The organism is Amycolatopsis albispora (genome assembly GCF_003312875.1).
In the GTDB taxonomy this organism is placed as follows: domain Bacteria; phylum Actinomycetota; class Actinomycetes; order Mycobacteriales; family Pseudonocardiaceae; genus Amycolatopsis; species Amycolatopsis albispora.
In genome coordinates this window covers 897,273-954,943 of record NZ_CP015163.1, presented here as the reverse complement: position 1 = coordinate 954,943, position 57,671 = coordinate 897,273, and the positions used below count along the sequence as shown (strand labels likewise).

Below are 57,671 nucleotides of genomic sequence, written 5' to 3'. Positions count from 1 at the left end.
CGGTGCGCGTGACGATCAGCGCTCGCGAGTCACATCGCTTGCCTTCCGCCGCGCTCGTCGGATCCTCGCGCCAATGTGGGTAGACAAAACGGAAAGGAAACTGGACAAAAGTGTGCGCTAGATGCACAAATCCCACGACGGCCTTTGAAAGTCACCACGCGGACGCAGTGCAAACACCGAGCAATACAGCGAACCGCGAGCAGCCAACGTGAACGATTCCGACGACAACGCACACCCGTCTCGCGGCGCGAGCCTGCGACAAATGGCCGCACGAGTGCCCACCAACTGAACCAGGCACACCAGTTCGCCGAACGACCTGCGTTCATTCGGTGGATGTACCCGCACAACAACGGGGCGGACACTGAGCACGAGGTGTGGTGATGTTGCCATGCCCGCTGACGCCAGCCCACCTACCCACACGCCCGGCGAAAGGAGACCAAGGCCGGTCAAGTAGAGACAGCAGCATTCACCGAAGCCACTCATCGAGCCGGTATGGACCAAAGGCGCCTCGGCAGTGGACCACCGGCACCAACAGGTCGGCGGCCAACTGGTTCAACTTGCGACACACGCACAATGACGTGCATCCAATTTCCGATGTCTGCCCCTAATATTGACGGCCGAACTATTCGCTTCTGCAACTCCAATGCGCCGTTGATAACACTGTTGGCATGGGGCAAGTAACGCACTACAATCGAGCTGCGGTCGGCGAACAACCGCTTCGCTCGGTCCCGACCTCCCCGGCGAACGAATTAGTTCATCGCGACCGCCTGAGTGCTTTTCGGAGATTATCGACACAACTTCTCGGCCCTCTCGCCCGGGAAGTGAGGTCGTCTCCGCCGGAAGGAGCGTTCGTGTCCTCGTGCAAAATGGCCGTCGGTCACTCGCAGTCGACCTCGGCCCGCACCAAAGAGCATGCGGCCTGCCCGAAGGACCTCAGCGTCTACAACCTCATGCTACGCCCCGCGGCGGCGCGAGAACTCTTGACGACGCTGGCTGAGCGCGGCCCGGTGCACTGGGACCCTTATGTGTCAGCTTGGCTGGTCTGTGGCGCGGAGGAAGTGTCCTTGGTACTGGCGAACGAACGGTTCTCGTCAAAACGGCTCAACGCTGGCCCCGACAGCAGGCCGCCCACCGGCGCGGACGAATCCACTATGGACGCGGTGGTGGCGCGCATGATGCTGTTGAGGGACGGGTCCGAGCACCTGCGGTTGAAAAGGGTCGCCCGAGCCGTGCTCTCTCCACAACGGATTCAGGCCCTCGAGCCGTCGATGCGTGAGCTGGCCGCGGAACTGCTGCCACTGGACAGGCCAGGTGATCTCGACTTCGTGGCGGAGGTGGCGAAGGAATTTCCGTTGCGGGTGCTGGGCAAGCTGCTCGGCATCGACGAGTCCGACCTGGACATGGTGCTCGCCGGATCCGACGCGATCACGGCGATCGTCAGCGGGCTGGACCACACGGTCGATCCCGAGATCCACCGTCGCGCCCGCACTCTGTACGAATACGCACTCCGGCTCGTCCGCGAACGGCGGGAGAAGTCCGGTGAGGACGGGATCAGCGCGCTTGTGCGCGCGGCCGACGAAGAGGGGCTCGACGACGTCGACACCGCCTCCAACCTGGTCATGCTGATCGCGTCCGGGCACCAGACCATGCCCGGCTTCCTCTCCATCTCGATGCACAACGCTCTGACCTCACAAGGAACATCCGCCTTCGAGGTGGATCGGGCGCTTGCCCAGGTCACCCCTTCCCGTTTTGTCGGCCGGGTCGCGACGGCGGACATCGAGGTGGGTGGCTGCCGGATCCGTGCTGGTGACAAGGTTCTCGTCCTGCTGGCCGCGGCGAACTGGCGGTCGAACTCGTCCGGCAAGGGAGCGCGCCACCTGGCCTTCGGCTACGGGCGCCATCGGTGCGCCGGAGCCGCGATGGCCGAGCTCGAAGGTTCAGTGATGTTCGAGCGGATGGCCGAGGCCGTACACGCGGGCGCCCGCCTGGTCGGCACCGGTCTCGAGTGGAACGGTGATGCGAACCTGCCGTCGCTGACCAAGCTGCCGATCCGTATCGCCAGGTCAACCGCACCGTTGTCCGATCGGTGAGCCCTGTGCGCATTGGGATAGTGGGCGCGGGAGCCGCTGGAGCGAGTGTGCTGGACATGCTGGTGCGAGAGCTTCAGCCGGACACGCCCTTCGCGCGAGCACCCGAGATCACCGTCTTCGACCCGAGCATGCGCTTCGGCCCTGGGCGCGCATACCTGCCAGGAAGCGAGAAAGCCCTGCTCAACCTGCCTGCCCGGATGATGTCGGTGCGGCTTGGTGAGCCCGGGCACTTCGTGGAGTGGCTGGAGAAAGACGGCCGAGCGCCACTGTCAGGCGACGAGTTCCTGCCTCGTAGTGTCTACGCGCGCTACCTGGAGGATGTCGTTGCCGACGCGGTCACGACCGGCCGTCAGCGAGGTTTTCAGGCGAAGCTGGTGGGCGACCGGGCCGACTCGCTGGTTCGAGAGTCCGATGTGTTCAGGGTGCGCACCGCGACTGCCGAAGTGCACCAGTTCGATGCGGTCTTCCTGTGCCCAGGGACAACCGAGCCGGTGGACACCTACGGCCTGACGGGACGACCCGGGTTTGTGCCTGATCCGTATCCACTCGGGAAGACAGTGGCACAGATCAACCGCGGCGAGACGGTAGCCGTACTGGGTACGGGCCTCACCGCCATCGACTTTGTCCTGGAACTGGCTGCTTCAGGGCATCAAGGACAAATACTGGCCGTCTCGCGAAGTGGCTATCTGCCCAGCGTCCGGTATGCCAGCTCGGGGCCGGAGCTGGCGGTGACGAGTAGCGACACGGTCGTCTCCCTCGTTGAACAGCGAGGACACCTGTCCTTACTAGACATCTACCGGTTGCTGCGTGCGGAGTTCCGCGCGCACGGCGTGCCGATGTCCGATCTGTGGCGCGAACTGCGCAACCAGGAGACACCGGAGAGACGCTTTCTCCGCCACGTTGAAGAAGCCCGTGATGGCAGGCCTTGGCATTTGGTGCTCGTTGCCGTCGCCCGGCACCTTGCCGACAAGGCGTGGCCGCTGTTCGACGACACCACACGAGCCGCCTTCATCCAGCAGTGGCATGGCGTCTGTGCCCGGTTGTGCGCACCCATGCCCCAAGAATCGGCTGCCGAGTTGGCGAGACTCATGCAGACCAGACAGCTCCGCCTCGTTGGTGGCGTGGAGAAGGTGACCGCCACGGAAGATGACTTCCTGGTTGAGGCCGGGCCGAACCGGTACGTTGCCGATCGCGTGGTCAACTCGGCACGACCGCGCGTACCGGTACTCCCGCGCCGGGCCAGGCAGTTGATCGGCTCGATGGTCCACAGCGGATTGGCCGTGCCGCACCCGTTCGGCGGCATCCGCATCGACGCGGGCACCGGGTTGGTGTGCGATGCCACCGGATCCGCGGTGCCCGGCTTGTACGCGCTCGGCGAGTTGACAGTCGGCGAGCGTTATGTGGAGACGACGATTCTCGGCGCCATCGTCCGCCGCGCCGCGCAGGCGGTGCGGCACCTCCTCGACCGTGACCCGGCATTGAGACAGGAGTGACCATGATTTCGTGCGTCGGCGTGGCCGACCGGACCGTTGGCGAACTCATCGAACGGCGGATGCGCGCACAAGGCGACCGCCCGTGCGTGTCCGCGGTGGACGGTGACCTCACCTACGCCCAGTTCGACACGTTGGTCGAAGCGGTCGCCGCCCAGTTGACCAGGCGGAACCTCGTTCGCGGCGAGTTGGTCGCGGTCGCGATACCGCGCTCGGCGTTGAGCGTCGCGGCCGCGCTCGCGGTCTGGCGCGCCGGCGGCGCGTTCCTGCTGGTTGAACCGACGCTGCCGGAACTGCGCCGCAACGAACTGATCCGGGATGCCGGTGTCCGGCTCGTGGTGGCTGCCGCGGAGCAGTTCGGTGACGCGGTGCGAATCACCGAGAACGACGAATGGTGCTGCCCGGCAGAGGTGACGGACCCGGCGGAACTGGCTTATGTCGTCTACACCTCCGGTTCCACCGGCAAGCCGAAGGGGGTTCTCGGCCGCCACTCCGCATTGCTGCCCGTGGTCCGGACGGCCGAGCGGCATTTCGGGCTGCGAGCAGACGACCGGGTGGCCATGCTCGCACCGCAGCACGTCGAAGCGGCGCTCTTCGAGATGCTCGCGACGCTGGCGTTGGGCGCGCACCTTTGCATACCCAATGAACAGCAGCGATTGCCCGGGCCCGAGCTGGACTGCTTTCTGCGGGAGAACCAGGTGAGCGCGCTGGTCGCGACGCCGTCGCGGTTGCGCGAGATGAACCCGGACCTTTTCCCCGCACTTCGGGTGGTGATCTGCGGGGGCGAGGACCTGCCGCCGGATGTCGCCCGGCGCTGGGCGTTCGGGCGCACGCTCCTCAACAGCTATGGCGTGTCGGAAGCGACGATCGCCAGCACCTACGTCGAGATCGACCCGGACGAGACGGCGCGCGTTCCCATCGGGCGGACCTGCGACGGTAGCGAGATCGCCGTGCTGGACGACGCACTGCGGCCGGTCCCCGACGGCATGCCCGGCGAACTGTTCATCGGCGGCGACGGCGTCACGCTGGGCTATCTGGGACGACCCGAGCTGACCGCGGAGCGGTTCGTCGAAGTCGGCGGCCGGCGCATGTACCGCACCGGCGACCGTGGTGTGCGTGAGGCGGACGGCCTGCTCTACTTCCTCGGGCGCACTGACGACCAGGTCCAGATCGGTGGCTTCCGGGTTGAACTCGGCGAGGTCCGCGCCGTGTTGCGGGCACACCCGGCAGTCCGTGACTGCGCTGTGCGCGAGGACGACGGGCGGCTCGTGGCGTACGTGGTCGGCGGGGTGGATTCGGACGACACGGGGCTGCGCCGGTGGTTGTCCGAGCGGCTGCCCTCCTACATGGTCCCGACCTGGTTCATCGCGGTCGACGAACTGCCGTTGACCTCGTGGGGCAAGGTCGATCCCACCGCACTGCGCCTGCCCGCCGGGTTCACCGCGCGGAACGACGACGGTGGGACGCTCAGCGAGACGCAGGCCGCGCTCGGCGAGATCGCGGCGGACCTGCTTGGCATGGAGCGGTTCGATTCGGCGGACGTGCGGGCCGACCTCTTCCTGCTCGGCATGACGTCTTCGCTGATCACCCACTTCGTCCGCCGGATCGCCGTCGACCTCGGCACCGAGTTGAGCCCGGTCGACGTGTTCGAGCGGCCGACGGTTGCCGAGCTGGCCGGCGTTGTCGACCGGAACGAGAAAAGCTGATGGCGCCCGGGCACGAAGGGCCTTGGTTTCCCCAGGTCGACCGGCAGGCGGCGCCTGCCGTCCGGTTGGTCTGCGTTGGCGGGGCCGGCACGGGCGCCTCGCAGTTCGCCGCGTGGTCGAAGGGACTGCCAGAATCGATCGAAGTCTGGCCGGTTCTGCTGCCTGGACGCGAACGCCGGATCCGGGAGAAACCGCTGCGGCGGATCGACCGGATCGCCGACGAGTTGCTCGCGGAGCTGGTTCAACGTGGTGCACAAGGTGGACCGCACTGGGCCTTCTTCGGGCACAGCTTCGGCGCGCTGGTCGCCTACGAAACGGCACGGCGGGCGCTGAACACCACGGACCTGACCGTGGACGGGCTCATCGCGTGCTCGATGCCCGCGCCGCACCTACAGGCCGATCGGCTGCCCGTCGCCTCCGACGACGACGGTGCGCTGCTGGACTGGGTCCGGGCGTCCGGCGGAGTGGACGACGTGCTGCTCGGCGACGCACGTTTCGCGAGCTGGCTGGCTGCCGATCTGCGCGCGACGCTGGACTGCCGCCGGTCGTACCAGTTGGACCGGCCGGTGCCGCTGGGCTGTCCGGTGCTGGTCGCCTCCGGTGACGACGATCCTCAGGTCAACCAGCACGACCTCGACCAGTGGCGGCACTACACGACGGCCGCGTTCGAACAGGTCACGGTCGGGAGCGGGCACTTCTTCCTGCGAAGCCAACAGGACGCGCTGCTGGAGCTGGTTCGCGACCGGCTCGCCCGGTGGCACTCCGCGCGATCCAGCAGTTCGTGAAGGGAACGGCCCATGACGCGAGAAAGCACCCGTCCCCCGGTGGCGCCCGGCGGCCGGCCGGTGGTCGGGCACGCGCTGCGGTTGTTTCGGCGGCCACTCGAGTTCGTCGACCGGCAGCGGGCCTGCGGCGATGTCGTTTCGTTCCGCCTCGGGCGGGAGCCGGCGTTCCTGGTGAACAGCCCCGCGACGGTGCGCGAGTTGCTCGTCGAGCACAACCAGGTGACCAAGAACGGCGTGCTCTTCGAGAAGCTCAAGGTGCTCGGCGGGGACGGCATCGGCAGTTCGTGGGGCGAGCCGCACCGGCAGCGGCGCCGCATGCTCGCGCCGCTGTTCACCCAGGAACGCGTCACCGGATACGCGAGCACGATGCGCGCGGCGGCCGAAGAGCAGACGTCGAACTGGTTGGACGGCGCGCCGCTCGAACTGGGCCGCGAGCTGAACGAGGTCGCCGCCGCCATCCTGGTTCGGTGCATGTTCGCCTCGGACGCGGGCAGCGCGGCCGCGCGCGAAGCCGCGCGCTGGTTGCCGATCGTGTTCCGCGGGGTGGGCAAGCGGGCGTATGCGCCGACGGGCCTGCTGTACGCGCTGCCGACCCGGTCCAACCGGTTGTACACGGAAGCGGGCAAGCGGGTGCACGCGCTGATCGACGAGGTCATCGCGGTCTACCGGGCGGAGGGCACGACGGGCCGGGACATGCTGTCCGCGCTGCTCCGGGCACGCGACCCCGAGTCCGGGGAAACGCTCACCGACCAGCAGGTCCACGACGAGGTGATGACCATGTTCTTCGTCGGCACCGAGGTTTCCTCGGCGGCGCTGGGCTGGTTGTTCCTCCAGTTGGACCGGTATCCCGAGGTGGCGGACCGGGTGTACCGCGAATTCGACGAGGTGCTCGGCGACCGGCCCGTCGAGTTCGACGACCTGCCGAAACTCGAATACGTCGCGCGCGTGGTCCACGAGACCCTGCGGTTGTACCCGCCGGGCTGGCTGTTCCCGCGCATCCCGACGGTCGACATCGAGGTGGGCGGCTACACGATCCCGGCCGGGGCGAACGTGTTCTACAGCCCGTACGTGCTGCACCGCGACCCTCGGTTGTTCCCCGAGCCCGACCGGTTCGACCCCGATCGCTGGCTGCCGGACCGAGCCGAGCAGGTGCCGCGCGGGGCGTTCATCCCGTACGGCGAGGGCGTGCGCGTGTGCATGGGCGGGTCGTTCGCGGCGGCGGAGATGCTGATCGTGCTCGCGGTGATCCTGCGTCGCTGGCGGCTGCCGTTGCGACCGGGTGCGCGCGTGCGACCGGTCGCGTCGACCACGCTGCACCCCGACCACCTGCCGGTGGTGGCACGCCGGCGTCAGGGCTTGCGCGCGACGACGGCGTAGTGGCCGGAACGCTCGGGGTCGGCTGCCGGCGGGCCGCCCAGTTCGGGACGCCACTTCGCGGTGAGCACGACGCCGGGCGCCACCGGTTCGAGGCCGCCCAGCAAGCCGGTGATCTGCTCGGCGGACCGCAGCGTGATCGGCGATGCGGTTTCGGCGAAATACTCCACCGCCGCGGCCATTTCGTCTTCCATGTTCTGCGACGTGAAATGGGTCATCGCGAGCAGACTTCCCGGCACGACCGCATCCGCATAACTCGAAATCAGCCCGGCGGGATCGGCGGAATCCGGAATGTACTGGACAACACCGAGCAGAAAGAGCGCGACCGGATGGTCGAAATCGAGCAGTGAGCGGGTCACCGGGTGCGCGACGACCGCGGCGGCGTCGCGCAGGTCGGCGCGCAGGATGGTGGCGCGCGGGTTGTCGGCCAGCAGGATCTCGCTGTGCGCCACGGCGATCGGGTCGTTGTCCACGTAGACCACTCGGCACGACCAGTCCAACTCCTGGGCGACTTCGTGCACGTTTCCGGAGGACGGGATGCCAGAACCAAGGTCGAGGAACTGGCGCACGCCGGCCTCGACGCAGAACCGCACCGCGCGACGCAGGAAATTCCGGTTGAGCCTGGCCATCTCACGGAACGGGCCCACCTTGGCGAGGCGTTCGCCGACGGCGCGGTCCGCCGGGAAGTTCAGCGAGCCACCCAGCATGTAGTCGTATACGCGGGCCAGCGCCGGTTTGGTGATGTCGACACCGGCCGCCGCCCAATCCACCGAATCCGCCATCCGCGCACCTCTCGCCCGGCCGGAAGAAAACGCACAAATGCCGGTAGCGGATTCTAAAATGACGCGGAGGCCGCTCAGTAGGCCATTCGGCCGCTGATTGTAGGGTGGGCCCATGGAGAGCTTGCGGCTGATCGACCAGTGGCCGGTGGACAACGCGGCAGCGGCGGTGCTGCGCGCCGACGGCACGGTGGCCGGGCGCCACGGCGACACGGGCCGGGAGTTCGCCCTGGCCTCGGTGACCAAACCGCTCACCGCCTACGCGGCGCTGATCGCGATCGAAGAGGGCGTCGTCGAGCTGGACACGCCAGCCGGTCCACCTGGCGCGACCATTCGGCACCTGCTCGCTCACACCTCCGGCCTGGCCTTCGACACGCACAAGACGATGGCCGAGCCCGGGAACCGCCGGATCTACTCGAACACCGGGTTCGAGCAGCTCACCGACGCGCTGACCGAGCACTCGGGCATCCCGTTCGCCACCTACTTGGCCCAGGCGCTGCTCGAACCGCTGGGCATGGCGGACACCCGCCTCGAGGGCTCCCCCGCCGCCGGCGCGGTGTCCACCCTGGACGACATGATCCGGTTCGCCGCGGAGGTCCAGCAGCCGAAACTGCTCGACGCGTCGACCGTCGCGGAGGCGACCTCCGTGGTCTTTCCCGGGCTGACCGGGGTGCTGCCCGGGTACGGCAACCAGAAGCCGAACGACTGGGGACTCGGCTTCGAGATCCGCGACCACAAGAGCCCGCATTGGACGGGTTCGGGTAGCTCGCCCCGCACGTTCGGCCACTTCGGCCAGTCCGGCACGTTCCTCTGGTTCGACCCGGACGCCGGTGCCGCGTGTGTCGCGCTGGCTGACCGCGCGTTCGGCCCGTGGGCGATCGAGGCCTGGCCGCCCTTCACCGACGCCGTGCTCGCGGAGCTGGGCGGGAGCTAGGGCTCCATCACCCGGATCGGACGACCGGCCTGGTAGGCGGCGATGTCCTCGACGGCATCGCCGTAGAAGACTTCGTAGACCTCGCGCGTGACGTAGCCGATGTGCGGGGTGAGCACCGCGTTGTCCAGCTCGCGGATCGGGTGGTCGGCGGCCAGCGGCTCCTTGTCGTAGACGTCGATCGCGGCCGCGCGGATCGTCCTGCCGCGCAGGGCGTCGAGCAGGGCGGCCTCGTCGACGATCGGGCCGCGCGAGGTGTTGACCAGCAGCGCGGTCGGCTTCATCAGCGCGAACTCCGCGGCCCCGACCAGCCCGCGCGACCGCTCGCTGAGCACCAGGTGCACCGACAGCACGTCCGACTGGCGGAACAGGTCGTCCTTGCTCACCGCGGTGACCCCGTGCTCGGCGGCGCGTTCCTGCGTCAGGTTCTGGCTCCAGGCGATGGTCTCCATGCCGAACGCCTGCCCGATCTTCGCCACGCGGGCACCGAGCCTGCCCAGCCCGAGCAGGCCGAGCGTCTTGCCGTGCAGCCCGGTGCCGACGGTGCGCTGCCAGCCGCCGTCGCGCACCGACTGGAACTCGGCGGGCAGGTTGCGGGAGGCGGCGAGGATGAGCGCCCAGGTGTGCTCGGCCGTCGGGTGCGCGATGTAGCCGGTGGACGACACCACCACGCCCAGCCGGTTGGCCGCGGCCACGTCGATCGCCGCGTTCCGGTGGCCGGTGCTCACCAGGAGTTTCAGCTCGGGCAGCCGGGACAGCAACGCCTCGTCGAAGCGCGTGCGCTCCCGCATCGCCACCACCACCTCGGCCCCGGCGAGCCGCCGGACCAACTCCTCCCGGTCATCGATGTGCTCGGTGAACACCTCGATCTCGGCCCCGAGTGAGTCCCAGTCGGCGAAGCTCAGCGCGACGTTCTGGTAGTCGTCCAGGATGGCGATCTTCATGCCGGTCAGGCTAACCCCCGGCTCAGAACCACCGGGGTACCAGCACGTCGACCCGCACCAGGTGGTGGTCGGAGACGTCGTTGAGCCTGGCCAGCGGCGAGTCCGGCAGCGGCCAGAACACCTCGGCGCGCCACGGGAGCAGCCCGTGCGACGGCAGCACGTAGTCGACGCGGAGGTTGCCGGGCGTGTTGTCGGCGAAGTCACCGGTGTCGAGGAAGGCGGGGCCGCGGTGCGTGGCGTTCGCGCCGCCCTGCTCGCGCGCGGCCTGCGCGCCACCGAGGCTGCCCGGGTGCGGGTCGATCACACGCGGCGCTTGCAGCAGGCGCTCGATCCCGCCGTCGATGCCGTCACCGTCGTACTGGTCGGCGTTGTTGTCCCCGGCCACGACGAACCGGTCGCGCGGGCCGAGCCCACCGCGGCCGCCGCGGTCGTCGTAGATGTACGCGCCCTTGCCCGGCGTGACGTAGTCCGCCCAGAACCGGACCTCGTCGTGGTTCTTCGTGCCGTTGCGGTCCTCCGGTCCGTCGAACACCGGCGGCGTCGGGTGGGAGACCAGGAAGTGCACGTCCGAGCCGGCGACGCGGACCGGGAGGTCCCAGTGGGACTTCGACGACAGGCGCAGCACGTCGAGGATCTCCGGCGAGTACCAGTCGCCCTTCGCCGGCGTGGCCGGGTCGTCCGGCAGCAGCGCGCCCGGCATGTCGGCCCAGCGGAACCGCTGGAAGGTGCGTGCCGCGGCGGTGTCGATCGGGTACTTCGACAGCACGAGCATGCCGTACTGGCCTTCGAACGTGCCGAAGCCGTGGGCGTCGTTGCCACCCTCGACCTTGCCGTTCCGGTCCAGGTCGAACCCGGTGGACACGCCGGTGTTGGACGGCGCGGTGAACGCGTACGGGTAGTCGATCGGCGCCGCGCCGTTCTGCCCGATGTTCAGGTAGTTCCGCCGGAACAGGTCGGCGGCGGCGTTGCCGGGCACGTAGTCGAACTCGTTGACCAGCAGCACGTCGGGCCGGTTGCGCTGGATGACCTCGGCGGCTTCGCGGGCCTGCGCGTTGTCCGGAGTGGACAGGTCGGCGACCAGCTGCCCGGCCTGCGCGCGGTTCAGCGACGCGTTGAACGTGGCGAACCGGACGCTCTTGGCCGCGGTCGAATCCGCGGTCGCTGGGGCGCCTGCCGCGACCAGAGCGGTCGCCGCGAGTACGGACGTCAAGATCCACCTGGATCGCTGCACGGTGTTACCTCCCGGGGTCGGCGTCACCCTAAGCGAAGGAAGCGGGGTGAAACAGCACCCGGGAGGTGAACACTCGTTCCTACGACGGAGTGAGCGCGCGGAAGTAGAGGAAGCGCGGCGTGGTGGTGAGCGAGGCGTACGCCCGTGGCGCGACCTCGCGGCATTCCGGCAGGGGCATCGGCTCGTCGATGACGTCCACGGTGAAGCCGGCCGCCCGCAGCGCGCCGAAGGTCTGGCTCAGCGGACGGCGGTAGAACCGCACGTCGACCTCGCGGCCGCCGAGCGGGAACTGGTCGGTCACCTGCTCGCGGCGGAAGTAGTCGGGCCGGTCGAACCAGTGCCAGTCCTCGGGGTGGTGCACCGACATGACCAGGGCGCCGCCCGGGCGCAGCACCCGCCGGATCTCGGCGAGCACCGGCCCCCAGTCCTCCAGGTAGTGCAGCACCAGCGACGCGGTCACCAGGTCGAACGCGCCGTCGTCGAAGGCGAGCGGTTCAGCCAGGTCGCCCTGCTCGAACCGGGCGCGGTCGCCGAACTCGCGTTTCGCCACGTCGACCATCGCGGGGCTGCCGTCGAGACCGGTCACGTCGGCGCCGCGCTCGGCGAGCGCGGCGGTGAGATGCCCGGCGGCGCAGCCGACGTCGAGCACGCGGCACCCGTCAACGTCGCCTGCCAGCCTCAGGATCGCGGGCCGGTCGTACAGCTCCTGGTACGGATTGGACCGCGCGTGCTCCGCGTAGTCCGCGGCGAAGTTGTCGTACTGGTCGTGCGGGGTGGACGGCACGGGCTCGCGGCGCGACACCGCCTCGCCGAGCGCGCGGCTCATGATCTCGTCGACCACGTCGTTCTTGGCGTCGGCGTAGTTCTGGATGTACTTCCACTTCCGCGCGGCGAGCTCCCGCTTCGTGGCGGCGTAGAGCTCGCGGTCGTCCTGGTTGGACCGCAGGCGGTCGCGGAAGACCCGGTACCGTTCGATCTCCTTGGTGTCGGGTGAGTAGACGTGCAGATTGATGTTCGTGTCCGGGCCCTTGAACGCGCGGTGCTTCTCCCAGTCGGGTTCGCGGATCTTGAGCACGTAGCCGGCGGCTTCCAGGCGCGGGACGTAGGCGTCCTCGTCGTCGGAGTCGGGCACCACGAGCAGGATGTCGATGATCGGCTTGGCGCACAGGCCGGGCACGGAGGTCGAGCCGACGTGTTCGATCAGCACGACCGTGTCCCCCAGTACCTGTCTGATGCGGGCGGCCTCGCGCTCGTACAGCGCGGGCCACGTGGGGTCGTATTCGGCGAGCGTGATGGTGGAGTTGAGCACCGGCGGCTTGTCCACCCAGGCGGCTTCCACGTCGGAATCGGAGTACTTTTCGCGATCCGGTTTCGGCATGACTGGCTTGGTTCCTTCCTCAAGGCAGTCCGCCAACGTAACTCAGCCCAGTGGCAGCGGCAAGATCTTTCCGGTCGCCTCGCGGAGGGCGTCGCGCATGGCCTCGCGCGGCGCGGTCCGCCCGGTGATGTGCTCGAACTGCCGGAACGCTTGGTGCAGCAACATGTCCAGCCCGGTGGCCAGGCGGCCGCCCCGCGCGGCGACCGCGTCGGCGAGCGGCGTCGGCCACGGGTGGTAGATGACGTCCAGCAGGCACGACGCGCTCGCCAGCTCCGCCAGGTGCGGCTCGATCGCGGCCGGTGGCACGGTGTTGACCAGGACGTCCGCCTTCGCGACCGCGTCGCCGAAGTCGGTTTCGGACCAGCGCGAGACGTCCACGGCGACGCCGGCGCGTTCAGCCGCTTCGACCGTCTCCCCCGCCCTGGCCGGGTCGCGGACGATCAACCGCACCGAGCGCACGCCGAGTTCAGCCAGCGCGACCACGGTCGCCGCCGCGGTGCCGCCCGCGCCGAGCACCACCCCGGTGTCCCCGCTCGCCGGCTGGTAGCCGCCCGCGGCGAGCAGGGCGCCGGTCACGCCGTCGACGTCGGTGCAGTCGGCGAACCAGCGGCCGTCGCGGCGGACGAGCGTGTTGATCGCACCGACCGCGCGGCCGCGTTCGGTCACCTCGTCGGCGAGTGCGAGCGCGGCGCGCTTGCCGGGCATGGTCACCGAGAACCCGGCCCATTCGGGACCGAGGTCGCGGATGAACGCGGGCAGGCCGTCGGCGTCCACTTCGATCCGGTCGTAGCGCCAGCCGTCCATGCCGAGCGCCGCGTAGCCCGCACCGTGCAGCACGGGCGACAGCGAATGCGAGACCGGTTTGCCGAGGATCCCGGACCGGTACGGCTCAGTAGGCACCGCGTTCCTTCGCGAGGTTCCTGTTCTGGTTGTGCTCTTCGAGGGTTTCGGCGAAGCAGGACAGCCCGTTCTTCTCGCACTTGACGAAGAACAGCATCTCGCCCTCGGCCGGTTTCGCGGCCGCGTCGATGGCTTCCTTGCTGGCCGACGAGATCGGCCCCGGGGTCAGGCCCTTGTTCTGGTAGGTGTTGTACGCACCGGCCTTCGCCCGGTCCTCCGGCGTGGTGGTCACGATCGGCCGGTCGAGCACGTAGTTGATGGTCGAGTCCATCTCCAGGCGCATGTTGTCCTCGAGCCGGTTGTAGATCACCCGCGCGATCTTCGTGAAGTCCTGCTGGACCCCTTCGCGCTCCACGATCGAGGCGATCACCAGGATCTCGTACGGCGACTTCCCGGTACCGTCGGCGATCTTCGGCAGGCCGGCCGCCTGGAGGCGGACGGTCGACACCTTCAGCACCTCGGTGAGCAGCTGGGTGGCGTCCCAGCCGGGCTTCACGTCGTACACGCCGGGCTGGATGAGCCCTTCGAGGCGTCGTTTCGGTTCGACCTTGCCCGCGCCCTCGCGCGCCCAGTCGGGCACGCCGAGCGTGGCCAGGTCGGCGGTTTCGGACACCCTGCGCAGTTCCTCGACCGGAACGCAGGTGCTCGCGCCGTTGACCGTCGCGCAGGACGCCTTCGACAGCAGTGCGAACACGCCGTCGGTGACCTTGCCGTCGGGCTGGGTGATGTCGTCGAGCTGCGTGCCGCCGCGGATCTGCAGGATGCCCTTGCGCGAAGCGGGGTCGACCAGCTTGCCCACCGCGCTGCTGCCCGACATCTTCGTTTTCATCTGGTAGTAGCCGGGCTGGATGCTGCGGACCTTCGACTCGTCCTCGGCGGCCTCGACGAAGGCCTTCTGGCTGGCGACCACGCCGGCCTGGGTCATCTTCGTGGCGATCGCGTTGGTGGAGTCGCCCTCGGCAACCTCGACCAGCACGTCGGTCTCGCCGGTGCCCTCGAAGTCGTCGTAGCCGAACCCGAGCAGTTCCTGCGCGCCGAACCAGGCCGCACCCCCGACCACGACGATCACCAGGATCGCGGCGATCCAGCCGAACGCGCGCTTGCCGCGCTTGCGGCGCGGAGGCGGGCCGTCGGGCGGTTCCTCGCCGATGCGCTCCGGTGCCGCCCGGTCTTCGTCGTCGTAGTCGGCGTACTCGTCTTCGTCGTAGTAGTCGTCGTCGTAGAACTCGTCGTCGGTGAAGCTCTCGTACTCGTCGCGGTCACGGCGGCGGTCGTCGAATTCGGGCACCGGTTCAGGGTCCGGTTCGCGGGCGTATCGCGCCACCTGATCGGCGTCGATCACCTCGGTCGGGCGATCGTCCGGTGCGGGCTGCGGCGGGGCCGGGGGCGGGGTGGGGCGGCGCCGCGGCGGGGGCGGCGCCGGGGTCTCGGCCCGCGGCGGCGGGGGGACCTCGGCCCGAGGGGGCGGCGCGGGCGTCTCGGCACGCGGCGGCGGCGCGGCAGGCTCGGCCCGCGGGCGTCGAACTGGTTGAACCGGCGGGCGCGCGCTCGCGCGGCGCGGCGGCTGCGGTTCCGCCGCGGCGGGAACGCCGAGCTGCGGCGTGGCGAGCGAATCCTCGTCGGCATCGACGTAGCGGTGGCGGCGCCGCGGGGGCGCGGGCTCGGGGCGTGAGGGCGGTTCCTCGGCTCGCAGGCGCCGGCGACCACCGCCTTCGCGAGGCGGTGGCATGCGGGCTTCGCCGTCGCGGCGGACCGGCTCGTCCTGCTCGCGCAACCGCCGGCGGCCGCCGGCACGCGGCTGGACAGTCTCGGGCGGCACCTCGGCCTCCCGCCGCCGTCGTCTGCCGCCGCCTTCAGGTACCCCGGGAGACTCGCTCCTCACGACTCACCCTTCCGCGCGCGGAACGCCGCACGCCCGTCCAGCCAGCCTTGGAGAATCTCGACGGCGGCCGCCTGATCGACCACCGCGCGCTGCTTGCGGCCCTTGACGCCGCGCTGGGAAAGCATGCGCGACGCGGTCACCGTGGTCAGCCGCTCATCGGCGTAACGCACCGGGACCGGCGCCACCCGCGCCGCGAGCAGTTCACCGTATTCGACCGCGATGGCGGCGGCGGAGCCGTGCCGGTCCGCGAGCGTTCTCGGCAGTCCCACGATCACCTCGACCACCTCGTGCTCGGCCACCAGGGCCGCCAGCTGCTCAACGTCACCATTGTCTGCCGCATCACGCGACAGGGTAACCAGTGGAGAGGCGAGCAGGGGCGCCGGATCACTGAGCGCGACACCGACCCGGACCGAGCCGACATCAACGGCAAGCCGGCGGCCGGCCCCGGGATCCTGCTCCCCGGGCCGGTCCGCCTTACGCTGGGTCACCCGCCGGTTACCGCGGCGCGAAGCGCCTCGATCGCCTTGGCCACGCCGGCCGGGTTCGAGCCGCCGCCCTGGGCCATGTCCGGCTTGCCGCCGCCACGCCCGCCGATCGCCTCGGCGAACGACGGCACCAGCTTGCCCGCGGCGAAGCCCTTGTCCCGCGCCGCCGACGTGGTGGCGACGACAAAGCTGACCTTCTCCCCCGCCGGCGAGAACAACGCCACCACGCCCGGCCGGTTGCCGAGCCGGTTGCGGATCTCGGTGGCCAGCGCGCGCAGCCCGTTGCCGTCGATCCCGTCGAGTTGCTCGGCCACCACGCTGACCCCGCCGAGGTCGGCGGCCTTGGCCGCCAGCTCGCCGGCGGACCCCAGCACCTGGCGGGTCTTGAGCTGCTCGATCTCCTTCTCCGCCGAGCGCAGTCGCGTCAGCAGGTCCTCGATGCGCGACGGCAGCTGCTCGGTCGGCACCTTCAGCGAACCGGCCAGCTGCGAGACCAGCAGCTGCTCCTTGCGGACGTACCGCAGCGCGTCCGTGCCGACCAGCGCCTCGACGCGGTGCACGCCCGAGCCGATCGACGCGTCGGACACCAGCTTGACCAGGCCGAGCTGGCCGATGCGCTCGACGTGCGTGCCACCGCACAGCTCACGCGAGTACTCACCCATGTCGACCACGCGGACGTCGTTGCCGTACTTCTCGCCGAACAGCGCGACCGCGCCCAGTTCGAGCGCCTTGTCCTTGGTGGTGACGTAGCTCTGCACCTCGACGTCGGTCTGGAGGTAGTCGTTGACCTCCTCCTCGACCTCGGTCAGCACGTCGGCCGAGACCGGGCCCGCGGTGGTGAAGTCGAACCGCATGCGGCCCGGCGAGTTCAGCGAACCGGCCTGCGCCGCGCGCTTGCCGTAGGCGCCGCGCACCGCCGCGTGCACCAGGTGCGTGGCCGAGTGCGAGCGCTCGATCATCGACCGGCGGGCAGCGTCGACCGAACCGGTCAGCTCGGTGTCGAGCCCGAGTTCACCGGCGACGACCTCCGCGCGGTGCACGAACAGCCCCTGCACGACCTTCTGCACGTCGTGCACCTTCAGCTCGACGCCGGAGCCGATCAGCACACCGGTGTCGGCGACCTGGCCACCGCTTTCCGCGTAGAACGGCGTGCGGTCGAGCATGACCTCGACCTTCTGGCCGGCGCCGGCGCTGCGCACCGGCACACCGTCGGCGACCAGGCCGATCACCCTGGCGGTCGCCTGCAGGTCGGTGTAGCCGAGGAACTGCGTCTCGCCGTGCTGCTCGAGCACCTCGCGGTAGACCGACAGGTCGCCGTGCCCGCTCTTGCGGGCCGCCGCGTCGGCCTTCGCGCGCTGGCGCTGCTCCTCCATCAGCGTGCGGAAACCGTCCTCATCCACGGTCAGGCCCTGCTCGGCGGCCATCTCGAGGGTCAGGTCGATCGGGAAGCCGTAGGTGTCGTGCAGCTGGAACGCCTTGTCACCGGCGAGGATGCCGCCACCGGCCGACTTGGTCTCCTCGGCGGCGAGGTCGAAGATCCGCGACCCCGAGGTGAGCGTGGAGAGAAAGGCCTCTTCTTCGGTTTTGACCACGTCGGAGATACGGTCGAAATCGGCGACCAGTTCAGGGTAGGACGGGCCCATCGCGTCGCGGACCACGCCGGCGAACTCCGGCAGCACCGGCTCGTGCACGCCGAGCAGGCGCATCGAGCGCACGATGCGGCGGAGCAGGCGGCGCAGCACGTACCCGCGGCCGTCGTTGCCGGGGGTGACCCCGTCGCCGATCAGCATCACACCGGACCGCGCGTGGTCGGCGATCACGCGGAAGCGCACGTCGTCGGTGTGGTCGGCGCCGTAGCGGCGGCCGGAGAACTCCTCGGCGCGCGCGATCACCGGGCGCACCAGGTCGGTCTCGTAGACGTTCTCCACACCCTGCAGCAGGTAGGCGACGCGCTCGACGCCCATGCCGGTGTCGATGTTCTTCTTCGGCAACTCGCCGATCGGCGGGTGGCCGTACTTGGGGCTCTCCTCGCCCCGCACGTCCTGCATGAAGACGAGGTTCCAGATCTCCAGGTAGCGGTCCTCGTCGACGACCGGGCCGCCCTCGCGGCCGAACTGCGGGCCGCGGTCGTAGTAGATCTCCGAGCACGGCCCACCGGGACCGGGCACGCCCATGTCCCAGTAGTTGTCGCGGCCGTCGCGCGACTGGATGCGCTCCGACGGCACACCGGCGACCCGCTGCCACAGGCCGGCCGCCTCCGAGTCGTTCTCGTAGACGGTGACCCAGATGCGCTCGGGATCGAAGCCGAAGCCGCCGTCGTCCTGGGACTTGGTGATCAGCTCCCAGGCGTTCTCGATGGCGCCTTCCTTGAAGTAGTCGCCGAAGGAGAAGTTCCCGGCCATCTGGAAGAAGGTGTTGTGCCGGGTGGTCTTGCCGACCTCGTCGATGTCGCCGGTGCGCACGCACTTCTGGATGCTGGTGGCGCGCGGGTACGGCGGCGGCACCTCACCGAGGAAGTACGGCTTGAACTGGACCATGCCCGCGTTGACGAAGAGCAGGTTCGGGTCGTCCAGGATCAGCGAGGCGCTGGGCACCCTGGTGTGCCCGCGGCCCTCGAAATGGGCGAGGAAGCGCTTGTTGATCTCGTGTGTTTCCACTGGTCTTTCCTTGCGCTGGGGCTCGGCCGCGGGCAGGCGGCCACACGCCGAGCCGGGAACGGGGGCTGGCTGCGGCGGCGGAGGGTCCGGCGCGGCGTCGGCGGACGCGGCCCGGTCAGCCCTCCGCCCGGCGAGCTCGCCGGTCCGCGGCGTGCCTGCCCTGCGGCCGCGACGGCAGCCCGGCGCGGTCCTCGACCAGGTCGTTCAGTTCCTGCTCGCGCTCGTTCATCCCGGCGCGCACCTCCGCGCCGAAGGAGCCCACCGCGCCAGCGAGTTCGCGCACGGCGTCACCGAGGTTCGCCGCGACACCGGCCGGGGTGGCCTGCCGCGCGGTTTCGGTCGCCTTGCGCGAGATCGCGACGCCGGCGACCACTCCGACTCCGAGCCAGAACAGCCGCTTCATGACTTCCTGCTCCTCTTCCGGCCGCGCACCGGCTTCCCGTTCGCCTTGGCCCGGCGAGCCTTGACGGCCTTGCTGATGCCGTAGGACAGCGCCGCGGTCTTGACCAGCGGTCCGCCGAGCGTCGCGGTGAACACCGACGACAGCGCCGAAACGTTGCCGCTGACCGCCTGGGCGTTGGCGGTGATGCCGTCCACCCGCTCGAGCTGGGTGTTGACGTGGGTGATGGTCTGGTTGGCCCCGGTGAGCAGCGGGTCGGTGTTCTCGTGTGCCTTGCGGATGGCGATGGTCGCCTCGTCCAGCGTGCGGCCGAGCTTGAGCAACGGGATCGCCAGCAGCACCACCAGCACAACGAAGGCGCCTGCGGCGATGAGCGCGGCGATCTGCCCTGCCGACACGAGGTCCTCCTGGAATTTCGGGGCCAGCTGATTGCCGGTCAGGCTACCGTGCGTGGCTGTCCTCCACCGTACTGGCCCGGTGCTGTCCCAGCCGCCGCAGGAAGTCCGTGCTCTCCCGCACGCCGAGGGCCCGCGCGCGCAACGCGGTGAACTGTGCGGCGGCCTCGCGGACGGCCGCGGCGCGATCGCAGAACACGTCGCGCTCGATCCCGCCGGTGACCATCACCGCGGGCGCCGGGCGCGGGAAGAAGTGCAGCGTGACGGTGCGCCCGAGGAACGGGTGCGCGCCCGCGCCGAGCGGCAGCACGTGGATCTCGACGTTCGGCGCGGTCTCGTTCAACCAGCACAACCGCGCCAGCTGCGCGGCCATGACCGCTTCACCGCCGATCCCGGCGCGCAGTGCCGCTTCGCCGAGCACGCAGCGCAACCGCAGGCGCGGCCGGTCGGTGCGCTCGAGGCAGTCCTGGCGGCCGAGGTGGAGTTCAACCAGTTTGACCGGCCCCTCGGCGAGCAGGGCTTCGGTGTACCCGCGCACCTGCAGCACGGGCGGGATCAGTTCACCCGAGTAGTGGACGGTTTCGCGTGCCTGCGCTTCGAGGGCGAGCACGCGGCGCAGGTTCGCCGGGACGCGCACGGAGCCGTAGGTGCCGCGTGGCTTGCGACTGTGGGACGAGCGCGCGAACTGGATCAGCTCCTCGCGCTGGACCGGTCCGGCGCCGTAGCGCAGGAGGAGCTTCTCCAGCTCCGCCGGTTTCGCACCGGACCGCCCGAGTTCGAGGTCGCCGATCTTGGAGGTGGTGCAGCCGAGCAGTTCGGCCGCTTCACCGCGGGTGACGCCCGCCTGCTCGCGCATCCGGCGCAGCACGGCCGCGACCTGCACCCGTTCGGTGGGGAAGGGCTGGGACACGGCGTCACGGTAGCACAAGTGACCTATGCCACTACTCCGTGTGCTAGAACGCTGTTTGTCGAGACAACCGCACCGACGGGATGGCGCATGAAGCACGTGCACGCAGGCAAGGTCCGCGATCTGTACGAGTGGGAGGGCGACATCCTGCTCGTGGCGTCGGACCGCGTTTCCGTCTACGACGTGTCCCTGCCGACGCCGGTACCGGACAAGGGCAAGCTGCTCACCCAGCTGTCGGTGTGGTGGTTCGAGCACCTGCGCGACGTGGTGCCCAACCACCTGATCTCGGCCACCGACGTACCCGCCGAGTTCGCCGGGCGCGGTATCCGCTGCAAGCCGCTGAAGATGATCCAGGTCGAGTGCATCGCCCGCGGCCACCTGACCGGGCTCGGCCTGCGGGAGTACCAGCGCGACGGCGCGGTGTCCGGGATCCGCCTGCCCGAGGGCCTGGTCGAAGGCGACAAGCTGCCGGAGCCGATCTTCACGCCGACCACGAAGATCTCCGACACCGGGCACGACGAGTTCATGACCTTCGACGAGGTGGTCGCCGAGATCGGGGCGGACACCGCGGACCGCCTCCGCGAGGTGACCCTGGAGATCTACCGCCGGGGCGCCGAGCACGCCGCGTCGAAGGGCGTGATCATCGCGGACACCAAGCTGGAGTTCGGCTTCGACGCCGACGGCACGCTGACCCTCGGCGACGAGGTGCTCACCTCCGACTCGTCCCGCTTCTGGCCGGCCGACGAGTGGGAGCCGGGCCGCCCGCAGCGCTCGTTCGACAAGCAGTTCGTGCGCGACTGGTCGCTGACGACCGGCTGGGACAAGACCCCGCCCGGCCCGGAGATCCCGGCCGACGTGGTGGCCGCGACCAGGGCGAAGTACGTCGAGGTCTACGAGCGGATCACCGGGAACTCCTGGACCAGCTGACGTTCTTGTTCCGTTCACCCCGGTAGGCAAGGGTTCGGGCCATGTCTGAACTGTCACGCCGCCGGCTGCTGGCCACCTCCGGGGCCGCGCTCGCCGGCTCGCTGCTGCCGCCGTCCCTGCACGCCGCCATGGCCGCGCCGATGCGCCGGGGCCGCGGCCTCGGCGAGGTCGAGCACGTCATCGTGCTCATGCAGGAGAACCGCTCGTTCGACCACTACTACGGCACGCTGCGCGGGGTGCGCGGCTTCGGTGACACGCACCCGCTCCCGCTGCCCGGTGGTGGCGACGTGTTCCACCAGCCGAACCCGGCCGGCGGCGTGGTGCTGCCGTTCTCCCTGCGCGAGGGCGCGGCCAGGGCGGGTCGCGACCCGGACGACATCCAGTACCTCGGGGACCTCGACCACAGCTGGGGCGGCAGCGGCAAGGCGTGGGCCAGGGGCTGGAACAACGCGTGGATCGCGGCGAAGGGCGCGGCCACGATGACCTACTACGACCGCGCGGACATCGCGCTGCAGTACGAACTGGCCGACACGTTCACCATCTGCGACGCCTACCACTGCTCGATCTTCGGCTCCACCAACCCGAACCGGAACTTCCTGATGACCGGGACCACCGGGTTCGAGCCGAACGGCACGCGGGCGGTGACCAACGCGGCCTACTCGTACGACCACCCCGGTTATTCGTGGACGACCTACCCGGAGCGGTTGCAGGCCGCGGGGGTGTCATGGCGGATCTACCAGGAGTGGGACAACTTCACCGACAACGCGGTCGAGTACTTCGTGCCGTTCAAGAAGATCGGGCACAAGATCCTCGCCGCGGTGCCGGGCGGGTACCGCACCACCGAGGAGTTCTACTTCTCGCTGTTCGACAAGTCGCCCGAGGAGCAGAAGGCGCTGCTGGCGAAGTTCGAAGAAGGTCGCGCCAGGTTGACCGCCGCCGAGCGCGAGCTGTTCGACCGGGCGATGTTCCGCAGCGAGCCGGAGTCACTGGTCGGCAGGCTGCGCGCGGACATCGCGGCCGGCACGCTGCCGAAGGTCAGCTGGCTGGTGCCCTCGGCGGCGGACTCGGAACACCCTGGCGCGTCGACCCCGGTGGGCAGCGCGAACCTGATCTACGACGTGCTGGACGCGATCGCCGCCGATCAGGACACCTGGTCGAAGACCGTGCTGCTGCTGAACTTCGACGAGAACGACGGCTACTTCGACCACGTGCCGCCGCCGGTGCCGCCGGCCACCGCGCCCGACGACGCCGACCACGCCGGCGGGCAGCCGCTTGGTTTCGGCCCTCGCGTGCCGATGACCGTGGTGTCGCCGTGGACCATCGGCGGTTACGTGGATTCGACCGTGTACGACCACACGTCGGTGATCCGGCTGCTGGAGAAGTGGACTGGGGTCGCCGAGCCGAACATCTCGGCGTGGCGGCGGACCGTGGCGGGCGACCTGACCGGCGCGTTCGACTTCGACCGCGCGGGCGAGCCGCCGGCGGTGACCAAGCCGGGCCCGGTGCCCGAGCCGATCTCACGCTGGCACCCGACGCCGCCGGAGGAGCAGGCGCTGCCGGCGCCCGAGCCGGGCCGTCGGCGGGCACGCGCGCTGCCGTACCAGGCGTCGGTGTCCGGCGGGCTGAACACGCGCGGCGAACTCGAACTCGCGCTGCACAACAGCGGCGCGGCCGCGGCGCATTTCGCGATCTACGCGTACACGGGCGAACTGGCTGAACCGGCGCACCGCGACGTGACCGGCACGCTCACCGAGACCCTGCCGAACAAGGGCGACGAGTACCGCGTGATCGTGCAGGGCCCGAACCGCGGTTGGTGGGAACTGCGCGGTCGCCGCTCGGGAGCCGCCGCGGGCGTGCGCGTCGGGACGCGGTTCCTGCCGCACCGGAACGGGCTGGAGCTGACCCTCGAGAATACCGGCGCGGCCGCGGTGTCGCTGCGCTTGGACTCACGTGTCGTGCTGGTTGAACCGGGCAAGTCCGCGCAGGTCCCGGTGCCCACCGAGGCCGGCTGGTACGACATCCGCGTCACCGCGGACGGCGACCCCGCCTTCCTCCGCAGCCTGACCGGGCACATGGAAAACGGGCAGCCGAGCTTCACCCCGCGGTAGCGCCCACGCGACCCTCGCGATGCGGCAAAGCCACGCCGTATAGGTCGTTATACGGGTGCCGGGGCTACTGCCCGCGAATGGTCCGGCGCAGCTTCGGCACCCGTTCGGCCAGCGTGCGCTCGGCCCCGCGCTGGGTCGGGTGGTAGTAGTCCGTGCCGACCAGGACGTCCGGCGGGTACTGCTGGCTGAGCACCCCCTCCGGCACGTTGTGCGGATACCGGTACCCCTGCGCGTTGCCGAGCTTCTCCGCGCCCGCGTAGTGACCGTCGCGCAGGTGCGGCGGGACCGTGCCGAGCTTGCCGGCCCGCACGTCCGCCAGCGCGGCGTCGATGCCGGTGATCACCGCGTTGGACTTCGGCGCGGTGGCCAGGTGCACGGTCGCCTGCGCGAGCGCGAGCCTGCCCTCGGGCATGCCGATGAACTGCACGGCGTGCGCGGCGGCCACGGCTGACTGCAACGCGGTCGGGTCCGCCATGCCGATGTCCTCGCTGGCGTGCACCACCAGCCGCCTGGCCAGGAAGCGCGGGTCCTCCCCCGCCTCGATCATCCTGGCCAGGTAGTGCAGCGCGGCGTCCACGTCGGACCCGCGGATGGACTTGATGAACGCGCTGATCACGTCGTAGTGCTGGTCACCGTCGCGGTCGTAGCGCACCGCCGCCTTGTCCACAGTGGACTCGACGGTGGCCAGGTCGATCATGCCGTGCTCGGTCGCGCCAGCCGCGTCGGCGGCCGCTTCCAGCGCGGTCAGCGCGCGGCGCGCGTCTCCGGAAGCGAGCCGGACCAGGTGCTCGCGTGCGTCGTCGGCCAGTTCCAGCGCACCACCGAGACCGCGTTCGTCGGCCAGCGCGCGGTCGATCAGTTCGCTCACGTCGTTGTCGGTGAGCGGGCGAAGCTGCAACACCAGCGAACGCGACAGCAGCGGCGAGACCACCGAGAACGACGGGTTCTCCGTGGTGGCCGCGACCAGCAGGACCGTGCGGTCCTCGACCGCGCCGAGCAGGGCGTCCTGCTGGGTCTTGGAGAAGCGGTGCACCTCGTCGATGAACAGCACGGTGTTCTCGGCGTTGTAGTTGCGGCGGCGCCGGGCCTCCTCGATGACCCCGCGCACCTCCTTGACCCCGGCCGACAGCGCCGACAGCGCGACGAACCGGCGGCCGGTGGCGGTGGACACCAGGTTCGCCAGCGTGGTCTTGCCCGTGCCCGGCGGCCCGTAGAGCAGCACCGACGCGGGCGCGGCGCCCTCGACCAGGCGGCGCAGTGGCGCGCCCTCGCCGAGCAGGTGCTGCTGGCCGACCACCTCGTCGAGCGTGCGCGGCCGCATCCGCACCGCCAGCGGGGAGCCGACCGGGACCGGCTGCCGGGCCACCGGCTCCGCGGGTTCCGGCGGTGGAGCCGCCACGTCCGGGTTCACCGTGAAGAGTTCGTCCTGCGCCACGGGGTTGACGTTAGCCGCTGGGTCCGACAACCACTCCGCTGGCCGCGAACACCCGTGCGATTCGCCACCACCGCGAGCAGACTCGGGCGCATGGTCGAACGGGTCGCGGTGCTGTCCGACATCCACGGGGTGCTCCCCGCGCTGGACGCGGTGCTGGCCGAACCGGACGTGGCGAGCGCGGACCGGATCGTGCTGACCGGCGACATCGCGGCCGGGCCGCAGCCGGTCGAGGTGCTGGACCGGCTCGTCGCGCTGGGTGAACGGGCGGTGTGGGTCAACGGAAACGCCGATCGGGAACTGGTGCAGCTGGCCGGCGGCGGTGAGACGGAGATTCCCGATCCGATCGTGCCGTGGTGTGCCGAACAGCTACGGTCCGACCAGGTCGACCTGCTGGCGCGGTTGCCCGCCACGGCCCGGCTGGAGGTCGCCGGGCTGGGCTCGGTCCTGTTCTGCCACGCCACCCCGCGCGACGACGAGGAGGTTGTGCTGGTGGACAGCTCCCTCGCGCGGTGGGCCGAGGTGCTGGAGGGCGTGACCGAGGAGACCGTGGTGTGCGGTCACACGCACATGCCGTTCAGCAGGCTGGTCGACCGGCGGCTGGTGGTGAACGCGGGCAGCGTCGGCATGCCGTATGGATCGCCCGGCGCGCATTGGGTGCTGCTCGGCGGCACGGGCGGACCGGCCGTGCAGCACCGGCGCACGCTGTTCGACGCCGAGGCCGCAGCCGACGCGATCGCCGCGACGTCGAGTTACGCGGACATCGAGGAGTGGGTGCGCTACTTCGTGCGGACCCCGGTGTCGGACACCGAGGCGCTCGCGGTGTTCGCTCCGCGCGACGGACGCGGTTCGTGACGGGTGAGCGTGCCCGCGGCGCGGAAGGTCAGGTCGCGCAGGTTCGACAACCCCGGCCGGAGCGTGAAGGCGCCGAGCAGTCGCGCGGCCGTCGCGACGCGCTGGGACGGCCGCCTGCGCTCGCGGTCGTACTGGTTCAACACGGGCTCCGGATCAGGGCTTTTGGCGAGCCGCGTGCCGAGCGCGACGCCGTCGGCCAGTGCCTGGCAGGCGCCCTGGCCGAGGTCCGCGGTCATCAGGTGGGCCGCGTCGCCGATCAGCACCGCGTTCCCGGAGACGAAGCTCGGTAGCCGGGGCGCGAGGTAGCGGATCGGGTAGTTCAGGATCTCCGCGCCGGCGCTGCGCTCGATCAGCGACGGGACCGGGTCGCACCAGTCGCCGAACAGTTCACGCAGTTGAACCATCGGGTCGTCACCGAGGCCGCCCTGCGGGACGCGGATCGGGGCGTACCAGTTGGTCAGCCCGCCCTCGGCGGGGGTGACGCCGAACTTGCGCCCGCGGCCGAAGATCTCCTGGCTGACTTCCCCGTCGGACGGCACCATGCCGATCCACGCGGAGTAGCCCGAGTAACGCGGCCGGTGCGCGGCGCCGAAGCGCGCCTCACGCACGGCGCTGCCGATGCCGTCCGCGCCGACGACCACGTCGTATTCGGCACAGAGGTCGGCGACATCGGCCGGTCCAACTGGTTGACCCGTGCGCACCAGAGCCGACGGCAGGGCGTCGCGCAGCAGGCTGATCAACGCGGCGCGCGAGATCAGCACGGGCAGGTCGCCGGTCCGGCGCTCGAGGCGGCCGACGTTGAGCCGGGCCAGCGTCCGGCCGTCCGACCGGCGGAACCGCATCTCCTGCTGGGCGACGCCGGTGCGCCGTACCCGCTCCCCCAGCCCGATCGCGTCCAGCGCACACAACGCCTCGGGCCACATGCCGAGCGCCGTGCCGCGCCCTTCGATCCGGTCGCGCCGCTCGAACACCGTCACGTCCCGGTTCTGCTGGTGCAACGCGAGCGCACAAGCCAGCCCGCCGATTCCGCCACCGACCACCGCGATTCTCGCTGTCATGCGACCACCCTACTACAGGTGTAGTCCCAAACGTAGTCACAGATGTAGTACTAGGCTGTCGGGGTGGCTCCATCCAGAGAACGGACCCGGCGCGACGAAGTGGTCGAAGCGGCGACCACGGTGCTCGGCACCCAGGGCGCGCGAGGTCTGACCCATCGCGCCGTCGACGCGGAGGCCGGACTGCCGGCCGGCACCACGTCGAACCACTTCCGCACGCGCGGGGCGTTGCTCGCGGGCGTACTGGCGGGACTGGCCGAGCGTGACTTCACCGTGGCCACCGAGTTCGCCGGTGAAGGGCTCGCCGAGGGTGCCGCCCGGTTCGCCCGGCACATGGCCGGGCCGGATCGCGTCGCGACGCTCGCGCGGTACGCCCTGTTCCTCGAAGCGGCCTGGGACCCGCAGCTGCGGCTTCAGCTCGAGGTGACCGGGACGCGGGCGGCGGCGCCGCTGCGCGCGTTGCTCGTCGCGTCCGGGTCGGCCGATCCGGACCGGCACGCGAAGATCCTGCTCGACCACATCGAGGGCATGGTGTTGCACGAGCTGACCCGGCCCTCGGGTGACTTCCGGCCGGAGGAACCGCTCCGGCTGCTGGTCAGCGCGCTGGGGCTGGGCGGTTCTCCCAGTACGACCGCCACATGATCCGCGCCGCGTAGGGCAGCAGGTCGCGGCCGCGGCGCCACAGCCACGGAATGCCCTTCAGCACCAGCCAGCCGACGTGCTGCACCGCGCCCGCGGTCGCGCCACCTGAACACTCCAGGCTGACCGGCACCCGGATCTCCACCCCCGCCTCGGTGAGCAGGTCGGCGAAACCCTGGGCGAGCATCCGGTGCCCCAGTTCCGACGGGTGCAGCCGGTCCACGCTCCACGCGGCCAGGTCGTACGCGCCCGGCAGGCTCATCAGGTCCAGGCAGGGCACCCCGCGCGTGGCGACCACCCCGTCGATCACCGCGTTCAGCTCGTCGATCCGGGCCCGGAGCGCGCGGTAGAGCGAACCGGGCAGGCGGAAGACGCGGCCGTGGTCGTGGAACCGCACCGGGATCACCACGGAACCGGCGGCCCGCAGCTCGGTGACCACGTGGTCGAGGTCGGCGGCGATGGCCTCGGCGTCGAAGTCGGAGCGCAGCGTGTCGTTCATGCCGACGATCAGCAGCACCACCTCGGGGCGGTGCGCCAGCGCGACCGGCAGCTGCTCGGTGCGCACGCACCGCATCCGGGCACCGGTGAACGACGCGTTCAGATAGCCGTCCGGCTCGATGCCCAGCGCGTCGGCCACCAGCGGGCCCACCCCGCGCCAGTCCCCGCCGGGCAGCGGGTCGCCGAGACCGACCGCGGTCGAGTCACCCAGCACCGCCAGCCGGGAGACCCGGCGCGGCGCCGGTACGGGAAAGTCGGGAACCTCGGATGCCAGGGTGAATTCTTCACGCAGCACGGTCACACCGCAGACCTTCCGGCACCCAGGCTCACCCGTGGTGAGGGCCGGGTAAAGGCGTGAGGACGCCTCGGAGAATCCTCGGTGCGGTGCTACCGGAACGCCGGGTACAGCGCCAGGCTCAGCCCTGGACCGTGCCGCTCGTCCAACGCGGTGGACACCTCGAGCGCGTGCGCGGCGACGTCGTCCAGCCCGGCGCGCTCGGCGTGCTTGCCCAGGTCAGCCCACCAGCTGACCAGCGCCGCCGCGCGGCTCGTCGGCACCGCGCCGCGCTCGGCGGGCAGTTCCGGCAGCAGCTCCCAGGTCGCCAGCCAGACCCGCAGCAGCTGGCTCTCCAGCAGGTGCTCGGACAGGATGTCGTCGTCGGCGAGCGCGGGCCAGACCCCGGCCACTTCGGCCCGCCAGGCCGCCACCATCGCCTCGCTCATCCCGGCGGGCAACGCCAAGGCGTACGGGCAGGACGCGAACGGCACCCGCAGGTACGCCGCGTCGACGAGCGCACTGCGCACGCAACCGCGTTCGAAGTCGAGGAAGCGCACCCCGCCGCTCGGCGCGAGGTTGTTGTCGGGGCACAGGTCGACCGGGCTGAACGCGCGGTACCGCGGCGACGCCGCCAGCTCGGCGAGCTGCTCGGCGTGCAGGCGCACGGTGTCCGGCGTGTCCACGCCGAGGAGTTCGGACAGCAGCGCCGGCAACTGGGCGCAGGCGAGCATCGGCGTGGTGTCCTCGCCGAACGCCCGGCCGCCGAGCCGGCGCAGCAACGCGTTGAAATCGGCCTCGCGGCCGGCGGTGTTGGCGTGCAGCCTGCCCAGCGAACGCGCCCAGGACAGCAGGGCGCGCTCTGCGGCCCTGGCGTCCGAGCCGCGCAGGCGGTCCTGCAGGGTCGGCGCGCGGCCGAGGTCGTCCAGCACGAGCACCCGGTGACCGCCGTCGTGCGCGACCAGCTCCGGGCACATGCGCTCGTCCTGGGCCAGTGCGGTGAACAGCTGATAGCTGACCGCTTCCTGGGCGAACGGGTCCGGGCGGCCCTCCGGCGGCTCGCCAGGGTAGTGCTTGATCACCAGCGTGCGCGGCAACGCGAACGGCGAGGCGGCGACCCGCACCCTGACCACCGTGGCGGGGCCGGTGCCCCGCAGGTCCTCCGCGTCGACCAGGGGGATCGCGCTGCCGAACCGGTGCGCCAGCACCGCTTCGCCCGCCTTGATCGCGGCTTCGAGCGCTTCGTCAGTCTCAGTGACCTTCATGGCTTCGCCGGCGGCAACCCTGGTGCCTGCCGAAACCACCGCCCCGTTGCCCGATTTGTTCGTGGAGTCCTTCGAAGTGTCCACAGTCATTGTCCCCGACCCTACTCGTGAGCGTGCGTGCCCGTCACCCGCGTGAGAGTGGACGTTCCGTGGAGGCCCTGCGTTGTCCCCGGCGGCGCAGCATCAGCACAACGGCCGCGGCCACGACGATTCCCACCAGGTTTATCACGAGCTGGACGACGGAACCGATACAGCGGCCCCACTCGTTAAGTACGGCCGCCACCACCGCGTATCCGGCCGCCGGCACGGTGGTCACCGAGATGAACACGCCCACCAGCGCGGCCGACTTCGCCGAGGTCATCGACAGCATCCCGGCCGCGCCGGCGAGCAGCGCGACGATCAGCGAGTACGGGCCGACCTGGTAGATGAAGTCCACGTCGTGGTCACCGATGAGGGACTCCCGGTTGAACAGGCCGGTCGCCTCGCCGAGCACGGTGCCGCCGAGGGTGATCAGCATCGCGGCCGGGAAGCCGACCGCGAGCGCCAGCCCGGCCCGGCGCACCAGGTCCCACCGGCGCAGCACCAGGCCGACCGCGACGGCGGCGAGCGGGCCGAACTCCGGGCCCACCACCATCGCGCCGACGATGGTCACCGAGGAGTCGGTCACCACGCCGACCGCGGCGAGCAGGCAGGCGATGGTCAGGAAGCTGAGGAAGGTGGCGTTGAGCCGCGACTCCTCCCCTGTCCGGCCGAGCAGTTCCTGCCAGACCACCGCGTCGGCGCCCTCGCCGGGCGCGTCCTCCTCGGCCCGGTCGGCGGCGTCGGACAGCGCGGTGTCGATCACCTCGAGCGTGATGCCGCCGTGGTGGTCGAGGTCGAGCACGCACAACGCGTCGATGATCTCGTCCGCCGCCTCGCGGGCGATGTCGGCTTCCACCACATCGCCCGCGGGGTCGATCGCGGCGTCCTTGATCACCACCAGGTGCGTGGCCCCGCGGTGGTCGGACAGCACCTCGAGCACGCGGTCGGTCCGGTCGGGCGGCGAGACCGCTCTCAGGTGCAGCACCGGCTCACGCCTTGGCGGGTGCCGGCTTCGCGTCCACGCCTGCTTCCTTGCGCTGCTCGGCGGTGATCGGCGCCGGAGCGGCGGTCAGCGGGTCGTAGCCGCCGCCGGTCTTCGGGAAGGCGATCACGTCGCGCAGCGAGTCCGCACCGGCCAGCAGCATGGTGATGCGGTCCCAGCCGAAGGCGATGCCGCCGTGCGGCGGCGGGCCGAACTGGAAGGCGTCGAGCAGGAAGCCGAACTTCTCCTGCGCCTCCTCGGCGGACAGGCCCATCAGCTCGAACACGCGCTTCTGCACGTCGGCGCGGTGGATACGGATGGAGCCGCCGCCGATCTCGTTGCCGTTGCAGACGATGTCGTAGGCGTAGGCCAGCGCGTTGCCGGGGTCCTGCTCGAACTTGTCGATCCACTCCGGGGTGGGCGAGGTGAACGCGTGGTGCAGGGCGTTCCAGTTGCCGCTGCCGACCGCGACGTCGTCGGACTCGTCGGCCGCGACGAACATCGGGAAGTCGACCACCCACACCAGCGACCAGGCGTTCTCGTCGATCAGGCCGAGCCGGTGCCCGATCTCCACCCGCGCCGCGCCGAGCAGGGCGCGGGCCTCGCTCGCCTTGCCCGCGGCGAAGAAGACGCAGTCGCCGGGCTTGGCGCCGACGGCCTCGGCGAGGCCGGCGCGCTCGGACTCGGACAGGTTCTTGGCGACCGGGCCGCCGAGCGTGCCGTCCTCGTTGAACAGCACGTAGGCGAGGCCGCGGTGGCCGCGCTGCTTGGCGAACTCCTGCCAGCCGTCGAGCGTGCGGCGCGGCTGGCTCGCGCCACCGGCCATCACCACGGCACCGACGTACGGCGCCTGGAACACCCGGAACGGGGTGTCGGCGAAGTATTCGGTCATCTCGGTCAGCTCGAGGTCGAAGCGCAGGTCCGGCTTGTCCGAGCCGTACTTCGCCATCGCGTCGGCGTAGCTGAGGCGGCGGAACGGTCGCGGCAGCTCGACGTCGATCAGCTTCCACAGCGCGGCGACGATTTCCTCGCCGAGCGCGATCACGTCGTCCTGGTCGACGAAGCTCATCTCGATGTCGAGCTGGGTGAACTCGGGCTGGCGGTCGGCGCGGAAGTCCTCGTCCCGGTAGCAGCGGGCGATCTGGTAGTACCGCTCCAGGCCGCCGACCATGAGCAGCTGCTTGAACAGCTGGGGCGACTGCGGCAGCGCGTACCAGGAGCCGGGCTTGAGCCGCGCCGGCACCAGGAAGTCACGGGCGCCCTCGGGCGTGGAGCGGGTCATGGTCGGGGTTTCGACCTCGACGAAGTCCTGCGCGTGCAACACCTCGCGCGCGGCGCGGTTGACCTCGCTGCGCAGGCGCATCGCCTTCGCCGGGCCGCTGCGGCGCAGGTCGAGGTAGCGATGCTTGAGGCGCACCTCCTCGCCGACGTCGACGCGGTCGTCGATCGGGAACGGCAGCACGGCCGACTCCGAGAGCACCTCGAGCTCGGTCACCAGCACCTCGATGGCGCCGGTCGGGATCTCGGGGTTCTCGTTGCCTTCTGGGCGCGCGGAAACCTCGCCGGTGACGCGCAGGCAGAACTCCGAGCGCAGGCTGTGCGCGCGCTCGGCCATCTCGCCCTCGCGGAAGACAACCTGGGCGACCCCGCTGGCGTCCCGGAGATCGATGAAGATCACGCCACCGTGATCGCGCCGTCGGGCCACCCAGCCGGTGAGGACTACGGTCTGGCCGGCGTGCTCGGCACGCAGGGTGCCGGCGTTGTGGGTGCGAAGCACTGCGGTTGCTCTCCTCGGACGTGGCTCGTCTTGCCGTTCAGCAGGGTTTTTCCCCGGCAGTAGAGGCTAACGAACGACCGGTGGAGCGGCTGAGGCAGGTCAGCCGCTACAGCGGGAAGAGCGGCTCCTGCACCGGCGCCGGCGAGTCACGGCGCTGCACGGGCAGCGCACCGGCCGGTTCAGCTGGTTCGACCGTGCTCGTCCGGAAGACGTTCGAGTCGAGCCCGTGGCGGCGCATGAGACGCGCGAACCGGGCCGAGAGCTGCTTGCGGTACACCGGTTTCGCGTAGCTGCCGCGGCCGTACAACTCCCGGTACAACGGCACCAGCCCCGGGTGCTCGACGGCCAGCCAGCGGGCGAACCACTCGCGCGCGCCCGGCCGCAGGTGCAGGGCGATCGCGGTCACGCTGGTGGCACCGGCCGCGGCGATCTCGGCGAGCAGGCTGTCCAGTGCCTCGTCGGAATCGGTCAGGCCGGGCAGGATCGGTGCCACCAGCACGCCACACGGCAGCCCGGCGTCGCGGATCCGGCGCACCAGCTCCAGCCGCGCCTGCGGGCTCGGCGTGCCGGGTTCGAGGCGCTGCTGCAGCTCCCGGTCCAGCAGTGCGATCGACACGCTCAGCCCGACCGGCACCTCCGTGCTGACCGAGGACAGCAGCGGCAGGTCCCTGGTCAGCACGGTGCCCTTGGTCAGGATGGAGAACGGCGTGCCCGAATCGGCCAGCGCCGAGATGATGCCCGGCATCAGCCGGTACCGGCCCTCGGCCCGCTGGTACGGGTCGGTGTTCGTGCCCATCGCCACGTGCTCGCGCGTCCAGCTCGGCTTGCGCAGCTGGGCGGCCAGCACCTCGGGCGCGTTGACCTTGACCACCACCTGGGTGTCGAAGTCCTTGCCGGCGTCGAAATCCAGGTAGGTGTGCGAATTGCGGGCGAAGCAGTTGTGGCTCACCACGCCGTTCGCGATGAAGTCACCGGTCCCGGTGGTCAGGTCGTACATCGGGATTTCGCGCCCGAGGTCCTCCACCCGCATGACCCCCAGCCGCGCGGGCAGTTCCGTGGTGTACAGGCTGATGCCGACCAGCTGCTCGCCCGCCGCGAGGTGCGGCCGCGCGGCCGGGCCGGGACGGTCGGCGGTCACGTGCCGCCAGCCGCGCTCGGTCAGGAACCGGTGGTCGCCGCTGGCGATCAGCTCGGCGCCGTTCTCCAGCACCACGCGGTACGCGCGCTTGACCGTCACCCAGTGCGCGAGCACGCGCGTGGGCGCGCCACGGCGGTGCCCCTGGTGTGCGCGAGTACCGAACACCTCGTCACCGACCTCGATCTCCGCGAGCGGTTTGAGGTCGCCGTCGGCCATCAGCACTTCGGTGTCACCGGCGAGGCAGTACGTGCACGCGTGGGAACACCCGCGGTACGGGTTGACCGTCCAGCTGAACGGCACCGCGGAGGAACCCGGCACCTTGTTCAGCACCGAGCGCGCGCGGACCTCGTGAAAGGTCACCCCGGCGAACTCGGGTGAGGTCACCGAACGCACCAGCCCGCCGAGCCCCGGAATCGCCTGCTCGCCCTCGCCACCAACCCGCTGCCTGTCCCACCGCACGACCAGAGTCGAACACACGTTCGAACTCGTGTCAAACGCCCATCCGGCTCAGCCGGTCAGGCCGAACCGCCAGTCGTTGCAGTGCATCAGGTGCCCGGGCGGGTGCTCGAACTCGCAGGGCGCCACGAAGGTGAAGCCGGCTCTGCGGCACAGCGCGTTGGACGGTGCGTTGTGCACCGACGGAAAGGCGTGCACCACGGCGAAACGCGCTTCTTCCCGCGCGCTCGCCAGCGCCAGCCTTACCGCACGCACCGCGACGCCCCTGCCCCGGAACTCCGGAAACACTCCCCAGCCGGTTTCGTACACCTCCTCTCCCAGCCAGGTCCGCTTCCAGTAGCCCACGGTGCCCGCCGGTTCGCCGTCGAACCGGATCCGGAACATGCGGTCCACCGAATCGGGACGCGCGGTGTCCAGGTAGCGCCGCTGCCGATCGAGCAGCTTCTCCTCCGTTTCCGGACCGCCCGTGTGCGCGGTCATTTCCGGCGTGTTGGCCCGCCGGAGCAGCCACAGGTCATCGGCCGTCCACGGCTCGATACGCACTTCCGGCTCCGGGCGCAGCGCGGCACGCAACCGCGTCAGCTCCCGTCGCCATGGTCCAGCGGCTTCACCTGCCTCCCACAGATCGGCCAGTTCGGATTCGGGACCGTCCACCCGCGCGAGTGCGCGCAAGGCCGCTTCCCGGTAGTGCTCGTCCATCGGCGGCACCGGATTTTCCGGCCCACCACGCAAATCGGCGGCTCCGCCGCCGCCGGCCGCGACCAGTGCCACCGCCGCGACCGCTCGTTCCCCTGTTCCGGATTCCAGCCAGCCGGTCGTATCCGCCGCGGCTGTCACCGCGCGCCGGATCAACTCGGGCCGGAACTCCTCCTCCGCTTCGTCCAGCTCCGCGGCGAACGCTCGTGCCGCGTCGTTGTCGAAGGGCCCGGTGTCCCAGGTACCCATGCGCAGCAGGCTCGCATGCGGCACCGACAGTTTCAGCGCAGTGCCGATCCGGCGGTCGGATCCAGCACCAGCGTTTCGGGTTCCGCGTCGAGCGTGTCGCCGAAATCGACCCGTTCGCGCCACCCCTGCTCCCGGGCCGATTCCTCGTCGGAAAACCGGGAAAACCAAGCGAAAACCCGTTCGCCTTCGCGGACCGGCAGGCGCGGGAAGTTGTTCTCGGCGGCCAGGGTTTCGAAGCAGGCGAGCGGAGGCTGGTCCAACTGGCGCGACACGGACTCGGCGAAGAACGCCCCGAAATCGGGCGTGCTCACCGCGCAGATCGTGGCCGTGTACACCCCGGCGGACGCGGTCGAGAGCGGTGGCGCGAAGCCCGAATCCGGCCGGGCCGGTCGCAGCAGCAGGACATTGTCGGAATCCAGCATGGTCGCGTTGGCGGCCGGGCCGTGCTCGGCCCAGACCGGACCGCCGTAGAACGCCGCCAGCGACCTCGCTCGCGTCGCCATGTCCGCGAAACCACGCAGCCAGACGAACCGGTCCGGGTCGTCCGCGTCGCGGAACTGGCCGAGCACCCGCATCCCGCACGCCTCCTGGCCGGTGACGAACTCGCGGTCGAACAGTTCGACCAACTCGTCACGGCGCCCCGGTCGCAGGGTGTACTGGCGCAGTTCGACCACAGGAAGGTTCATGCGACGCAGCGTAGGCAGCCATCACTGACACCTGCTGTCAGCGATCTCGGCCGACTTCAGGCCAGCGACGGCAGCAGGTCGGCGAAGTCGGCCAGGAACCGGTCCACCATGCGGATCTCCTCGGCATCGAGCCGGTGCCCCGGCTCCCGGCAGTGCGCGCTGGCGAAGAGTCCGCGACGCACCGAGATCAGCTTCTCCGCCGCCACGATCAGCTCGGTGTCGAGCATCCAGTACGAGATGTAGGGCAGCAGCCGCCGGTACAGCTCCATCCCGCCGGCCTCGTCGTCCTCACTGAACCGCCGCCACAACTCGACGTAGACCTCGGTGAACGAGCACCCCGGCTGCGTGCCGACCGCACCCCGGCGGAAGGCGTCCGGCAGTTGCACCCCGGCGTATCCCTCGACCGCGGGCAGCGGCGGGTCGGCGGCGGCCAACTCCTCGATCAGCGCGCCCGGTGGACTGGATTCGACCTTCACCAGCGCCAGGTTCGGGTGCTCGCGGGCGATTTCCGACAGCGTGGCGCCGTCGAGGCTGGTCCCGGTTTCGGCGGGCGCGTACTGCAGCACCACCGGCGTCGGCGCGACCGCGGCGAGCACCGCGCGCACGTGCGCCACGATCGACCGGCGCGACGGCGCCAGGAAGTGCGGGGGCAGCAGGTTGATCAGGTCGGCCCCGCCGGCGACCGCGTCGACCGCGCGCCGCACGGCGAGCCGGGTGGCGTGGTCCTGCACGGCGATGATCGCCGAGACGTCGGGCCGCGCGGCGGTCTCCTCCAGCAGGATCCCGGTCAGCAGTTCCCGTTCCCACTCCCCCAGCTTGTGGAACTCCGAGGCGAACCCGGGGAACATCACGCTGCCCACCCCGGTCCCCAGCACGTACCGCACGACCCGCCGGAATCCCGGGACGTCCAGGTCGCCGTTGTCGGCGAACGGCACCTCAAGCACCGGTGACACCCCGCGCACCGGCGGCCGCAGCAGGCCGTCCTCCTCGGCCCGCACCTCCGCGATCGTCATCCCCGCTCACCTTCTCCCAGTCGACCCGCCCAGCAGGCCGGTCACCGTTCCGGAGAGCACGGCGGCGCGCTCCGGTTCCGCGATCGTCCAGTCACGCACCCGGCGCAGTTCCGCGGCGGGCACGGTGTACGGCGCGTCGGTGCTGAACACCACGCGCGACGTGCCGATCTCCGGGTCACGCGCGAACTCGCTGAGCACCGTGTCCCACGGCGCGTACGCGGTGTCGGCGTACAGGTTCGGCGCCTGCCGCAGCGCCGGTGCCGCGTCGATCCAGAAGTCGGTCGCGCCACTTCGACCCATCACGAAGTCGACGCCGGGGTGACGCAGGGCCAGCAGCGCCAGCGGCAGGGGCACCGCGCTGGGCGGGGTGCCGGTGCGCACGTAGGCGAACCAGCCGCGGTCGGCGGCGAACTCGAGCAGCGGGTCGACGAGTCCGTCGAGCAGGTCGAACCCCTGCAACACGGAATCGACCGCCAGCGCGACCGCGCCTTCGTCCGCCGCGCGCGCCAGCTCGTCCAGCGCCGCCCGGCCGCGCCACGGGTTCGCCACCGCGTAGGCGAGCAGCCGCCCACCGGAAGCCGCGGCGGCCGCCGTGGTCAGCGCGTTGCCCTCGCGGTTGTCGACCGCGATGCACCGCTCCCCCGGCGAGATCAGCGCCTGGTCGATGCCGAGCCGGTCCATCGTGGCCAGCAGCTCGCCGGTGTCCAGCCGCACCTCGCGCCCGTCGCCGACGCGCACGTGCGCGTCCACCACGGCGGTCATCGGTCCAGTCCCAGTGCGCCGAGTGCGTCGGCGTGGATGATCCGCTCGACCTCTTCGAGCGGGACGCGCGGCAACGCGGTGCCGTCCAGGATGTCGTTGACGCGCCGGATGCCCGCCATCGCCTCGGCCGTGCCCGCGATCGGGAAGTCACTGCCCAGCAGCAGCTTGTCCGTGCAGCCCCACTCGTGCGCGGCGAGCAGCGACTGGTAGCAGACCCACGGGCGCAGGTAGATCGACGAAACATCGGCGTAGACGTGCGGGTGCTTCCGGATGGTCACCACCGTGTCGGTGCTCCAGGGATGACCCATGTGGGCCAGCACCATCCGCAGCTCGGGGAAGCGCAGCGCGACCTCGTCGAAGACCAGCGGGTGCGTGTAACGCAGCGGGGCGTGCCGCATCGGCGACGCGCCCGCGTGGAACAGGATCGGCAGCCCTTCCTGCTCGCAGTGGGCGTAGAAGGCGAGCGCCCGCTCGCCCAGCGGGTCGAAGTCCTGATAGTTCGGCCCCAGCTTGACCCCGCGCAGGCCGAGTTCGCGGCAGCGCTCGGTCTCCTCGAAGACGTTGTCCCACAACGGGTTCACCGAGAGGAAGCCGATCCGCCGCGCCGGGTCGGCGGCGACGAACTCGGCGGTCGCGTCGTTCGTGCGCTCCGGGAGGTAGGGCAGGCCGGTCATCGGCTCGGGGTCGTCGACGGCGATGTTGAACACAATGGTCACGTCGGCGGCGGCCATCTCGCGGTCGTAGTCGGCCCACGAGTTCGTCGTGGTCACGTCGCGGTCGGTGCGCCAGTTCGAGTACACGCGGCGCTCGCCCGGCGGCACGGCGTCGCGGTGCGTCGGCGTGTGCGAGTGCACGTCGACGATCATCGGAACCGCCGCCGCAGGTCGTCGCGCGGCACCACGCCGAGCCCGTGCCCGTCGGTGAGCCGGACCCGCTTGCCGTTGCTGTCCAGCGGGGTTTCCAGGATGTCCTCGGCGTAGTAGTGCGCGCCGATGATGTCCGACGGCAGGCGTTCGCTCAGCGCGGGCAGCGCGCACGCCACGTGCAACTGCGCGGCCGCGCCGAGGCCGAGTTCACCGTTGGAGCCGATCAGCGTGTCCAGCCCGAAGGTCTCGGCGACGCGCCCCTGCACCACGGCCTTCGCCGGGCCACCCGATTTGCCCAGGTAGATGCTGATCACGTCGGCCGCGGAGGCCCGGATCACCCGCGCCAGGTCGTCCGCGCCGAACACCGACTCGTCGGCGACCACCGGCACGCCCAGCGACCGCACCGCCGCCATGCCCTCCAGGTCCGACGGTTTGACCGGCTGCTCGACGAACGCGGGCCCGAAGGTGCTCAGCCGCCGGACCGCCTCGCGGGCCTCGGCCCGGCTCCAGCCACCGTTCGCGTCCACCCCGATGAACGCGCCGAGCCCGGCCAGCTCGCGCACGCGGGCCACCCTGGTCAGGTCACCGTCGATGCCGAGGCCCACCTTGACCTTGAACGAGGTGAACCCGGACGACACGGCCGCGTCGTATGCCTTCTCCAGCACCTCGCCGTCGCCCGAGAGCGACAGCTTGATCGGCACCTCGTCCCGGTACGGCCCACCGAGCGCGGTGACCAGCGGCATGCCCAGGCTGCGGGCGTAGGCGTCCCACAGCGCGGTCGACACGCCCGCCTTGGTGAACGGGTTCGCCGCCAGCACCCGGTCCATGATCGCCTCCAGCGCGCCCGGCGGGGCGAGCTTGCGGCCGAGGAGCGCGGTGGTCAGCACGTTGCGCACGAAGTGCTCGGCGCTGGCCGCGTCCTCCCCGCTCCACAGGGGCGTGGCGCTGACCTCGCCGTAGCCCTCCACGCCCTCGGTGGTGACCACCCGGACGAGCAGGAAGTCCGAGCGGTCGTGGGTGCCCTTCGCGCCGCGCACCACCAGCGCGGGGTGCGCGGGCAGGCTGACCGGCAGCGTGTGCACCGCCGCGATCCTGGCCGTCAGCACGCTCATCCGAGCCACCCGCCGAGCAACCGCCGGGGATTGGTCACCAGCATCTCCTCCCGCTGCCGCGCGGTGATGCCCCAGCCGTCGATCTCGGCGATCCTGGCCACCGCGTAGTCCTGGCTCGCCCGGTCGGACAGGCCGGCGTCGGTGCCGAAGAGCACCTTGCCCGCCGGCGCGTGGGCGAGGATGTGGCGGGCCGCGTACGGCGGCGTCCCGCACAGGCAAAGGTAGAGGTTCGGGGTGGCGATGGTGGCGGCGAGCGCCTCGCGCCAGCAGTCGTGCAGGCCACCGTGCCCGAGCACCACCGGAACGCGGGGGTGGCGCCGGGCCAGCGCGGCGATCTGGCCCGGCATCGAGTAGGGCGGCGAGCCGTCGTGGGAAAGCAGGATGCCGTCCGCCGACTCGACCTCCTCGCAGATCGCGTCGAGCGCGGTTTCGTGCATGCTGAAGCCCTGCAGCCAGGGGTGCAGCTTGAGGCCGCCGAAGCCGAGTTCGGTGAAGCAGCGGCGCACCTCGTCGGGCGCGCCGGCGTGACGCGGGTTCACCGTGCCGAACGCGATCATCCGCCCCGGGTCGGCCGCGGTGAACCGGGCGAGGTCGTCGTTGGCCTCCGGGGTGGCGTTGAACAGGCCGTCGTGGGCGAGCACGACGGCGGCCTCGATGCCGGAGCCGTTGAGGAAGTCGAGGAACTCGCCCGGGCCGAACTCGGCGCCACCGAGCCAGGTCGACGCGTGCCAGGCCGGTGGGTGGGTGTGGAAGTCGATCACGGCAGCTCCGCCAGTGCGAGCAACCGGTCGGCCAGCGCGGCCACGATCTCGTCCAGCCATTTGGACCCGCTGCCGGCGCTCGCGCGCTCGGGGCGGTCGGTGTAGCCGTCGATGCGCAGCCAGTCGCCCTGGTTGTGCACGTCGACCCCGGGCAGCGCCGGTGTCTCGGGCAGTGCGGTGCGTTCGACCGGGCGCCGCGCCAGCTCCGGGTCGACGGACAGCACCAGCGAGGTCTCGAACTCACCGGCGTGCCCCGGCACCGGGACCGGCGAGCGGTCGGCGACCAGGTTCCAGTAGTGCACGATCGACACGGACAGGCCGTGCCGCGCGGAGGCGGCGGCCGCCGCGGCGTGGCAGACGCCCTGGTTGCCGCCGTGCCCGTTGACCACGACCAGGCGGCGCCCGCCGCACGCCGCCACCGAACGGGCGAGGTCGGTGAGCACCGCGACGGCCACCTCGGTGGTCAGCGACAGCGTCCCGCCGAAGGGCAGGTGGTGGTCGGAGGCGCCGAACGGCAGGCAGGGCGCGAGCACCAGGTCGCGCTGGCACGACACGGCGGCCCGCTCGGCCGCGCGCTGCGCGATCGTGGCCGCCATCAGCGCGTCGGTGCCGGTGGCCAGGTGCGGGCCGTGCTGCTCGGTCGCGCCGAACGGCAGCACCACCAGCGCCTCGGGCAGCACGGCGCCGAGTTCGGCGCGGGTGCGGTCGCTCCAGTTGAACACGCTCATGCCTGGCTCCAAGCCGCGAGCACGGCCACCCGCTCGCTGATCTCGAGTGCGGCCAGCCCGTCGGCCAGCCCCGGGGACGGCATCGCCCGCGCGCCGGTGATCAGCTCGGCGAACCGTTCCAGCTGGAGGTCGAAGCAGCGGGTGGTGCGGTTCTCGTCGAACACCACGCACTCGGTGCCGTCGGCGGTGGTCAGCCGCAGGTCGAAGGTGAACCCGTCCAGTTCGGCGTGCCCACGGTCGCCGATGATGCTGATCTCGCAGCGCGGCTGCGCGTCGGTCAGCCAGCCGAACTCGGCGAGCACGGTGACCCCGCCCGGGTAGGTCAGCCGCGCGCCGCAGAGGTTGGCGGCCGGGAGGTCCGGCCGGGTGGACACCGCCCAGGAGTCCTCCAGCCGCTCGGGCGGACCGCCGAAGAGCGTGGCGAACCAGTCGAACACGTGCGCTCCTTCGTGGACCACGGGCATTCCGTGGGCCAGTGTGGCCTCGATCCGGCTCGCGTGCCCTGGCGAGGCCGGATCACGCCGTTCGTCGTAGATGTGCGCCCGGACGAGGAGGCCGCTCCCGAGCCTGCCGCCCTCGATCCATTCGCGCAGCACGGCCAGTGCGGGATCGTGCCGGTAGGTGAGCCCGACCTGGACGCGCTTGCGCTGGCCGGCGGGCAGTTTCGCGAGAGGCGCGGCGGCCGCCGTCGAGACCGCGATCGGCTTCTCGGCGAGCACGAACCGGCCAGTCGCGGCCACGCGACCGACCAGGCCGGGCGTGACCCACGGCGGTGTCGCCAGCACGACCGCGTCGATCACCGGGTCGGCGAGCACGTCGGCGAGCGTTTCGAAGGCGGGCGCCGCGGTGTGCTCAGCGGCCAGCGCGCGGCGGGCCGGGTCGGGATCGACCACGGCCGCCAGCCGGATGCCCTGGTGACGCAGCAGCGCGGGCAGGTGCGCGCCGAGGCCGATCTCGCCGAGTCCAACCAGCGCGACCGAGGGCGTGTGCGGAACGCTCATCGGGGCACCTCCCCGGTGACCAGCTCGGGAACCGCGTCGATCAGCGCGCGCGTGTACTCGTGCTGGGGATCGTCGAACAGTTCCGCGCGCGTGCCCGTCTCGACGATGCGACCGTGCCGCATCACCGCGAGCCGCGGTGCCACCTGCCGCACCACGGCAAGGTCGTGCGAAACGAACAGATAGGTCAGCCCCAGTTCGCGCTGCAGGTCTCGGAGCAGGCGCAGGATCTGCGCCCGGATCACCACGTCCACTGCGGAGACCGCCTCGTCGAGCACCACGAACGACGGTTCGAGCGCGATCGCGCGGGCGATGTTGACCCGCTGGCACTGCCCGCCCGACAGCTCACGCGGGTAGCGCCCGGCGAACGCGGCGGGCAGGCCGACGAGGTCGAGCAGCTCGGCCACCCGGCGGTCGCGCTCCGCCTTCGACGCCCGCCGGTGCACGGCGAGCGGCAGGCCGACGATCTGGGCCACGGTCTTGCGCCGGTTCAGCGAGCCGATCGGGTCCTGCGGCACGAGCTGCATGTCGCGACGCCGCCGCCGCAACTCTCCCCGCGAAAGCGAGCCGAGCGCGACGCCCTCGTGCCGCACCTCGCCGGAGACCGGCCGGTCGAGCCCGAGCAACAGCCGGGTCAGCGTGGACTTGCCCGCGCCCGACTCCCCCACCAGCCCGAACGTCTCCCCGCGGTGCACCGACAGCGACACGTCGTCGACCGCGGGCGCGCCGGAGCCGAACCGCTGGACCAGCCGGACCGCCTCGATCAGCGGCGGCTCCGGCTCCGGTTCAGCCAGTTCGACCGGCGTGCGCAGGGTGACCACCGAGCGCAGCAGGTCGCGGGTGTACTGGTGCGCCGGTTCAGCCAGCACGACCGGCATCGCCCCCGATTCGACCACCCGGCCCTCGCGCATGACCTGGATGCGCGCGCAGAACTCCGAGGCCACCGCCAGGTCGTGCGTGATGAACAGGACGGCCATGCCGCGGCGCGTGGCCAGGTCGTCGAGCAGGGCGAGGATGCGGGCCTGCGTGGTGACGTCGAGCGCGGTGGTCGGCTCGTCGGCGATCAGCACCGACGGCTCGCACGAGATCGCCATCGCGATCATCACGCGCTGTCGCATGCCACCGGAGAACTCGTGCGGGTACTGCCGCACGCGGCGCGCGCCGTCCTCGATGCCGACTTCACCGAGCAGATCGACCGCGGCCAGCCGGGCCTGGGCCGCGGTCACGTCCCGGTGCGCGCGAATCGCCTCGGCGATCTGGTCGCCGACCGTGCGCACCGGGTTCAGGCAGGACAGCGGGTCCTGGTAGATCATCGCGACGCCCCGGCCCCGGACGCGGTCCAGTTCACGGTCGGACGCGGTGACCAGGTCGTGCCCGTTGAACACCACCCGGCCGCCGGTGATCTCGGTCGGCGGCGGGTTCAGCCGCAGCATCGACAGCGACGCGATGGTCTTCCCGCTGCCCGACTCGCCGACCAGCGCCAGCCGCTCCCCCGCGGCCAGCGCCAGGCTGAGCCCGTGCACCAGCGACGGGCCGTGCCGCAGGCCGACCGCCAGGTCCTCGACGGCGAGCACGCTCATCGCTCACCACCGCCCGCCCGCAGCACGCGCTGCACCTGGTCGCCGAGCACGTTCAGCGCGCCGATCGCCGCGATGATCACCAGCGCCGGGAGCAGCGGGTACCAGATCGACTCGTACAGCTTGTCGTACCCGGACTTGAGCAACGTGCCCCACGACGCGTCCGGCGGCTGCACGCCGAGCCCGACGAAGCTCAGCGTCGCCTCCAGCATCAGCGCGGTCGCCAGGTTGAGCGACGCCTGCGCGAGCAGCGCGGGCCCGGCGTTCGGCAGCACCTCGGCGAACAGCACGCGCAGCCGCGGCACCCCGACCGCCTCCAGCCCGCGCACGTACTCCGACTCGAGTTCGGCGAGCACGGCCGACCGGGCGATCCGCGCGGTCAGCGGGCTCATCAGCAGGCCGGTCACGATGATCATGGACGGTGTGGCCGAGCCGAAGGCGGCGACGAAGACCAGCGCGAACAACACGATCGGAATGGCCAGCGCGGCTTCGGCCACGCGCATCAGGATCTCGTCCAGCCAGCGCGACCCGGCCGCGGCGAGCAGCCCCCACGCCACGCCGAGCACCATCGCCACCAGCGTCGCCCCGGCGGCGAAACCCAGCGAGAGCTGTCCCGCGTGCGCGACCCTGGACAGCAGGTCGCGCCCGAGTTCGTCGGTGCCGAACAGGTGCGGCCAGCCCGGCGCGGCGAACCGGTTGCGCGCGTTGATCTCCGCGGGGTCCGGCAGCAGCACCGGCGCGAGCAGGGACAGCAGCACGAACGCACCGAGCACGGCCAGCGCCGCCACGGCGGCGGGGCGCGCGAGCAGGCGGCGCGCGGACGGCTGGGCCGGCGCGCTCACCGGCGCACCCGCCCGACGCGCAGGCGCGGGTCGAGCACGCCGTACAGCAGGTCGACCGCCAGGTTGACCACCACGAACGCGGCCGCCAGCAGCAGCACCGTGCCCTGGATGACCGCGTAGTCCCGTTTGAACACCGAGTCCACGATCAGCGAGCCCAGGCCCGGCCAGTTGAACACGTACTCGACCACGACCGCGCCGGAAAGCACACCGCCGGCGGTCACCCCGAGCGAGGTGAGCGCGGGCAGCATCGCGTTCGGCAGCACGTGCCGCAGCACCACGGCCCGGCGGCCGATGCCCTTGCCGGTGGCGGTGCGCACGTGCGCGGTGCTCTCCACTTCGGACAACGCGGACCGCAGGTGCCGGATCAGCGGCGCGGACAGGCAGATGCCCAGGGTCAGCGCGGGCAGCACGAGCGTGCGCAGGTTGCCGACCGGGTCCTCGGCCAGTGGCACGTAACCCTGCTGCGGCAGTACTCCCAGCTTGACGCTGAAGATCGCCAGCAGCACGATGCCGAACACGAACGGTGGCGCCGCCATGCCCGCGACGGTGTACGCGCCGACCAGCCGTCCCGGCCAGCGGCTGCGCACCACGGTCGGCAGCACCGCGAGCACCACCGCCAGCAGCACGGCCAGCACCAGCCCGGCGGCGGACAGCTCCAGCGTCGGCCCGAGCCGCTGGCCGATCAGCACGGTCACGTCGAACTGGCTGAAGTACGACCGGCCCAGCTCGCCGCCGAAGATCGCGGTGATCCACGCCCAGTACTGCACCGGAATGGGGTCGTTCAGGCCGAGTTCCTCACGCAGTGCGGCGAGCGCGGCGGGGTCGATGTTCTGCGCCGCGCCGACGCGCGCCACCGTCGGGTCACCGGGCAGCAGCCGCAGCACCACGAAGATGAGCACCGAGACACCGAGCAGCATCACCGCGCTGGCGGCGAGCCGCCGAAGCAGGTAACCGGCCATGACCGCCCCTCTAGGCCGCGAACCCGGCTTCCTCCAGGTGCAGCGTGCCCTCGGCCTGCACCCACAGCCCGCGCAACTCCGGCTGCGCCACCGACAGGAAGGCCGTCGAGCCGATGAAGATCACCGGGTTCTCCCGGTTGAGCACGCGCTGCGCGGTCTTGAACGCGGCGTCCCGCTCGGGCCCGTCGGCCGCCGACTCGATGGTGGCGATCGCGTCGTTGTACTCCGCCGGTGCCGCCCAGTTGCACTCGCAGGTGCCCTTGGTGCCCTCGAACCAGGCCAGCGCGTAGCTGTCCGGCGGCGGGGTGAACGACAGGTAGTTCGCGGCGAGCAGGTTCGGGTAGCTCTTGCCCTTCGGGTAGAACTTCGCCGACCAGGTGCTCACCTCGTTGGTCTGGATCTCCAGCTTGATGCCGATCTTGGCCAGGTCCTGCTGCAGGATCTGGCCGATCGTGGTCCATTCCTGGTAGTTGCCCGCGACCGCCCAGAAGGTCAGCGTGCTGCCCTCGGTGATCCCGGCCTCGGCGAACAGCTGCTTGGCGCGGTCGAGGTTGAACTCGTGCGACGGCAGCGTCGGATCGTAGAACCGGTTCTTCGGGTTGACCGGCGCGTTGGCCGGCGTCGGCACGCCGTAACCGGCGTAGGCGGCGGCCATCATCTCGGTGCGGTTCGCCGCGTACGACAGTGCTTCGCGTGCCTTGGGGTTGTTGAACGGCGCCGAGCTGGTGTCCAGCTCCCAGACCACGAAGCCGGCGGGTTCGGCGGCGGTGAGCAACTGCCTGCCGTCGGTGGCGAGCCCGGCCGCGCTGTCCGGCGCCACGCTCCACAGCACGTGTGCCTGCCCCGCCCGAAGCGCCGCGTTGGCGGCGGTCGCGTCGGCGTAACGCACGATCCGGATCGCGTCGAGGTTCGGGCGCGGGCCCCAGTAGCCGTCGTGTCGCACCAGTTCGACCGTCTGGTCCGGGACGAACGACTTGAGCTGGTACGGCCCGGTGCCGTTCGCCGTGCGGTCGATGTTGGCCAGGTCGTCCACGTCGGTCATCCGCACGTCGATCACGTCGACCGGCAGCTCCGGGTTCGGCGAGTCGAGCGTGATGACCAGCGTGGTGTCGTCCGCCGCGGTCACCGCGTCGATCATGTCGATCTTCGCCGCGACCTGGGCGGGCACCGCGGGATCGAGCACGCGGTCGAAGTTCTTCTTGGCCTCGGCGGCGGTGAACGTCTTGCCGTTGTGGTACTTCACGCCGGCCCGCAGCTTGAACGTCCAGGTGCGGTGGTCCGGGCTCGACTGCCAGGACTCGGCGAGATCCGGTTTCGCGGTGTTCTCCGGGGTCCAGGTGGTGAGCCCGTTCCACAGCAGCGTCTGCAGCTGGGTCTGCGCGCCGCTGGCGATGGTGTTCGGGTCGAGCTGGGACACCCCGGCGATCTGGCCGTAGACCAGCGTGCCGCCCGGCGCGATCGGGCCCTTGCCGCTGTCGGCGGTGGCCTGCGGCTGGTCCGGCGCGTCCGTGCCCGCGTTCGAACAGGCCGATATCAGTGCTGTGAGGAGGAGCAGCGCCAGCGCGGCGGCCCCCCGGTTCTGCGCACGCCCCACGCCCGCCTCCAGTGTCCCTCGCCCCTGCCCACCGTTGGTCTCGCGAGGAAACCTCTGAAATTCGCTATTTCGAAGATAGCTTCCCCGATTCGAAGATGCTAAATCTCCGGTCATCTCCGGCGCAAGGACCTGACCTAGAAGCCGAGCTTCGCGGAAACCTCTTTCGCCTGGCGCACAACAAGTTCCGTGGCGAGGTCGAGTTTTTCGCCGATCAGGTCGCGGGCGAACCCGGTCACGCCCAGCGAACCGGCGATTCGTCCGTCCGAGTGGAAAACCGGCGCCGCCACACACGCGATGTCCGGTTCCTCCTCCTCGTCCTCCACCGCGAACCCGGCTTCGCGGATCTCGGCCAGTTGCGCCAGGAAAACCCGCGCGGACGGCTTCTTCGCCTTCGGCCCGCGCCCGGCGACCAGGTGCGCCAGCAGCGGGTCGAGCTGCTCGTCGGGCAGGTAGGCGGCGATCGCGCGGCCGAGCGCGGTGAGGTTGAACGGCGCGACCTTGCCGGGATAGGTGTCGAACTGGATGAACCCCGGTGTCGCGGCTTTGGCCACGTAGACCACCGACGCGCCGTCGAGCACGCCGACGTGCGCGGGCATGCCCAGCTCGTCGGCGAGGTCGCGCAGTTCGGGCTGGGCCACCTCGGCCAGGTCGTCCTGGCGGATCAGCGGGGCGGCCAGGTCGTAGAGACGGAGCGTGACACGCCAGAAGTGGCTGCGCCCGACGACCCGGCGCGCGGCGTACCCGCGCTGTTCGAGGGTGTAGACGATGGCCGCGCAGGTGGCCAGCGGGATGCCGGTCTCCCTGGCGAGCGCGGTGAGGGTGAGCCCGTCCTCTGCGGCGACCAGGGTCTCCAGCACGGTCAGCGTACGGCTGACCGCGGGCGAGGCCGGTCGCGGTGCCGGCTGCTTGTCCTCCGCCGCCACGACCTCCCCTTCTTCGGGCTTCCGGGCCTATTTTCGAGATACGGATAATACCAGCGCGTGGCCCCCGTGCCTGCCGGCGTTACGCCGGTTGGGGCAGGATGTCGCCGTGCCCCGCGATCTGCCCCGCCGCCGGTTCGACGGTGACGACACCCCGACCGGCCCGATCCGCCGCATCCCCAGCGGCGACGCGACCGGTCCGGCTGGCACGACCGGCCCGGCGGAGCCGGGTGCCCCGGGCGGCCCGGTGGATCCTGGCGGCCCGCTGGATCGGGAACGGGCGGCCCGGCCGGGTGCGCGGCGGGCCCGGCCGGAGGAGCCGCGGCGGGAGACCCGGCAGGCGCGGCGCGAACGACTCGAGGCAGCCGAACGAGCGGCGCGGGAGGCTGGACGCGGCACTCCCGCTCCCACGGCACGGGACAGCGGACGCGGCGGCGCACCTCGGGAGCCTGAGCGCAGCGGCGGCGCACCGCGAGAGCCCGAACGCGGCGCCGCACCCCGGGAACCTGAGCGCGGCGGCGCACCCCGGGAGTCCGGGCGCGGAGGCGCTCCACGCGTGCGGCGGAAGCGGGTCGAACCAGTTGAACCGGTCGAACCGGCTGGACCGGGAGACGCGGTTGAGGAGGGTGAACCCCTCGCGAAGCCGGTCGTGCCAGTTGGACATGGGCATGGGCACGGACACGGGCATGGGCCCGCCGCACCGGCGTCGGCTCGGGTCAGGAAGTTGCTGATCATTCTGCTCGCGCCGCTCGCCCTGGCCACCGTGGTGGGCGTGGGGCTGCTCTACCCGTGGGGCCAGCCGGAACCGCAGCCCGCGATCCTGGTCGGCACGCCGGTGCACGGTGACGTCTCCGCCACGGCGACCGGGCCGTGCCTGTCCCCCGGTGATGTCCAGGTGGGTGCACCGGCCGAGGGCACGCAACAGTGCCTCACCGTGGACGTGCTGCTCAGCGACGGCGACGCGGCCGGGCAGACCATCCGCAAGATCATGCCGCTCGAACCGAGTACCCCGCGGTTCGCCGCCGGTGACGCCGTGGTGCTGTCGTTCGCCGGGGACGACGCGCGCAATCCCGACTCCTACCAGCTGGTCGACTTCCAGCGCGGCCTGCCGCTGGTCGCGCTGGCAGCACTGTTCGCGATCGCCGTGATCGTGCTCGGCCGGTGGAGCGGGCTCGCCGCGCTCGGCGCGCTCGTGCTCAGCTTCGCCGTGCTCGCGCTGTTCGTGCTGCCCGCCATCCTCGCCGGGGAGAACCCGCTGCTGGTGGCGATCTGCGGCGCCGGGCTGATCATGTTCATCGCGTTGTACCTGACGCACGGGCTGTCCGCGAGAACCTCGGTCGCCGTGCTCGGCACGCTGGTCAGCCTCGCGCTGATCGGCGGCATCTCGGCGATCTTCTCCGCGGCGGCGTCGCTGACCGGCCTCGACGAAGACACCTCGTCGCTGATCGCCGCGCTCGGGCACGGCATCGACGCCCGCGGGCTGCTGCTGGCCGGGGTGGTGATCGGCGCGCTCGGTGTGCTCGACGACGTCACGGTGACCCAGACCAGCGCGGTCTGGGAGCTGCGGCGCGCCAATCCCGGGCTCGGGTGGCGCGAGCTGTACGCGGCGGGCGTGCGCATCGGACGCGACCACGTCGGGTCGGCGGTCAACACGCTGGTGATGGCCTACGCGGGTGCGGCGCTTCCGGTGCTGCTGGTGTCGTCGCTGTCCGGCGTCGGGCTCGGCTCGATCCTGGGGTCGCAGGACATCGCGCAGGAGATCGTGCGCACGCTCGCGGGCAGCATCGGCATCGTGGCCGCGGTGCCGGTGACCACCCTGCTGGCCGCGCTGATCGCGGCCCGTGAACCCGTCAGTCCAGGCTCGCGACGAACCGGCTGACCGCCTCCATGGTGAACCGTTGCGCCAGCTTGCCCGAAGGCGCCGCCGAGGCGAGCCGGTAGAGCGGCCGGTCCGGGGCGGCGTCACCGCGCGCCTCCGCCCGCAGCTGCGCGACGAGCAGCTGGGAGAACACCATGCCGTTGGCCTCGAAGTTGTTGGCCAGCGCGTCGGCGAGCTTGCGCAGGGCGAGGATCTGCAGCTCACGGCCACCGGTCCCGGCGTAGACGGCCAGGTCGATCTTCACCGTCTTGCGCCGGTTGCCCGCGTTGACCAGCAGGCCGACCGAGCGCGTGCCGCGCACGTCGGTGACCAGCAGGTCGAGCCGCTCGGCCTCGGTCAGGTCGATCTCGCGGACCCGCCAGGTGCGCACGTACAGCTTGTTCGACTCGAGCCACACGCGGCGCCGCAGGTTGAACGCGACCAGGTAGAGCAGCGGCAGCGCGACCACCGCGGCGGCCACCAGCCCGGCGACCTGGCCGCCGATCAGGCCCCCGATGCCGCCGAAGGCCGCGGCGAAGATCGCCACCCCGACCAGGCCCGAGCAGCCGCGGCGCCGCCGCAGCTTCGGGTCCTCCGAGGTGAGCATGATCCGCCCGGGCGGCGTCTCCGGCTCAGCCATGGGTCACCCGCAGCGCGCTCAGGAACGGGTTGGCCCGGCGTTCCCCGCCGATGGTGCTGGTGCCCCCGTGCCCGGGCAGCACCACTGTCCGGTCGTCCAGGGTGAGCAGCCGGTCGGCCAGGGACTGCTCGAGTAACGCCACGCTGCCTCCCGGCAGGTCGGTCCGTCCGATGGAACCGGCGAACAACGTGTCCCCGGTGAACACCAGCTCGCCGAGGCGGAAGATCGCCGAACCCGGAGTATGCCCGGGGGTGTGCGCGACGGTGATCGCCAGGCCCGCGAGGTTCAGCTCGCCGTCGGTGAGGTCGATGAGTTCCGCTGGTTCGACCGGGTGGACCGCGTCACCGAGCGCGGCGACCAGCTGCGGGCTCGCGCCGGACCACGGGTCGGCGAGCAGGCCGCGGTCCTCCGGCCGGAGGTGCACCGGGACGCCGAACTCGGCCGCGTCGGCGACGTGATCGAAATGACCGTGCGTGGCGAGCACCGCGACCGGGGTGAGCCGGTGCTCCGCGAGCGCCTCGGTGACCTTCGGCGCGGCGTCCTGGCCGGGGTCGATGATCACGCATTCGGCGCCCGGCTCGCGGGCGACGAGGTAGCAGTTGGCGGCGAAGGTCCCGCTGGGGAACCCGACAACGAGCAAGAACCGCACCTCCGAGCGCGCGAAACGACCCACTCCACCCGTCCGGATGAACCGGCCGCGCCAGCCTAGCGGCCCCTCTACAGGGTTCTCACAGGCTGTGCCAATAGACTGCCGCCACGCAGGACACCGGACGTGTGACACCGATTGGAAGCGGGAGGGCAGGTGGCGACCAACCAGCAACGCCGCGAAGCCGCCAAGCGCAAGCTCGAGCGGCAGCTGACTCGACGAGCGGAGCGGGCGAAGCGGCGCAAGATCATCGGCGTCGGCGTGACGATCGTCGTAGTGGGGCTAGTCGCGGGGCTGGTCGTGTTCCTGGTGACCCGGGATCGCGAGGACGTCGCGCAGCCGGAGGCTTCGGAGACCGCGCCCACCCCGGCGCCCATCCAGATCCCGACCGAGCGGGCGCCCGAGCCGAAGCGCCCGCAGGCGCTGCCGGACCCGGTTTCCTGCGAGTACCCGGCCGAGGAGGGCAAGCCGTCGGCCAAGCCGGTGAACGCGCCGCCCGCCGGGCAGGTCTCGTCGAACGGCACGGTCAACGTGACGATGAAGTCCACCGCGGGCGACATCCCGCTCACCCTGAACAAGGCGCTCGCGCCGTGCACGGTGAACAGCTTCGTCAGCCTGATCAACCAGGGCTACTACGTCGACACCGAATGCCACCGGCTCGGCACCGAGGGCCTGCAGATGCTGCAGTGCGGTGACCCGCAGGCCACCGGCATGGGCGGGCCCGGCTACACCTTCGACGACGAGGTGTTCCCCGAGCTGTCCTACGGCCGCGGCATCCTGGCGATGGCGAACGCCGGCAAGGACCCGGCCACCGGCAAGGGCACCAACGGCAGCCAGTTCTTCATGGTCTACGGCGACGCCCAGCTCCCGCCGAACTACACCGTGTTCGGCACGATCGGCGACCCGGGCCTGCAGGTGCTGGACAAGGTGGCGCGCGACGGCATCGACCCCGAGTCGGCGGCGACCAGCCAGGACGGCACCGGCAAGCCGAAGACCCCGGTCAAGTTCACCGCGACCACCGTCGGCTGATCCACTGAGCCATAAGAAGAGGGGGCGTCGTCCGCGGACGACGCCCCCTCTTCTTGCGCGTCAGCGGTAGGTGAAGTTCGGCGGGCGGCGGTTCAGGAAGGCGGCCACGCCCTCGGCGTAGTCCTCGCCGTGCAGGGCGTCGAGGCGGATGCGGTCGACCTCGGCGTCCGGTTCGGACTGTCCGGTGAGGATCTTCTCGATGATCCGGTTCATCCCGCGGATCGAGCTCTGCGAACGCGAGCACAGCGTGCTGGTGAACTCGCCGACCGCGTCGTCCAGCTCGTCGTCCGGGTAGACCTCGTTGAGCAGGCCGATCTCCCGCGCCCGCGCCGCGTCGATCAGGGAACCGCTGAGCAGGAAGTACCGCGCGTGCGCCGGTCCGACCAGGTCGACCAGCTGCCGGGTGGACTGGAAGTCGTAGACGATGCCGAGCTTCGCCGGGGTGATGCCGAACCGCGAACCGGTGGCGGCGAAGCGGAAGTCGCAGGCCACCGAGATCTGGCAGCCACCACCGATGCAGTTGCCGCGGATCAGCGCGACGGTCGGCTTCCGCAGCCCCGCGAGCGCGCCGATCGCGGTCTCGATCGCCTTGTCGTAGGCGGCCGCCGCCTCCGCGGTCGACCGCAGTGCACCGAACTCGCTGATGTCCGCGCCCGCCGAGAAGTCCGCACCGGCCCCGGTGAGCACCAGCACCTTCACCGCCGGGTCGTGCTCCACCGCCGTCACCGCGTCGGCGATGCCCGCCCACATGCCGTGGGTGATCGCGTTCTTCTTCTCCGGCCTGGCGAAGGTCAGCCGCGCGACCTCGTCGTGCACGCTGAACTGGAGCCCGTCAGTGATATCAGTGATATCGGTGATATCCGCCATGACAACGCACCCTACGCAGCGGGCCCACTGCTCAGGACGCGGACGTGACCCGGTACACGTCGTAGACGCCCTCGACGCTGCGCACCACCTTCAGCACGTGCCCGAGGTGCTTGGGGTCGCCCATCTCGAAGGAGAACCGGCTCACCGCCACCCGGTCGCGCGAGGTGGTCACCGACGCGGACAGGATGTTGACCTTCTCGTCGGCGAGCACCTTGGTGATGTCGGAGAGCAGGCGGTGCCGGTCCAGCGCCTCGACCTGGATGGCGACCAGGAACACCGACGACTCCGACGGCGCCCACTCCACCTCGACCAGCCGCTCCGGCTGCGCCCGCAGGTCCTCGGCGTTGGTGCAGTCCGTGCGGTGCACGCTCACGCCACCGCCACGCGTGACAAAACCGAGGATCTCGTCGCCTGGCACCGGCGTGCAGCAGCGCGCCAGCTTCGCCCAGACGTCGCTCGCGCCCTTGACGATCACGCCGACGTCGTTCGAGCCGCGACGCCGGGTCACCGTGGACGGCGTCGCCCGCTCGGCGAGTTCCTCCTCGGCTTCCTCGACGCCGCCGATCAGCGCGACCAGCCGCGACACCACGTGCTTGGCGCTGGTGTGCCCCTCGCCGACCGCGGCGTAGAGCGAGCTGATGTCGCCGTGGCGCAACTCGGTGGCCAGCGCGCCCATGGAGTCCGCCGAGACCAGCCGCTGCAGCGGCAGGCCCACCTTGCGGACCTCCTTGGTGATCGCCTCCTTGCCCGCGTCGATCGCCTCGTCGCGGCGCTCCTTGGCAAACCACTGCCGGATCTTCGCCCGTGCCTTCGGGGAGCCGGCGAAGCTCAGCCAGTCGCGGCTCGGCCCGGCGCCCTCGGCCTTCGAGGTGAAGATCTCGACGACCTCACCGTTCTCCAGCTTGCGCTCCAGCGCGACCAGCCTGCCGTTGACCCGCGCGCCGATGCAGCGGTGCCCGACCTCGGTGTGCACCGCGTAGGCGAAGTCCACCGGCGTCGAATCCACCGGCAGCGTGATCACGTCACCCTTGGGCGTGAACACGAAGATCTCGCGCGCGGCCAGCTCGTAGCGCAGCGATTCGAGGAACTCGCCGGGGTCGGCGGCCTCCCGCTGCCAGTCGAGCAGCTGGCGCATCCACGCCATCTCGTCGACGTCGACCGCGTTGCCGCTGTGCGTGCCCTTGGTCTCCTTGTACCGCCAGTGCGCGGCGATGCCGTACTCGGCGGTCCGGTGCATCTCGTAGGTGCGGATCTGCACCTCGAGCGGCTTGCCGTCCGGGCCGATCACGGTGGTGTGCAGCGACTGGTACACGCCGAACCGCGGCTGCGCGATGTAGTCCTTGAACCGGCCGGGCATCGGCTGCCACAGCGCGTGCACCACGCCCATCGCGGCGTAGCAGTCGCGCACGTCCTCCACCAGGATCCGCACACCGACTAGGTCGTGGATGTCGTCCAGGTCGCGGCCGCGGACGATCATCTTCTGGTGGATCGAGTAGTAGTGCTTCGGGCGGCCCTCGACCTTGGCGGTGATCCGCGACGCGTCGAGATTGGTGGTCAGGTCGCCGATGACCCAGCGCAGGTAGGTGTCCCGCGAGGGCGCGCGGTCGGCCACCAGGCGCACGATCTCGTCGTACTTCTTCGGCTGCAGGATGGCGAAGGCCAGGTCCTCCAGCTCCCACTTCACCGTGGCCATGCCCAGCCGGTGCGCCAGCGGGGCGAGCACCTCGAGGGTTTCCTTCGCCTTGCGCGCCTGCTTCTCCGGCGGCAGGAAGCGCATGGTGCGCATGTTGTGCAGCCGGTCGGCCAGCTTGATCACCAGCACCCGCGGGTCGCGGGCCATCGCGATGACCATCTTGCGAATGGTCTCCGCCTCGGCGGCGGTGCCCAGCTTGACCTTGTCCAGCTTGGTGACCCCGTCGACCAGCTGGGCCACCTTGTCGCCGAAGTCGGCCGAGAGCTGTTCCACCGGGTAGCCGGTGTCCTCCACGGTGTCGTGCAGCAGCCCGGCGACCAGCGTGGTGGTGTCCATGCCCAGCTCGGCCAGGATGGTGGCCACCGCCAGCGGGTGGGTGATGTACGGGTCGCCCGACTTGCGGCGCTGGTTGCGGTGCAGTTCCTCGGCCACGTCGTAGGCGCGCTGCAGCAGGGCCAGGTCGGCGCTGGGGTGCATCTCGCGGTGCACCGCGGCCAGCGGCTCGAGCACCTGCTTGACCGAGGCGGCGCGCTGCGCGGTGATGCGCCTGGCCAGCCGCGCGCGGACCCGCCGGGTGGCCGACGGTGCCCGGCCGGTGCCATTGCCGTTGCCCGTGCCGTTGCCGTTGGCCGCCGGGACGGGCGGGACCGGCGCCGGACGGGGCTTGCCGCCGTCCTTGGCAGGCGCCGCGGACTCGAGCTCTTGGCTCACCCGCACCTCCCGTCGTATCAGGTCACCTCGTGCGTTCAGCGTAACGCGCGGACGGTCCCCGGCGTTCCGCTGGCCCGCTCTCAGCTGCTGTGCAGAGCGTGCACCTGGCGCCCGGACAGCGCCTCGCGGCCGCCGAGCCCGTCGAGTTCGAGCACCACGGACACCCCGGTGACCACCGCGTCCGCCTGCTCCAGCAGCCCGCACGCCGCGGCCACGGTGCCGCCGGTGGCCAGCACGTCGTCGATCACCGCGACGTGCTGACCTGGCTGAACCACCCCGGCGGGCAGTTCGAGCGCGGCCGTGCCGTACTCCAGCTCGTAGTCCGCCCTGGCCGCGACCTGCGGCAGCTTGCCGGGCTTGCGCACCATGACCACCCCGAGCCCGCTGGCCTGCCCGAGCGCCGCGGCCAGCAGGAAGCCGCGTGCCTCCACCGCGGCCAGCAGTTCCACGTCGTGGTCCAGCGTGTCCGCGAGCGCGGCGGTCACCGCGGCGAACCCGTCCGCCGAAGCGAACAGCGGCGCGAAGTCCCGGAACAGGATCCCCGGCCGCGGGAAGTCCGGTACCTCGGCGACCAGCCCGATCGCCTTGTCCAAGTCCATGTTCTGCCCCTTACCGACTGCCTACCGAAAGCGAAGCAGGGCACCGTCCGCGAGCGGACGATGCCCTGCCGATGAGCAACTGCCTCAGCGCTTGCGCTTGCCCGACGGCTGCTTGCCCGACGGGCGGCCACGCCGCGGCGTGGTCTTCTGGTGCCGCGCGGGCACGCTGGCCGCGGCCGCGTACGCGCGTTCCTTGCGCAGCTCGGCGTTGAGCTGTTCGTCGTCGCTCGCGTCGAACTCGTCGTCGTCCGGCGCGGCGTCGCGTTCGGCGGCCTTGCGGGCCAGGTTCTCCCGGCGGGCCTTGACCCGCTGGGCCTGCTGCTTGAACTTCGGGTCCCGCATCTTGAAGTCGACCAGCAGCGGGGTGGCCAGCGCGACCGAGGACAGCACACCGGCCAGCATGCCGGTCAGCTGCACCAGCGCCAGGTCCTGCAGCGTGCCCGAGCCGAGCAGGATGTAGCCGATGATCAGCAGGCCGAGCACCGGCAGCAGGGCGATCACCGCGGTGTTGATCGACCGCATCAGCGTCTGGTTCAGCGCCAGGTTGGCCGCCTCGCCGTAGGTGCGCCTGGTCAGCCCCAGCAGGCCGCGGGTGTTCTCCTTGACCTTGTCGAACACCACCACGGTGTCGTACAGGGAGAACCCGAGAATGGTCAGCAGGCCGATCACGGTGGCCGGGGTGACCTCGAAGCCGACCAGCGAGTAGATGCCCGCGGTGACCACGATGTCGTGGATCAGCGAGATCAGCGCCGCGACGGCCATCCAGCGTTCGAAGTAGATCGCCAGGAAGATGGTCACCAGCACCAGGAAGACCGCGAGCGCGATGAGCGCCTTCTCCGAGATCTCCCCGCCCCAGGACGCGCTGACCGCGCTGTCGCTGATGGTCTGCTGGCTGGGCTGGCCGTTCGCGCCGAGCGGCTGGAAGGCGTTGAACAGCGCCTCCTTGACCTTGGCGACCTGACCGGCGTCCAGCGTGTCGGACCGGATCTGCACGGTCTGCGCCGCGCCGGTGCCGACCTTCTGCGCTTCGGCGGCGGGCTCACCGGCGGCCTCGGCGAAGACCTCCTTGGCGCGGTCCTCGTTCACCTCGCCCGCCGCACCGGCGGCAGGCATCTGGATCTGGGTGCCGCCCTCGAAGTCGATGCCGAGGTTGAAGCCCTTGATCCCGATGGAGCCGACGCAGACCAGCATCAGCAGGCCGAAGAACACGTACCAGTACTTGCGCGCGCCGACGATGTCGAACGCACCGGTGCCGACGTAGAGCCGGTGGAACACCGAGCCCTTCTTCTTGGCGCCGTTCGCGGTGCCCTGATCCTCGACGCCCACGTCAGGCCTCCTTCACGGTCGCGCCGGCGACCTTGGCTGTGCGGCGTTGTGCGCCGACTCGCTGCACCCCGCCGAGCCCCGAGATCTTCGGGCTCGACAGTGCCTTGGACTTCGACACCATGGCCACCAGCGGGTGGGTCACCAGGAACACCACCACCAGGTCGAGCACGGTGGACATGCCCAGGGTGAAGGCGAACCCGCGCACCTCCCCGACCGCCAGCAGGTACAGCACCGCGGCGGCGAGGAACATGACCGCGTCCGAGGCGAGGATCGTGCGGCGGCCGCGGACCCAGCCGCGGGGCACCGCCGAGCGGAACGAGCGGCCCTCGCGCATCTCGTCCTTCAACCGTTCGAAGAACACCACGAACGAGTCGGCGGTGACACCGATGGCGATGATGAACCCGGCGACGCCGGCGAGGTCCAGTGTGAAGCCGATCCACCGGCCGAGCAGCACCAGCACGCCGTAGACGATGACCGCCGACAACCCCAGCGAGAGGATCGTCAGCACACCGAGCAGGCGGTAGTAGAACAGGCAGTAGACGAACACCAGCAGCAGCCCGATGCCACCGGCGATCAGCCCGGCCTGCAGCGAAGCCAGGCCCAGCGTCGCGGACACCGTGGTGGCGTCGGACGAGGCGAACGACAGCGGCAGCGAGCCGTACTTCAGCACGTCGGCCAGGTTCTTGGCCTCGGCCTGGGTGAAGCCGCCGGTGATCTG

At 70.9% G+C, this 57,671-nt stretch carries 52 protein-coding genes (2 of these 52 cut by a window edge); 13 read left to right on the top strand and 39 right to left on the bottom strand.

Features of this window, described 5'->3' with window-relative positions:
• The 6 genes from A4R43_RS04675 to A4R43_RS04650 form a co-directional block, all read left to right on the top strand.
• Nucleotides 1-12: the 3' portion of a DUF222 domain-containing protein gene (locus A4R43_RS04675; RefSeq protein ID WP_162788318.1), read on the top strand. Its footprint begins 1,320 nt before the window's first position; 12 of the gene's 1,332 nt are visible here — the last part of the coding sequence; the start codon falls outside the window, past its left edge; its stop codon occupies nt 10-12.
• Between the two features lie 839 nt (nt 13-851).
• On the top strand, nt 852-2,090 hold the full coding sequence (locus A4R43_RS04670; protein ID WP_162788317.1) for a cytochrome P450: 1,239 nt from the start codon (nt 852-854) through the stop codon (nt 2,088-2,090).
• Nucleotides 2,087-3,583 carry an FAD/NAD(P)-binding protein gene (locus A4R43_RS04665; protein WP_335645143.1) on the top strand — a complete coding sequence of 499 codons (1,497 nt, stop codon included), beginning with the start codon at nt 2,087-2,089 and terminating at the stop codon, nt 3,581-3,583. The genes A4R43_RS04670 and A4R43_RS04665 overlap by 4 nt, the downstream gene beginning before the upstream one ends.
• A 2-nt stretch (nt 3,584-3,585) precedes the next feature.
• Entirely contained in the window at nt 3,586-5,286 is a 1,701-nt protein-coding gene (locus A4R43_RS04660; protein ID WP_113691157.1) for a non-ribosomal peptide synthetase, read from the top strand.
• Entirely contained in the window at nt 5,286-6,071 is a 786-nt protein-coding gene (locus A4R43_RS04655; RefSeq protein ID WP_113691156.1) for a thioesterase II family protein, read from the top strand. Before A4R43_RS04660 ends, A4R43_RS04655 begins: the two co-directional genes overlap by 1 nt.
• Nucleotides 6,072-6,083: 12 nt before the next feature.
• Nucleotides 6,084-7,448, top strand: coding sequence for a cytochrome P450 (locus A4R43_RS04650; RefSeq protein ID WP_113691155.1), 1,365 nt, complete (start codon nt 6,084-6,086; stop codon nt 7,446-7,448).
• Here A4R43_RS04650 and A4R43_RS04645 read toward each other — a convergent pair.
• Nucleotides 7,421-8,227 carry an SAM-dependent methyltransferase gene (locus A4R43_RS04645; RefSeq protein WP_113691154.1) on the bottom strand — a complete coding sequence of 269 codons (807 nt, stop codon included), beginning with the start codon at nt 8,225-8,227 and terminating at the stop codon, nt 7,421-7,423. The genes A4R43_RS04650 and A4R43_RS04645 overlap by 28 nt on opposite strands.
• Before the next feature lie 112 nt (nt 8,228-8,339).
• Here A4R43_RS04645 and A4R43_RS04640 point away from each other — a divergent pair, with 112 nt between their 5' ends.
• On the top strand, nt 8,340-9,158 hold the full coding sequence (locus tag A4R43_RS04640) for a serine hydrolase domain-containing protein (protein WP_113691153.1): 819 nt from the start codon (nt 8,340-8,342) through the stop codon (nt 9,156-9,158).
• Here A4R43_RS04640 and A4R43_RS04635 read toward each other — a convergent pair.
• From A4R43_RS04635 to A4R43_RS04590, 10 genes are all read right to left on the bottom strand, one after another.
• A complete protein-coding gene (locus A4R43_RS04635; RefSeq protein ID WP_113691152.1) occupies nt 9,155-10,099 on the bottom strand; it encodes a D-2-hydroxyacid dehydrogenase family protein in 945 nt (314 codons plus the stop codon). The genes A4R43_RS04640 and A4R43_RS04635 overlap by 4 nt on opposite strands.
• 22 nt (nt 10,100-10,121) lie before the next feature.
• Nucleotides 10,122-11,309: an endonuclease/exonuclease/phosphatase family protein gene (locus tag A4R43_RS04630; RefSeq protein WP_418190807.1), complete on the bottom strand. Its 1,188-nt coding sequence runs from the start codon at nt 11,307-11,309 to the stop codon at nt 10,122-10,124.
• 100 nt (nt 11,310-11,409) lie between these two features.
• A complete protein-coding gene (locus A4R43_RS04625; RefSeq protein ID WP_113691150.1) occupies nt 11,410-12,708 on the bottom strand; it encodes a GrpB family protein in 1,299 nt (432 codons plus the stop codon).
• Nucleotides 12,709-12,750: 42 nt separating this feature from the next.
• A complete protein-coding gene (locus tag A4R43_RS04620; RefSeq protein ID WP_236809436.1) occupies nt 12,751-13,581 on the bottom strand; it encodes a shikimate dehydrogenase in 831 nt (276 codons plus the stop codon).
• Nucleotides 13,582-13,597: 16 nt separating this feature from the next.
• Nucleotides 13,598-15,427, bottom strand: coding sequence for an endolytic transglycosylase MltG (gene mltG / locus A4R43_RS04615; RefSeq protein ID WP_236808769.1), 1,830 nt, complete (start codon nt 15,425-15,427; stop codon nt 13,598-13,600).
• A gap of 59 nt (nt 15,428-15,486) precedes the next feature.
• The gene (gene ruvX, locus A4R43_RS04610) at nt 15,487-15,978 is read right to left on the bottom strand and encodes a Holliday junction resolvase RuvX (protein WP_113691148.1); all 492 of its coding nucleotides are present in this window, start codon (nt 15,976-15,978) and stop codon (nt 15,487-15,489) included.
• Nucleotides 15,975-18,632, bottom strand: a complete 2,658-nt coding sequence (gene alaS, locus A4R43_RS04605) for an alanine--tRNA ligase (protein ID WP_113691147.1) — start codon at nt 18,630-18,632, stop codon at nt 15,975-15,977. The genes ruvX and alaS overlap by 4 nt, the downstream gene beginning before the upstream one ends.
• A 115-nt stretch (nt 18,633-18,747) precedes the next feature.
• The gene (locus tag A4R43_RS04600; protein WP_113691146.1) at nt 18,748-19,035 is read right to left on the bottom strand and encodes a hypothetical protein; all 288 of its coding nucleotides are present in this window, start codon (nt 19,033-19,035) and stop codon (nt 18,748-18,750) included.
• A complete protein-coding gene (locus A4R43_RS04595; protein ID WP_113691145.1) occupies nt 19,032-19,430 on the bottom strand; it encodes a DUF948 domain-containing protein in 399 nt (132 codons plus the stop codon). Before A4R43_RS04595 ends, A4R43_RS04600 begins: the two co-directional genes overlap by 4 nt.
• A 43-nt stretch (nt 19,431-19,473) precedes the next feature.
• Nucleotides 19,474-20,337, bottom strand: a complete 864-nt coding sequence (locus tag A4R43_RS04590; protein ID WP_162788316.1) for a helix-turn-helix domain-containing protein — start codon at nt 20,335-20,337, stop codon at nt 19,474-19,476.
• Between the two features lie 87 nt (nt 20,338-20,424).
• Between A4R43_RS04590 and A4R43_RS04585 the strand changes: the two genes are divergently transcribed.
• Nucleotides 20,425-21,261 carry a phosphoribosylaminoimidazolesuccinocarboxamide synthase gene (locus A4R43_RS04585; RefSeq protein WP_113691143.1) on the top strand — a complete coding sequence of 279 codons (837 nt, stop codon included), beginning with the start codon at nt 20,425-20,427 and terminating at the stop codon, nt 21,259-21,261.
• 41 nt (nt 21,262-21,302) lie between these two features.
• Nucleotides 21,303-23,369 carry a phosphocholine-specific phospholipase C gene (locus tag A4R43_RS04580; protein ID WP_113691142.1) on the top strand — a complete coding sequence of 689 codons (2,067 nt, stop codon included), beginning with the start codon at nt 21,303-21,305 and terminating at the stop codon, nt 23,367-23,369.
• Nucleotides 23,370-23,433: 64 nt separating this feature from the next.
• On the opposite strand, the gene A4R43_RS04575 is transcribed toward A4R43_RS04580, so the two are convergent.
• The gene (locus A4R43_RS04575) at nt 23,434-24,804 is read right to left on the bottom strand and encodes a replication-associated recombination protein A (RefSeq protein ID WP_113691141.1); all 1,371 of its coding nucleotides are present in this window, start codon (nt 24,802-24,804) and stop codon (nt 23,434-23,436) included.
• A 90-nt stretch (nt 24,805-24,894) separates the two neighbouring features.
• Here A4R43_RS04575 and A4R43_RS04570 point away from each other — a divergent pair, with 90 nt between their 5' ends.
• Complete coding sequence (locus A4R43_RS04570; RefSeq protein ID WP_113697346.1) at nt 24,895-25,656, top strand: metallophosphoesterase family protein; 762 nt, start codon at nt 24,895-24,897, stop codon at nt 25,654-25,656.
• Here A4R43_RS04570 and A4R43_RS04565 read toward each other — a convergent pair.
• Nucleotides 25,581-26,714, bottom strand: a complete 1,134-nt coding sequence (locus A4R43_RS04565; RefSeq protein WP_113691140.1) for an FAD-dependent oxidoreductase — start codon at nt 26,712-26,714, stop codon at nt 25,581-25,583. The genes A4R43_RS04570 and A4R43_RS04565 overlap by 76 nt on opposite strands.
• 63 nt (nt 26,715-26,777) lie before the next feature.
• Between A4R43_RS04565 and A4R43_RS04560 the strand changes: the two genes are divergently transcribed.
• A complete protein-coding gene (locus A4R43_RS04560) occupies nt 26,778-27,353 on the top strand; it encodes a TetR/AcrR family transcriptional regulator (protein WP_113691139.1) in 576 nt (191 codons plus the stop codon).
• Here A4R43_RS04560 and A4R43_RS04555 read toward each other — a convergent pair.
• The 19 genes from A4R43_RS04555 to A4R43_RS04465 form a co-directional block, all read right to left on the bottom strand.
• Complete coding sequence (locus A4R43_RS04555; protein WP_418190806.1) at nt 27,307-28,149, bottom strand: SGNH/GDSL hydrolase family protein; 843 nt, start codon at nt 28,147-28,149, stop codon at nt 27,307-27,309. The genes A4R43_RS04560 and A4R43_RS04555 overlap by 47 nt on opposite strands.
• An 86-nt stretch (nt 28,150-28,235) precedes the next feature.
• Complete coding sequence (locus A4R43_RS04550; RefSeq protein WP_418190805.1) at nt 28,236-29,477, bottom strand: phosphotransferase; 1,242 nt, start codon at nt 29,475-29,477, stop codon at nt 28,236-28,238.
• A gap of 34 nt (nt 29,478-29,511) precedes the next feature.
• A complete protein-coding gene (locus tag A4R43_RS04545) occupies nt 29,512-30,453 on the bottom strand; it encodes a DUF389 domain-containing protein (protein ID WP_113691138.1) in 942 nt (313 codons plus the stop codon).
• A 4-nt stretch (nt 30,454-30,457) separates the two neighbouring features.
• On the bottom strand, nt 30,458-32,227 hold the full coding sequence (aspS, locus tag A4R43_RS04540; RefSeq protein WP_113691137.1) for an aspartate--tRNA ligase: 1,770 nt from the start codon (nt 32,225-32,227) through the stop codon (nt 30,458-30,460).
• A gap of 106 nt (nt 32,228-32,333) precedes the next feature.
• Nucleotides 32,334-33,824 (bottom strand): Rv2578c family radical SAM protein, encoded by a 1,491-nt coding sequence (locus A4R43_RS04535; protein WP_113691136.1) that lies wholly within the window; start codon nt 33,822-33,824, stop codon nt 32,334-32,336.
• 48 nt (nt 33,825-33,872) lie between these two features.
• Complete coding sequence (locus tag A4R43_RS04530; protein WP_113691135.1) at nt 33,873-34,766, bottom strand: GNAT family N-acetyltransferase; 894 nt, start codon at nt 34,764-34,766, stop codon at nt 33,873-33,875.
• A gap of 32 nt (nt 34,767-34,798) precedes the next feature.
• Complete coding sequence (locus A4R43_RS04525; protein ID WP_113691134.1) at nt 34,799-35,452, bottom strand: NIPSNAP family protein; 654 nt, start codon at nt 35,450-35,452, stop codon at nt 34,799-34,801.
• A 56-nt stretch (nt 35,453-35,508) separates the two neighbouring features.
• Nucleotides 35,509-36,465, bottom strand: coding sequence for a dihydrodipicolinate synthase family protein (locus tag A4R43_RS04520; RefSeq protein WP_113691133.1), 957 nt, complete (start codon nt 36,463-36,465; stop codon nt 35,509-35,511).
• A 6-nt stretch (nt 36,466-36,471) separates the two neighbouring features.
• Nucleotides 36,472-37,227, bottom strand: a complete 756-nt coding sequence (locus A4R43_RS04515; protein WP_113691132.1) for an amidohydrolase family protein — start codon at nt 37,225-37,227, stop codon at nt 36,472-36,474.
• Complete coding sequence (locus A4R43_RS04510) at nt 37,224-38,093, bottom strand: amidohydrolase family protein (RefSeq protein ID WP_113691131.1); 870 nt, start codon at nt 38,091-38,093, stop codon at nt 37,224-37,226. The genes A4R43_RS04515 and A4R43_RS04510 overlap by 4 nt, the downstream gene beginning before the upstream one ends.
• Complete coding sequence (locus tag A4R43_RS04505) at nt 38,090-39,205, bottom strand: mandelate racemase/muconate lactonizing enzyme family protein (protein ID WP_113691130.1); 1,116 nt, start codon at nt 39,203-39,205, stop codon at nt 38,090-38,092. Before A4R43_RS04505 ends, A4R43_RS04510 begins: the two co-directional genes overlap by 4 nt.
• Nucleotides 39,202-39,966: an amidohydrolase family protein gene (locus A4R43_RS04500; RefSeq protein WP_113691129.1), complete on the bottom strand. Its 765-nt coding sequence runs from the start codon at nt 39,964-39,966 to the stop codon at nt 39,202-39,204. Before A4R43_RS04500 ends, A4R43_RS04505 begins: the two co-directional genes overlap by 4 nt.
• Entirely contained in the window at nt 39,963-40,694 is a 732-nt protein-coding gene (locus A4R43_RS04495; RefSeq protein WP_113691128.1) for a creatininase family protein, read from the bottom strand. The genes A4R43_RS04500 and A4R43_RS04495 overlap by 4 nt, the downstream gene beginning before the upstream one ends.
• Nucleotides 40,691-41,695 carry a Gfo/Idh/MocA family protein gene (locus A4R43_RS04490; protein ID WP_113691127.1) on the bottom strand — a complete coding sequence of 335 codons (1,005 nt, stop codon included), beginning with the start codon at nt 41,693-41,695 and terminating at the stop codon, nt 40,691-40,693. Before A4R43_RS04490 ends, A4R43_RS04495 begins: the two co-directional genes overlap by 4 nt.
• Nucleotides 41,692-43,272 (bottom strand): dipeptide ABC transporter ATP-binding protein, encoded by a 1,581-nt coding sequence (locus tag A4R43_RS04485; RefSeq protein WP_113691126.1) that lies wholly within the window; start codon nt 43,270-43,272, stop codon nt 41,692-41,694. Before A4R43_RS04485 ends, A4R43_RS04490 begins: the two co-directional genes overlap by 4 nt.
• Nucleotides 43,269-44,111, bottom strand: coding sequence for an ABC transporter permease (locus tag A4R43_RS04480; RefSeq protein ID WP_113691125.1), 843 nt, complete (start codon nt 44,109-44,111; stop codon nt 43,269-43,271). Before A4R43_RS04480 ends, A4R43_RS04485 begins: the two co-directional genes overlap by 4 nt.
• The gene (locus A4R43_RS04475) at nt 44,108-45,070 is read right to left on the bottom strand and encodes an ABC transporter permease (protein ID WP_113691124.1); all 963 of its coding nucleotides are present in this window, start codon (nt 45,068-45,070) and stop codon (nt 44,108-44,110) included. The genes A4R43_RS04480 and A4R43_RS04475 overlap by 4 nt, the downstream gene beginning before the upstream one ends.
• Before the next feature lie 10 nt (nt 45,071-45,080).
• Complete coding sequence (locus tag A4R43_RS04470; protein ID WP_162788315.1) at nt 45,081-46,664, bottom strand: ABC transporter substrate-binding protein; 1,584 nt, start codon at nt 46,662-46,664, stop codon at nt 45,081-45,083.
• Between the two features lie 134 nt (nt 46,665-46,798).
• Nucleotides 46,799-47,587 (bottom strand): IclR family transcriptional regulator, encoded by a 789-nt coding sequence (locus A4R43_RS04465; RefSeq protein WP_113691122.1) that lies wholly within the window; start codon nt 47,585-47,587, stop codon nt 46,799-46,801.
• A gap of 106 nt (nt 47,588-47,693) precedes the next feature.
• Between A4R43_RS04465 and A4R43_RS43175 the strand changes: the two genes are divergently transcribed.
• Nucleotides 47,694-49,463, top strand: coding sequence for a YibE/F family protein (locus tag A4R43_RS43175; RefSeq protein WP_418190804.1), 1,770 nt, complete (start codon nt 47,694-47,696; stop codon nt 49,461-49,463).
• On the opposite strand, the gene A4R43_RS04455 is transcribed toward A4R43_RS43175, so the two are convergent.
• Nucleotides 49,435-50,082 (bottom strand): hypothetical protein, encoded by a 648-nt coding sequence (locus tag A4R43_RS04455; protein ID WP_113691121.1) that lies wholly within the window; start codon nt 50,080-50,082, stop codon nt 49,435-49,437. The two genes, A4R43_RS43175 and A4R43_RS04455, sit on opposite strands and share 29 nt — an antisense overlap.
• Nucleotides 50,075-50,722, bottom strand: coding sequence for an MBL fold metallo-hydrolase (locus A4R43_RS04450; protein WP_113697342.1), 648 nt, complete (start codon nt 50,720-50,722; stop codon nt 50,075-50,077). Before A4R43_RS04450 ends, A4R43_RS04455 begins: the two co-directional genes overlap by 8 nt.
• A gap of 162 nt (nt 50,723-50,884) precedes the next feature.
• On the opposite strand from A4R43_RS04450, the gene A4R43_RS04445 reads away from it, so the two are divergent.
• Nucleotides 50,885-51,757: a peptidylprolyl isomerase gene (locus tag A4R43_RS04445; RefSeq protein ID WP_113691120.1), complete on the top strand. Its 873-nt coding sequence runs from the start codon at nt 50,885-50,887 to the stop codon at nt 51,755-51,757.
• 60 nt (nt 51,758-51,817) lie between these two features.
• Here A4R43_RS04445 and A4R43_RS04440 read toward each other — a convergent pair whose 3' ends face one another.
• The 5 genes from A4R43_RS04440 to secD form a co-directional block, all read right to left on the bottom strand.
• Complete coding sequence (locus A4R43_RS04440) at nt 51,818-52,597, bottom strand: enoyl-CoA hydratase-related protein (RefSeq protein ID WP_162788803.1); 780 nt, start codon at nt 52,595-52,597, stop codon at nt 51,818-51,820.
• Between the two features lie 58 nt (nt 52,598-52,655).
• On the bottom strand, nt 52,656-55,028 hold the full coding sequence (locus A4R43_RS04435; RefSeq protein WP_113691118.1) for a RelA/SpoT family protein: 2,373 nt from the start codon (nt 55,026-55,028) through the stop codon (nt 52,656-52,658).
• Nucleotides 55,029-55,108: 80 nt separating this feature from the next.
• Nucleotides 55,109-55,627: an adenine phosphoribosyltransferase gene (locus A4R43_RS04430; RefSeq protein WP_113691117.1), complete on the bottom strand. Its 519-nt coding sequence runs from the start codon at nt 55,625-55,627 to the stop codon at nt 55,109-55,111.
• 84 nt (nt 55,628-55,711) lie between these two features.
• Nucleotides 55,712-56,953 carry a protein translocase subunit SecF gene (gene secF, locus A4R43_RS04425; protein WP_113691116.1) on the bottom strand — a complete coding sequence of 414 codons (1,242 nt, stop codon included), beginning with the start codon at nt 56,951-56,953 and terminating at the stop codon, nt 55,712-55,714.
• 1 nt (nt 56,954) lies between these two features.
• On the bottom strand, nt 56,955-57,671 hold the end of the coding sequence (secD, locus tag A4R43_RS04420) for a protein translocase subunit SecD (RefSeq protein ID WP_113691115.1). It continues 1,002 nt past the right edge of the window; only the last 717 of its 1,719 coding nucleotides appear in the window; its start codon lies beyond the right edge, outside the window — the gene reads right to left on this strand; the stop codon is at nt 56,955-56,957.

What these genes read in the sequence shown, in the direction of transcription:
- A4R43_RS04485 (WP_113691126.1), bottom strand. Translation starts at nt 43,272, where the DNA reads ATGAGCGTGCTCGCCGTCGAGGACCTGGCGGTCGGCCTGCGGCACGGC.
- A4R43_RS04550 (WP_418190805.1), bottom strand. Translation starts at nt 29,477, where the DNA reads ATGACTGTGGACACTTCGAAGGACTCCACGAACAAATCGGGCAACGGG.
- A4R43_RS04490 (WP_113691127.1), bottom strand. Translation starts at nt 41,695, where the DNA reads ATGAGCGTTCCGCACACGCCCTCGGTCGCGCTGGTTGGACTCGGCGAG.
- A4R43_RS04510 (WP_113691131.1), bottom strand. Translation starts at nt 38,093, where the DNA reads ATGATCGTCGACGTGCACTCGCACACGCCGACGCACCGCGACGCCGTG.
- A4R43_RS04645 (WP_113691154.1), bottom strand. Translation starts at nt 8,227, where the DNA reads ATGGCGGATTCGGTGGATTGGGCGGCGGCCGGTGTCGACATCACCAAA.
- A4R43_RS04495 (WP_113691128.1), bottom strand. Translation starts at nt 40,694, where the DNA reads ATGAGCGTGTTCAACTGGAGCGACCGCACCCGCGCCGAACTCGGCGCC.
- A4R43_RS04655 (WP_113691156.1), top strand. Translation starts at nt 5,286, where the DNA reads ATGGCGCCCGGGCACGAAGGGCCTTGGTTTCCCCAGGTCGACCGGCAG.
- A4R43_RS04505 (WP_113691130.1), bottom strand. Translation starts at nt 39,205, where the DNA reads ATGAGCGTGCTGACGGCCAGGATCGCGGCGGTGCACACGCTGCCGGTC.
- A4R43_RS04660 (WP_113691157.1), top strand. Translation starts at nt 3,586, where the DNA reads ATGATTTCGTGCGTCGGCGTGGCCGACCGGACCGTTGGCGAACTCATC.
- A4R43_RS04530 (WP_113691135.1), bottom strand. Translation starts at nt 34,766, where the DNA reads ATGGGTACCTGGGACACCGGGCCCTTCGACAACGACGCGGCACGAGCG.
- A4R43_RS04640 (WP_113691153.1), top strand. Translation starts at nt 8,340, where the DNA reads ATGGAGAGCTTGCGGCTGATCGACCAGTGGCCGGTGGACAACGCGGCA.
- A4R43_RS04570 (WP_113697346.1), top strand. Translation starts at nt 24,895, where the DNA reads ATGGTCGAACGGGTCGCGGTGCTGTCCGACATCCACGGGGTGCTCCCC.
- A4R43_RS04600 (WP_113691146.1), bottom strand. Translation starts at nt 19,035, where the DNA reads ATGAAGCGGCTGTTCTGGCTCGGAGTCGGAGTGGTCGCCGGCGTCGCG.
- A4R43_RS04515 (WP_113691132.1), bottom strand. Translation starts at nt 37,227, where the DNA reads ATGACCGCCGTGGTGGACGCGCACGTGCGCGTCGGCGACGGGCGCGAG.
- A4R43_RS04520 (WP_113691133.1), bottom strand. Translation starts at nt 36,465, where the DNA reads ATGACGATCGCGGAGGTGCGGGCCGAGGAGGACGGCCTGCTGCGGCCG.
- A4R43_RS04430 (WP_113691117.1), bottom strand. Translation starts at nt 55,627, where the DNA reads ATGGACTTGGACAAGGCGATCGGGCTGGTCGCCGAGGTACCGGACTTC.
- A4R43_RS04475 (WP_113691124.1), bottom strand. Translation starts at nt 45,070, where the DNA reads ATGGCCGGTTACCTGCTTCGGCGGCTCGCCGCCAGCGCGGTGATGCTG.
- A4R43_RS04650 (WP_113691155.1), top strand. Translation starts at nt 6,084, where the DNA reads ATGACGCGAGAAAGCACCCGTCCCCCGGTGGCGCCCGGCGGCCGGCCG.
- A4R43_RS04625 (WP_113691150.1), bottom strand. Translation starts at nt 12,708, where the DNA reads ATGCCGAAACCGGATCGCGAAAAGTACTCCGATTCCGACGTGGAAGCC.
- A4R43_RS04580 (WP_113691142.1), top strand. Translation starts at nt 21,303, where the DNA reads ATGTCTGAACTGTCACGCCGCCGGCTGCTGGCCACCTCCGGGGCCGCG.
- A4R43_RS04585 (WP_113691143.1), top strand. Translation starts at nt 20,425, where the DNA reads ATGAAGCACGTGCACGCAGGCAAGGTCCGCGATCTGTACGAGTGGGAG.
- A4R43_RS04455 (WP_113691121.1), bottom strand. Translation starts at nt 50,082, where the DNA reads ATGGCTGAGCCGGAGACGCCGCCCGGGCGGATCATGCTCACCTCGGAG.
- A4R43_RS04565 (WP_113691140.1), bottom strand. Translation starts at nt 26,714, where the DNA reads ATGACAGCGAGAATCGCGGTGGTCGGTGGCGGAATCGGCGGGCTGGCT.
- A4R43_RS04525 (WP_113691134.1), bottom strand. Translation starts at nt 35,452, where the DNA reads ATGAACCTTCCTGTGGTCGAACTGCGCCAGTACACCCTGCGACCGGGG.
- A4R43_RS04635 (WP_113691152.1), bottom strand. Translation starts at nt 10,099, where the DNA reads ATGAAGATCGCCATCCTGGACGACTACCAGAACGTCGCGCTGAGCTTC.